Raw genomic sequence first — 55,607 nt, 5'->3', positions numbered from 1 at the left:
TCACGTAGTTATCAGGGATAACCCCAAATCCTGTCGTGTTAATAAAAACGCCATCGACACTTCCTTTTTCGACTACTTTCGTATCTCCGGCAATGATTTTCACCCCTGCCTTCTCAGCCTCATCCGCCATACTGAAAACAATTTCTTTTAATTCCTGAAGTTTAAATCCTTCTTCAATAATAAAGGCCGCCGTTAGAAAAATAGGGATGGCTCCGCTTACCGCTAAATCGTTTACAGTACCCGAAACGGCCAACTTGCCAATGTTTCCTCCTGGGAAGAAGATAGGCTTCACGACAAAACTATCAGTCGTGATAGCTGTTCGCTGTGATGAAAAGTTTATAATCGCTGCATCCAATCTTGTTTGCTTATCATTGCCGAACGCTTTTACAAATACCTCTTGTATCAATTCATGGGTCAGCTCACCTCCCTCTCCATGGGCTAAGCTAATTCGATTCACCATATATTATCCCTCCCTCATGTATTGGAAATGGGCAGCACATGTTCCTTCGGTGGAAACCATACAAGGTCCGATTGGGTAGGTTGGGGTACAGGCTTTATTGAACAAAACACATTCTTCAGGTGTTATCAATCCACGAATGATTTCACCACACCGACATTTTGTTTTTCTTGGCTCATCTATGATAATCTCAAACTTCTTTTTAGCATCAAATGATGCGTATTTTTCTTTCAGTATCAACCCGCTACCCGGAATGGTGCTCATTCCACGCCACTCTTCGTCATTAGGTTCCAGATATTCCTCCATTAATCTCTGGGCAACGACATTCCCTTCGTCCTTCACCATATATGTATAGTCATTAAGAATGTCTACCTTTTTTCCCAGGTGAAGCTGTAGAAGTTTATAGATTCCACTTAATAATTGAATGGGCTCAAAGCCGCTTATGACCCCTGAAATCCCATACTCCTCCGCTAAAAAATCGTAACTCCGTTTGCCTAGTACGACTGATACATGACCAGGCAGGAGAAATCCATCCAGGTTGACTTCACCAGAATCGAGCAATGCCCTCAATACCGGCTCTACTAGTTTAGTCGTCATCCACATGGAATAATTCTGTAGCCCTTTTTTCTCTGCTTCTCGAATGGCTAGAACAAGAATCGGTATGGTAGTTTCAAAACCAATTCCTAAAAAGATGACTTCTTTATCAGGATTTTCTTCAGCGATCCTCACACTTTCTAATGGAGAGTATACGACTCTTATGTCCTTTCCCTCCGTTTTCGCTTTCATCAAAGTAAACTTAGAACCTGGGACCCGCATCATATCACCAAAGGTACATAAGATCCTATTCGACCCTTCTGACAATTGGATCATGCTATCAATCGATTTTTGATCAGTGACACAGACAGGGCAACCTGGACCTGCAATTAACTGGACAAAGTCTTTTAATCTAGTTTTTATCCCCGTTTTGGCAAAAGCCATCGTATGTGAACCACATACTTCCATAAAGACGGGGATCCTCCCCTTTTCCTCTTTAAATCTAGTGGCTAATTCGATCACCGCTTCTACTGAAATACGGGTAAGGGAAGGGTCAGAAAAATGGTCCATGTTTAGCATCCAATACATTCCTCCATTCTTCTATACTCTCTTTTGCATATTGCTCATCCACGATGGTCATTGCCTGTCCGGCATGCAATAAAACATAGTCATCAAGCTCTACTTCTGGAACAAAAATGATGCCTACATACATCCGTGAGCCCATTACATCCACTAAAGCCTGATGTTCTTCCAATTTAATGACCTTCGCAGGTACTCCTAAGCACATTTCCATTCACCGCCTTTTGTTTTGAATAATATGAGAGGCAATGATGATTTGCCCATATGATATTCCACCATCATGACAGGGGACATTCTTATGGGTGTAGACATTAAAACCCTGTTGCTGAAGATGCCTTTGAACCTCAATTGCTAAGAAGAGATTTTGAAAAGAACCGCCTGATAGCACAACAGTTCGATTGATGTCTGGACGTTTTTCCACTAACACTTGAATCATTTGAACACAAGAAGAAACGATGGTTCTATGAAAGGCGTGGATAATTGCAGCGATAGGCTGATTGGCAAATCTGTCCTGTATGATTTGTTGAATCATCGGTGAAAAGTCGAGTTGGAGTCCGTTATCACCTTCTTCTTTTATATGAAAAGGATAGATTTTTTCAGAATATTCTACCTCATCACGATTCAAATAATCTGATAGTTTAATTGCAGCTTCTCCTTCGTAGGTGGATGTTAGACAGATTCCAAGTATGGCACTAATGCTATCGAATAACCGACCACAAGTTCCTGCCCATGGAGTGTTGATTTGATTTTTAACCATCTTTTCTAAAACAGTAATATCTTGTAGCTTCTCAGGAAAAAGTCTAGATGCCCATTCTTTCCCTTCATTAGGAAAATAGTGAAGCAACATCCCAACTGCATTTCTCCAAGGTTCCTTAACAGCTCTTTCCCCGCCTGGTAGTGGCGTGTATTTTAGGTGGCCCAATCGCTCAAAGGATTCTGCATTTCCATATAAAAATTCATATCCCCAAATATGACCATCCTCACCGTAACCGGTACCATCTAAGATGATTCCTAAACAGGTTTCACTAAGGCCGTTGTCTTCCATACAAGATACATGATGGGCATGGTGATGTTGAATTGGTATCACTTGTCCATTGAGTTTCTTTGCAAATGCAGTAGTTGCATATAAAGGGTGCTTATCTATTGCAAAATAGTCTTCTTCGACGGATAGCCATTCCTTAAAATGAAGAAGTTGCTTCTCATAGGAAAATATCATCTCTTCGTTGTCGAGATCTCCGATGTGAGGACTTAACATAATATGATTATGTTTTCCTAACGCAAACGTATTCTTTTGATTGCCTCCTAAAGAAATGATTCGATCAACGTTGGAAGTTGTCTTCATCGGATCAGGAACAAACCCTCTTGCACGACGTAAAATAAACGGACTTTCTTTGTCTAATTGGACGACAGAATCATCGATTGGCATGAAGATTTCTCGGTTATGGACTAATACGTAATCACATAACTCTTGTAAGTGGTGAAAATCCTCTTCTTTGAAAAGCATCGGAAGACCTGAAGGATTCGCGCTAGTCATCACCAAGCATTCCAAGTTACTTATTTCAAACATCAGGTGATGCACTGGTGTGTATGGTAACATCATGCCAATTGTTGATAAGCCCGGTGAGATATTTATAGGTAAAGGACAATCTATTTTTCTTTGTAAAATAACAATCGGACTTTCTGTTCCTGTTAGGAATGTCGATTCATGGTCAGAAATGTGACAATATTTTCTTGCCGTTTCTACCGATTTAACCATAATGGCCAATGGTCTCTGGGGACGTCTCTTTCTATTTCGAAGTTCTTCAATAACCATTTCTTGAAAAGCATCACATGCTAAGTGGTAACCTCCAATTCCTTTTATTCCCACAATATTTCCTTTTTGTATCAATTGGGCTATCACGGATATAGCCTCAATATTTTCAGCCAATACCACCCCATTTTTATCGAGTAATGTGACATCTGGTCCACAATTGGGGCAGCATATAGGTTGGGCGTGATGGCGCCTATCCATTGGATTTTCATACTCCTTTTGACAATCAGGACACATGATGAATTTATTCATCGTTGTTTTCGGTCTATCGTACGGCAGGCCTTTAACAATCGAGTACCGTGGACCACATTGTGTACAATTAATGAAAGGATGGTGGTACCGACGATTATCAGAAGCCATCAATTCTTTTAAACAATCCTTACATAACGCGGCATCTGCAGAAATCCAAGGCAGAGTATCACCACTTTTTTCACTCGGCAAAATGGTAAACTCTTCATATCCTTTGGGAGCAACACCTTTGATACACACCTCATCTATTTTGGCTAATGAAGGCTGTGATGTTTTTAGTTCACTCACCATTCGTTCTACGTTTTCTTCTTCTCCTTCGACAACGATTCTTACGCTTCCCACGATATTCTGGACCGTTCCGTTAAGCTCATGCTTCTTAGCAAGTGAATAAACAAAAGGGCGAAAACCCACACCTTGAATCCTTCCGGTCACCGTTATTCTTAACGCTGTATACATTGTTGGTACGCATCCTTTATCCAAGAGATCCAATCAACCATCCCTGTCCCCGTCTTTGCGGATAGCGTTTTAAATTGTGCTTTAGGATTAATTTCAAACAAATCTTTTTTTGCATCAGCAATATTGAATGAAACGTATGGCAGGAGGTCAATTTTATTGATGATTGTCATATCAGTTCTTCGAAACATGACCGGATATTTTGGAATCTTATCATTGCCTTCTGGGACACTTAAGACTACCACCTTATAATCCTGACCTAAATCGTAACCTGAGGGACATACAAGATTCCCAATGTTCTCGATAAAAAGAATATCAATTTTTTCTAGTTCAAATTCTGGTAATGTTTTTTCAATCATCCTGGCATCAAGATGACAACCTCCAACCGTATTAATTTGGACAGTTTTAATGCCAAGGGAACGCAATCGCTCTGCATCACGCTCTGTCGCCAAATCCCCTTCAATAACAGCAATGGTTAAATCATCCGCTAACAATTTAACTGTTTCTTCAAGCAAGGTTGTTTTTCCAGCACCCGGCGAACTCATTAAGTTAATAACGAGAGTCTTTTTATCTTGAAAAATCCTTCGATTAATTTGAGCAGTCTTATTGAGATCCTTAAGCACATCTTCCCGAAGCTTAACTTTCAATTACATCACTTCCTTCATAAGATTCGACCCTAAAGTTTTCTCCAGAAATGAGTTCACATATCGGTAGTCCGCATTTTGGACAGAGAGCAATCCGATAATCCGGTGTGAATACAAGATGACAGTTTGTACATTTCGCTTTCGACACTTCACGTATAATTTGTAATTCTGTATTTTGGTCGATGAGGTCCTGCTTCTTTATTTTAAAATAAGTAAACGCCAACTCTAATGCGTCGGGCAAAACGTTAGACAGATCTCCGACTATTACTTCAATTTTTTTTACATAAATTATGCCTTTTGATTTAGCGTCTTCACCTATTAATTGAAGAATTTCCGCCATTAGGGACATTTCATGCATGTAGAACACCTACCGATATACTTCTTTTTAAATTTTATGATTGGTTCAACTAAAAAAAGACCTCCATTCGTTGATAGAATGAAGGTCTATAAATATTTATAATATTACTGATTAGCAGACAGTTGTGACTTAAGCTGTTGGACTTGCTCTGGTGTAGCAGTTGCAGCTGGCTTATAATAGCCCTTTTGAAGTGCATAATTGTATAAAATTCTTTGGCGAGCTTCATCTTGGTTACGTAGCTGAATATATGTTTGTCTTAGGTCTGAATTATTACATTCACTAATAATACCAGCGTAGCCAGTTAAGCTAGCATTAATGCCAGCTAAATAATCATTCACCATATCTTTATCCTGTAACATCTTCTTTCCCCCCTTACCCTAAAAATGTCATTAATTGCTGTTGTGCTTGCCTTGCCGATTGGGCATCTCGTTGCAGCATTGCTTTTAATTCAGGATCTGTGCATTGCTCTGCATAAGACTCTAGTTTTGTCACGATGTTTCCATGTCCACCGATAGTTTTCCTTAAGTGCTGTAGTTCTAGCTCTGTTAATGATTGATTCATATCATATTTCTCCTTTCGTACCAATTTACACATTTAATATCCCTAATTAATGTAAAATTATTCTTTTGAGTTACATGGTTTTACAAAATCTAAAAACCTCCACTCATTCCTGAATGAAGGTTAAACGGTTACTTATTTCATTTCCTTGACCTTATATGTTATTCCACTTTTCCTTCCCAATTTAACATTCCGCCAGCCATATTAATTACCTTAAAACCTTGGCTTTCTAAGAATTGTGAAGCACGGCCGCTTCTTCCTCCAGAACGACATACCATTATATACTCTTTAGATTTATCTAACTCATGCATACGAAACTCAACTAAAATTAAAGGAATATTTACTGCACCAGGGATTTTACCAGCAGCCACTTCATCCACTTCTCTTACATCAATGATATCGATCGCTTTACCTTCATTTACTAATGCTTCCACTTCTTTTGCTGTTAATTCCTTCATCATCTTTTCCCCCTTGTGAATTTTTATTATTATTAAATAGTTATTTCTTTAATATCTTGATTACATTTACAATCAGTTAATGTATATCCAATAACCGTAAAGCCTTTTTTACGAAAAAATCGAATACTCATATTTTTCTCAAGATGATCAGATGCTACAACATGAATGTTCACATTCGGTATTTCTTTAAAATGTCTTTTCATGTAGGCAACTGGAATATTGATTGCTCGGATGATTGGATCGTTATAGGACAGATTATAATCTCTAACATCTACAATCTTTGTTGATTCTAAATCAGGTAAAACCGAGCAAGGGACTCCCCTTACAGGAACATATCTTTTATATAGAAACCCAACTGTAAAAACAAGTAATGGAATCATTATATATAACATTTTTGTACCTCATTTACAATTTAACTAATCTCTCTTACACGGATAATAATATACCCTCATGGGTATCTTGTCAACAAGAAAGTTTCTATTATAGATTGAGCTTCAATATTTTTTTACAAGCTTTATTTAATTTAAGTAAAGTATAGTCAATAAGAAGTAGTAACAATAAACTCCACTCATCTACTTGAATGAACGGTATAGGGTATTATATTGTCTTTCCTCCAACCCTTTAAGAAGTCTTCATCTATGCATTAGATATTTTCACTTTATCCGAATCCCTATAGAACTTTTTCCTTGAAATAAATACTGAGCGTTATATCATATACCCATACACGTTTCACAAAAACTTATATAAGTAGGCGTGTGTTTGTTATTAAATCCCCTACTATTTACAACCATTAACAAACATTATTTGTATGATTGAAAAATAAATTTACATATTGTGATAATTATCACATATTTTTCGACGAAAAAATGTAATTATACGTATAGGGGTATTTATTTTACGTTTAGGAGAGATCAATTTGAGTAAAAAAATTATTGTAATAGGTGGAGTCGCTGGAGGAGCAACTGCCGCAGCTAGACTTAGAAGACTAGATGAATCTTCAACCATCATTATGTTCGAACGAGGAGAACATATTTCTTTTGCAAACTGTGGACTTCCTTATTATATTGGGGAAACAATTAAAAGCCGTGACAAATTATTGGTTCAAACTGTAGAAGGCATGAGTAAGAAATTCAACCTAGACATCCGTAATCTAAGTGAGGTCACAAACATCAATCGTGAAAAGAAAACCATAACAGTCAATAACCTACAGACGAATGAAACATATGAAGAAAGTTATGATGTTATTGTCTTATCTCCAGGTGCAAAACCAATTGTACCTCCGATTCCTGGTCTGCTTGAAGCAAAAAATGTATTCATGCTTCGTAACATTCCAGATACAGATCAGATTAAAGGATACGTGGACGACCAAAAACCAGAAAAAGCCGTTGTAATTGGTGGTGGTTTCATTGGTTTAGAAATGGCAGAAAATCTTGTTGAACGTGGTATTCACGTAACACTTGTAGAAATGGCAAATCAAGTTATGGCTCCTTTAGATTTTGAGATGGCAGCTATTATCCATCAACACCTTAAAGAAAAAGGAGTAACCCTTATCTTAGAAGACGGAGTTCATTCTTTTTGTGATTCCGGTAAAAAAATCATTCTTTCTAGTGGTAGAGAGATCGCGACAGATATGATTATCCTGTCAATTGGTGTCAAACCTGAAAACACGTTAGCCCTAAACGCTGGTTTAAATGTAGGTGAACGCGGAGGTATCCAAGTAAATGAATACCTTCAAACGAATGATGAAAATATATATGCACTTGGTGATGCGATTGAAGTAACAGACTACATGAATAGACAGCCTGCTATGATTCCGCTTGCAGGTCCTGCCAACCGCCAAGGTCGCATAGTTGCCAATAACATTTATGGAAAAAAAGAAACCTACAAAGGTACACTCGGCACAGGCATTGCCAAGGTTTTTGACTTAACCGTAGCAACAACCGGAAATAACGAAAAAACTCTGAAAAAGCTTGGGTTGGACTACAAAGTTGTTCATATCCACCCCGCTTCTCATGCAGGTTACTATCCAGGAGCCTACCCGATTGCATTAAAGCTAATTTTTGATGGAAGCAATGGGAAAATTCTTGGTGCACAAGGTGTCGGTGTAGACGGTGTCGATAAACGGATAGATGTGATTGCAACTGCGATTAAAGGAGAATTAAACATTTTTGATTTAACTGAGCTTGAACTTGCATATGCTCCACCTTTCTCATCTGCGAAAGATCCGGTTAATATGGCTGGTTATGTTGCAGCCAATATAATAGAAGAAGGTATCGAAACCGTTCAATGGAATGAAATCGATGATATTATTAATAATGGTGGATATTTAATCGATGTCCGCGAGCCACATGAGAGAGAAAACGGATATATTCAAGGCTCAGTCAACATTCCTCTGGGAGAAATCCGAGATCGTCTAGAAGAATTACCAAAAGACAAACCAATCTACCTATCCTGTCAGGTTGGATTACGAGGATACCTTGCAACTCGTATTCTAAAAGGACATGGATTCAGAGCAATCAATGTCGATGGTGGTTGGAAGACTTATTCTGTTGTGAAAAAAGAACAATTAGCAAAAACCACTTAATAATTTCAATTTTCCATAAAGGTTTTTGCTAAGAAGTTCGGTTTTTTGGGAGTATTATAATTTTTATTCTTCTTAAAATGACTTTCATTAAAATTTAGATTTGATATACAAAAAGGCAAACCCACTAGTTTTAGAGGGTTTGCCTTTTTGTATATCATTTGAAAATCAAACCTATTAGAAATAGGAATTGAAGAAAAAAGCTACGGATAGATTTTAGTATTGACCATTAAGTGACCGATTGCTGTTTTTCTTTTAGCTGTTCAAATAATTTTTCCACAGTACCAATACCAACATTCTCATATTTTGCTAGAATTACAAGTTCTTTAGGCAACTGTCCGACTGTTTCAATCTGATCATCATTCAATTGTCTAATTAGACTCGGAATTCCTGTAAATTCGTCGCAAGTTAGAGGTAACTGTGACAGTTCCTGAGTCACAACAATATAATCAGACTTATAAAATAAGAAAAGTTCACCAGGTCGTTCAATGTAAATTTGCCTTCTTTCTTTCTCTTCCTGAATGAACATCTTTAATTCTTCAAAGAAGGTTTCGTCATTTTTGTTACTGTAACGCTTCACATGATTGTGGAGACCCTCCAAGTTACTCGGCAATTCGCTCATAATCCGAGCCTGCTGCTCAGCACCTAACCTGATCAAAAATGTCTCTGATCTTTCAAATCGTTGTGGCAATAGAAATGCGTCACGAAGGAAGTGTGGAACCTGAAGTTTTTGGTTTTTATATGAAAGTGTCCGAATAGTAGTAAAACCTGGAACTACAACAGGCTCCATCGGTGTTTCAACCGTTGCAGTAGCTGTAGTAGCTGCCACTTCCATTTGTGCAGACTCTCCGACAATCTGTTGAAAAGATTTGGAAAGTAACTCCTCCATCGACTTTAGCCGTACCTCAAGTTCCGATATATCGTAGCTCTGTTCCGAACGTGGAGTTGGGTCTTGATAGTCAGGAACCGAAACAGTGACTGGTCCATATACCTCTACATACCATTTTACAATTTTATAAAGTGATTCCCATGAGAGAAGAGCCTCTGAATAGCGGAATTTCCTTGCATCATGGGCAGCTTGATTGCCGATTTGACGAACATGATGAAGAGCGTCTTTTATTTCAGGGATTAAATATCCATTATCATTAAGCAAATCTAGTCGCTCTTTTAAATTGGTACGAGGTTCTTCCTGTATTTTTTCTGCTTGAATCACCTTCTGCAGAATCGTTTCAACAAAAACTCTGGCATGAGTAAGCATCGTACGCGGGCTAGTAAAAATACTAATTTCAAGTTCACGTGCAACTAAAGCTAATTCCCTTGAAATTGGTTCTAAAAATTGATAAAAGTACGATTGCTTGTCCATAGTCTATAGCTCCATTCTCGTAAGAATTATTAGATAAAAAGATTGAAATTATCTTAATCTATTATTCACAATATTTATCAAAGGAAAACCTGAATCGTAATATTTTTAGTATTATACTAATTCAAGTTCGTAACTTGCTGCTGTTTCAAAAATTTTATACCCAAACAATTCCATTAATTTTTTAACCACAAGTTCTTTTGAATGTGTATTATTTTCTAATGTCAATTCATTCAGGGCTGCTTTACATTGTTGTGAAAACTCTGCGTCAGAGTATTTTTCAGAATGATATAAACATAAAAATTCACTACTATAGCTTGCCATACCTTGATCAAAATTGTATTCCGTTTCAATCAATTTGTAGATAAACATCTTTTATTTCCCCCCATTTTATTTAAATTTGTATTACGTTTGGATTCGTGATTTCCAATTCATCTAAAGAAAAAACATGATTTTTCTTAAAATCTTGGAGTATTCCTGGAGGTAAAAGCTCACTTAACTCACTTTTAGATGCCCATTTATAGTCACAATGTTCAAATGATAGAACTACATCCTTATGCTTGCTTCTACATAGATAAGAAATAATGACGACTTGGCGACAGGGATTAGTAGTAAAAGTGGACACATATAAAAGTTTCTCAACAGTAACATATAAGGACGTTTCTTCTCTAATTTCACGAACTAAAGCTGATTCTAACTGTTCACCGAAGTCCATTTTTCCTCCAGGCAATTCCCATGTTCCGGGGCTAATTTCTTCTTCTTCTGAGCGTTTTAATATTAATACTTTTCCGCTTGTAATAATAACACCTTTGACTGCAACTATCATTTCCATGTTCATCAGGAGAACCTTCCTATCCTATTTATTAGATATGTAAGAAAAAAGCCTATGTCGCATTAAACAAAAAATAGCCTCCCTACCGAATGGTACTGGTGACTATTTCTTAATTTTCTAATCAATCAGTAGTAAAACACCTACAGGATGTCAATTATATGAAAAGTTGTTTTAGTCCAAGAATTGGTCGAATTAGTTTACATAATAATATTATAGGTTTATCTTTATAAGTGGGTTCAAAACTTTTTGAATTTTAGATAGATTGGTATGAATTGTACATTCCACCTTTTTCATTTATGTTTCCATTATAGCTTTTTCAATGACTATCCAAAACCATAATTTTCAAATTACAGTGATCTTTTCTCTGTTACTGCTTCACAGATGACGTTATACATACTATCCACCCCGGTTTCAGTCGCTTCATAGCTATATGCATTTCCCTTCGCTATCCCTATGCTGTCTGCTTCTTCCATTGCATCAATGTTTGCTCCCATAAAAATGAACTCCCAGCTGTATTTCTCTTGCTGATGCTTGATAAGGTCTTTCACTTTTCCATAAGTAAATTCCCGACTTGCATTTTCCATTCCATCGGTGGTAATGACAACAATGACTTTTCCTGGTCTTTTTTCAACCTCAGTTTTAGATAATCGGTGTCCTACATCCAATATTGCCTTCCCTATTGCATCTAATAATGCAGTGCATCCTCTTACATAGTATTCATTTTCAGTAAGTATAGCCTGTTTTGCATCGATGCCATTCCAAAGGAGCTCATAATGATCATCGAATAATACCGTTGTTAATGTAGTATCTCCTTCGAGTTCACACTGCCTTTTAATAAAAGTATTAAATCCACCGATTGTATCGCTTTCCAAACCAGCCATTGAGCCGCTACGATCTATAAGGAAAATAATTTCAGAAGAATTCTTATTCATACATTTCAACCTCTCTCTTGTTAGGATGATATAATCATATCTAAGTAGATTCGTGAATGGGTCGCCTCAAAAGCGACATTTTGAGGAGGCGGACATTCAATGCTCGACCAAAAGATGCTGAAAGAATTACAGGAATACATAGATTTTCATTTGAAAAACCTTGAAATGATGGTTTGTAAGTCTTCTGAGAGATGTTTGAGCAACTCGTAGAGGAATTCCAGGAAAATGAATTAGAGGATTTTATTAATCGACATCGGCAGCCAACATTTCAAGAAGTACTATTTTCTTTTATTGAAAACAAAGGACTTCAAGACCCCGAGGTTTATAAAAGGGCAGGAATTGACCGTAAACTTTTCTCAAAAATTCGAAGTAATAGAAAGTATCATCCAAGGAAAAATACCATTGTCGCGCTAGCTTTAGCACTTGAGTTAAGTTATGAACAAACCGATCATTTACTCGATACAGCTGGTTATACATTATCAGACAGCGACACCTCGGATTTGATTATCAAGTACTGCCTAGAGAAAAAAATGTATGACATTGATAATGTGAATCAAACACTAGAATATTTCAGTTTAAAAACTCTAACATGATCAAAGACTGATTCACTTTTGAAACTGTCAAGCCACACCCCTTTATCCCTACAAAAAAATCATAATTATTTAGAGAAACCTTATACAATATATCCTCAGGAGGGGAAGTCATTTGAATATCAAATTGAGCCAGAAGATCATTCAAGATTTGTGTGGCACTGTCTCCTTCAAAAGAGGTGACGCTTTTTATCGCGCTAATAAAGTTCATTTCCACCACTATAACACTGAAGTTTGTGAAGCAACGGTTTCGGTCTCTGAAGATTTCTACGTTAAAGTTGAGAAGGAAATAAACGGAAACTTTAATACGACATGTAGCTGTCCTAAACTAGCTTCTTTCCAGAAGGATTGTCAGCATATTGCTGCAGTTTTACTGGCAATTTATGAGCATCAACGTCATGGGACATCCCCTATTAGTGTAAGTAGTGATTCCACTGAACCCTTACTATCAAATAGCTTCATTACACTTTTTAGTAAACAACCCAAGCGTTCAAGAGGGCACCAACGACACTTTGAAAATAGGCAAACCCTTGATATAGAATTCCTTATAGAGCCAGTTTCATTGGAAAACGGACTATATCTTTTTGCAGTATCATTAAAATTGCAATCTCACAAAATACAAAATATCCGTTCTTTTTTAAGCCAAGTGAAAAAAGGAAACTCTATTCAATTATCAAACACCTTTACATATGACCCGAACGTGCATTGCTTTTTGAAGGAAACAAACGAGCTACTTCAGCAATTAATTCAGATAAATGAATCTAAAAAGACGTATGGAGATGACCTTGATGAGGTTAACAGACCTGATTTGCTCACCCTTCCTCCTTCATCATGGGACAGTTTAGCACCACTATTTACAAAAGCTTCTTTAGTAAACATCACTCAATCTGGAACAATGGTTAATACATTTCAAGTTTCCAACAAATTGCTTCCATTACAGTTTGATTTAAAAGAAGAGTTCCGAGGATTTCAATTATGCATAAAAGGTTTAGACTCAATAATCGTGTTCCATTCTTATGGGGTGGTTTTACACGCTAGTAAATTATACTCTGTAGAAGATGAAGAAATTGACCGACTGATAGAATTGATGAGGATTTTAAAAACTTCTGGCACTAATCACATACAAGTTCCAGAAGAACAGCTCGAGACTTTCTTCAAACAAGTGGTTCCAGGATTAAAAAAATTGGGTCATGTCAGTGTAGCCGAATCTATAACTCGGATGTACAATAAGACCCCTTTAATTGCAAAGCTGTATTTAGATCGCATTAAAAACCGATTGCTTGCTGGATTAGAGTTTCAATATGAAAATATAGTTTTTAACCCTTTGGAAGAAAAAGAACAACAGAAGCGTTTCCCACTTCTTAGAGATGTAGAAAAAGAAGCGCAGATTCTTCAAATGATGGAAGATAGCTTATTTACAAAAACTGAAGGCGGTTATTTTTTGCATAATGAGGAACTAGAATACTCATTCCTCTACCATACCGTTCCTAAACTGCAAAACCTTGTCCAAATCTATGCTACAACTGCTGTCAGAAATCGAATTTTCAGAGAGAATACACCTCCAAAGATTCGCGTTAAAGTGAATAAAGAACGTACTAACTGGCTGGAATTTAAATTTGAGCTCGACGGATTCCCAGATAAGCAGATTCGTGATATTCTGCAAGCGTTAGAGGAAAAACGAAAATATTATCGGTTACGTAATGGAGCCTTATTATCACTAGAAACTAGAGAGTTTGAAGAAATCCAACGGTTTCTAAATGCCGTTCCAGAACAACAGGAAGATTGGGAAAGCGGTTTGAACGTTCCAATTATAAGAGGACTTCAACTTCTCGATGCTGTTGATGATCAGGAAACCTTTCAATTTGAAGAATCATTCCGTCTATTCTTAGAAAATATTTCAAAACCTGAACAATTAAAATTTGAAGTACCCTGCAGTTTAAAACGTGTTTTACGAGATTATCAAGTCCGAGGCTACTATTGGTTAAAAACATTGGCAAGCTATGGATACGGTGGAGTTTTGGCAGATGATATGGGATTAGGTAAATCACTTCAAAGTATTACTTTTATAGTGTCAGAACTCCAAGCAATAAAAGAAAAGAAACAACCCGTCTTAATTGTTTGCCCGGCATCTCTAACCTACAACTGGTTGAATGAACTGATGAAATTTGCACCAGATATCCAAGCGATTGTAATGGATGGATCCAGAGATCAAAGGATTAAGGCGCAGAAGGAAATGGAGGATTGTGATGTTCTGATTACATCCTATCCCCTGTTACGCAGTGACATACAGTGGTTTGAACAGCAATTTTTTCACACGGTGTTTTTGGATGAAGCACAAGCTTTTAAAAACCCATTGACGCAAACAGCAAAGTCAGTGAAGAAATTGCAATCTAATTATCGCTTTGCCCTAACAGGTACACCCATTGAAAATTCGATTGAAGAACTTTGGTCTATTTTTCATGTCGTGTTCCCTGAGCTTTTCCTTGGGTTAAAGGAATTCAGTCACCTTTCAAGGGAAAAAATTGCACGTAGAATCCGTCCATTCCTGCTTCGGCGTTTAAAAGAAGACGTTCTCACTGAGCTTCCTGAAAAAGTTGAGTTGCTAGAATCCACAGATTTACTTCCTGATCAAAAGAAATTGTATGCTGCATACTTGGCAAAGCTTCGACATGATACACTGAAGCATCTTGACAAAGATACATTTCGGAAAAATCGGATAAAAATCTTGGCAGGTATTACTCGATTACGACAAATTTGTTGTCATCCAGCCCTGTTTGTCGACGGATATAACGGTAGGTCAGCAAAATTTGAACATCTTATGCAGATTATCGAGGAGTCTAGGTTTGCAGGAAAAAGGGTGCTGATTTTCTCTCAATTCACGAAAATGCTGGCACTGATTGGGAAAGAATTAAATCTTCGAGGACTCCCCTACTTTTACCTAGATGGGCAAACACCATCCGAAGAAAGAGTCAACATCTGCCAACAATTTAATGAAGGGGAAAAAGATTTATTGCTCATCTCACTCAAAGCAGGAGGTACCGGATTAAATTTAACAGGTGCCGATACGGTCGTCCTCTATGACATTTGGTGGAATCCTGCTGTCGAAGAACAAGCAACCGATCGTGCCCATCGCTTCGGTCAAACAAAAGAGGTACAAGTCATCAAGCTTGTTTCCAAAGGTACTATTGAAGAAAAAATGAATGAATTGCAAGAGAAAAAGAGAAACCTTGTGGAAGAAGTTATAGATCCTGGGGATAAGGTTCAAAAAACTTTAACGGAAGAAGACATTCGTGAAATTTTGATGATATAAAAAATATTAATGGCAGCTAGTTTCCCTCCTGGTGGAAGTGGCTGCCATTTAAATAGTGTTTTTTTACCGAAATTCCAGATTTTATTACCAAATATAATAATTTTATTACCGAAAACCTCTGCTTTTTTACCGAACTACCTTAACTTATTACTAAACGCAAATATCAGAGACGCAACTCCGTGATAAATGATTGATGGGTTACTTAATATCTGGCGCATACTCTATATTCAAAACTTACCGGAATCCCTTATTAATACAAATGAATTTAATTATACTTTTGTAGGAAATATGTGGTTTCCCATTCATTTCGGCAGCCCAAATTAGGACCTTAGCCATCATCGTTTGCATAATACTGGTCAATTTCAAATATGATATCAAAAAGGAGTCCCTATGAAGGAGCTGATGAAATGGCCATCTTCAACAAAATCGCTTTATTTTTTGTAGTAATATATTCCGTCATTATAATTTTCAATACGTATTTAGGGGAAACAGAACGGGTACAATCCAATGTCTTCTACTTTTTGATGAACGGATTTGCTTATATCGTATCTGCTTTGGAAATGGAAAAAGAAAAGCAGATAATGAATTGAATATAAAACGAACAAAAATTGGGTAACCGAAATGAACAGTTCAATGGACTGTTCATTTTCTTTTTAGGTTAAGTGATTCCTATATTGCTAATACTAATAACAGATAATTAAGGAGGAAGAAAATGCCCCGTAGAATAACACAATCCGAAGAAACAGCGGATTCGAATACAAGTAAATCATTACAAAATGAAATTCAAGACCTTAATCGTATGTTAGGAGCGGTATTGAATTATCTTTCTGATGATGAAATAGATGAAATTGATATTGAATATCTCTTGGATCATACGGAAGGTCTTCGTGAATGGTGGAATGAGTATCGAGAAAGAAATAGAAAACATATTGAAGAAGAAATAAAAAAATCGCTTGGTGAACTCACGTTAGAGGACCTTGAAAAGATTCGTGAACAGATAAAAGAAAAGCAGAAATGACTTAAAAAGGCACTATTTCACCTTACGAGAAAAGTGCCTATTATGTGCAATCTTACAGTGTGCTTTCCCATTCTAAAATCTCTTCGCGTACTCTCGGAACAACCTTTGTACCGAAAAGCTCAATCGCCCCCATGACTTCATCATGCGGCATCGATCCTACAGGAACATGCAGCATAAATCGGGTCACTCCTACATTTTTTCTAAGATAGATAATTTTTTGTGCAACCGTTTCTGGATCTCCAACGTAAAGCGCTCCTTCAAAGCTTCGTGCTGCATCAAAGCTAGCGCGGTCATAATGACCCCAGCCTCGTTCTCTACCTAAAACGTTCATTACGTACTGCGTAGATGGGAAGAAGGTATCCGCAGCTGTCTCTGTATCTGCGGCAATATATCCATGTGAATGCGAAGCTACTGGTAGTCTTGATATATCATGTCCTGATTGAGCTGCAACCTTATAATAAAGCTGAACAAGTGGCGCAAATTGAATGGGTCTTCCTCCAATAATAGCGAGGACAAGTGGTAGTCCAAGCACCCCTGCCCGAATGACCGATTGAGTATTCCCTCCACTACCAATCCATACAGGTAAAGGGTCCTGAACCGGACGCGGATAAACTCCTCGATTATTGATAGCTGGTCTATGCTTCCCTGTCCAAGTCACCTTCTCGGACTCTCTTATTTTTAACAAAAGATCAAGCTTTTCCTCAAAAAGTTCATCGTAATCCTTCAAATCATTACCAAATAGCGGAAATGATTCGATAAAGGAACCTCGTCCAGCCATAATTTCTGCACGTCCATTTGAAATGGCATCCACTGTGGCGAAATCTTGAAAAACACGTACTGGATCTGCCGAAGATAGAACTGTGACGGCACTAGTTAATCGTATCCGCTTCGTTTGTGAAGCCGCTGCAGCCAAGATAATTGCAGGAGAAGATGCGGCAAAATCGTGGCGATGGTGCTCACCAACACCGAATACATCTAACCCTACTCGATCTGCAAGGACGATTTCTTCCACTACTTCTCTTATCCGTTGTGCATGACTGATTACCTCCCCAGTATGCAAGTCTGGCGTTGTTTCAACAAATGTGCTAATTCCTAATTCCACTTTTCTCTCCTCCTACTTCACTACACGGCTATGTATAAACTTTACAATTATTGTGGGATTTAAGTCTCCTAATATCAAGTTTCTTGCCTTGTAAAATACATCCTTAGCTTATACAACCCTACTTTTCTTATTGAAAACAAATTTACCGACGAAAGCAGTAGCACTTTTATTCTTAACAAAATTGACCCATACGTAGACGTACTTATTCGATGCCCATAAATGTTTACTTAAAGTACAAAAAAACCGCACCCTTAATACAGGAAACGGCTCTTTTGCTTGTTGTCACAATTGGTATTAACAACTATAACCAATTTAGTGGCATAAAAGCAAATTTTATACTCAATTGGTCACTTTTTTCTGCCTTTAGTAAAAAGCGGTCTAACTGCCGGTATTAGAATAATTTCAAATAGCATATGTATTAATAATTCCAATCCTTTAAAAAATGCCGGGTTAATTATCTACGAAGACTAATTTTCTGAAATGAGTGATGTAAAATGAAGGAGATCACCTTTAAAGCTTTTGCCATCACAAATGAAATTGATTTAAATAAAATCGCAATACATGCCGGCATACCTAAGAAATTCACGTGGGAACAGCCATTAGTATTAAAAGGCAGTATACTAAAATCGATTTTTAACCAAAATGTAGTTGAATCGCAGATGGTACTCGTTTTTTCCTTTGGAAGCATTGTATTTATTAATTTTACCCATTCCTATGAAATTAGGCGTTTTTTAAAATTCATCCATGATTTTGAACCGGATATTGATTGGAAAAATCTATATAAATATACCGATGATTATAGCCTTCATATTAAAGAAAATGAAAACATCTTGTTAACGGACGAATTTGTGATAGTTCCAAATTATGAAATTTTCTACCCAGAATTAATTTCTACAGTGCTTGCAAAATCGGTGGCTTTGGAGAAAACCGAGGAGCAGCTTGGAAAAATTCACGATAAGCTTGAAACCATGATTGATCGCCTTGAAAAAGGAAATTTAAGAATTGGAAATAAGGAATTGGCACGTACAACTGCCAAAATCGTCCGACATGAATATAATACTCTTGCCTACATCATGATTCTGGACAAACCAGATATCACATGGACCAGCAGCACAGCTGGAGAATTCTATGATAAAATGGTAGAGTTTTTTGAATTGAACGATCGCTATAAAATTTTGAAAAGTAAAACTGAGATTTTATATAACATCATGGATGGCTTTTCCACCATCAGCCATTCGATTCGAGGATTATTTGTGGAATGGATTATCGTAATATTAATCCTGTTTGAAATCATCCTTACTTTATTGGGTATTGCGGGGCTACTACCTTGAAGAATAGATTAATATACAGTAGTAAAAGCATCTATAGTACAGAAATTTTTAAAATACTGATACAGATATAAGTTACCATAATTTATATTAACCACTTTTCTAAAAAAGTCAGTGAGCAATTTGTCTTGTTCATTGACTTTTTTCCTACTTTATAACCACGCATACATTATTAATAATAGATTATTAATGAGATTCCATGGATATCAATCTTTAACATAGCTTAAAGTCTACTATCCTGCCAACGATAAGGTATTTTTAGCTATTTTATATCATATTGAATCTATGTATATTTTATTAGAATGTGTTGAACTGAGAGTAAAATAGACTGATATTTGAGTCGAATTTTTTGATAAAAAGAGAAGCATAATGACCGATATGTAATTACCAAAATTTTCTGTAAAATCTCCTATAAGACTTTTGAGTCCCAAAACACTTTAGGAGGAAGATTGATGAAAAAGAAACTTTTGGTACATACGGTATTGGCTGGTGCACTCACTTTCTCGGCTATCCCCTCTTTGACTTCGGCACATGATGAATTAGGTGGCGGTGCTGAAAAAGGCGAAAATTTATCAGGAGTTGAATTATCAGTTCCTTTGCTAGAAAGCAGTAAAAATGTTGGGAATTTAAAGGAAGTCGCTGCTGTTCCGCTTAGAGAATTAAAAGCTGGCATCAAAAACTCTACAGGTGATGTTTATGCTCATAAAGGTTTTGCTTATTTGGGAACACATAGTGCTAATGGGGGTGCTGGTGGTGTTCGTGTATTCGATTTGAAAGACCCAGCAAACCCGGTTGAGGTATCCGCTTTTGCCCAAATTCCAGGAACCTGGCAGGAAAAAGTTATCGTCAAATCAGTCAGTACGAAAACTTTCAAAGGTGACCTTGCTGTTGTCAGTGTCCAAAAGTTAAATCGTCTTGATCCAAATTCTAAAGGTGGTTTCGTCTTATATAATGTAAGCAATCCATATGAACCGAAGCAGTTAGGCTTCTGGGAATCTACTTCAGGAGCACGTGGCACACATGAATTGTATTTAACTGTTCAAGGGAACAATGTGTATGTATTGACGGCTGATTGCTATGCAGATTACTATTCTCATGGAAAGAAAATGGATGTTTCTTTTATTGATGTAACGGATCCAACTAAACCTGAAACCATCTATGAATTCAATCCACGTGATTATATTAAAGAAGTAAATGATAACAACTATGATGGTTACAATTGGACAGATGAAGAAGGTATCAAGCGTACGGCGTTCGCTCATAGTGTTATGACGGATGGAAATGGAACGACTGCATATCTTTCATACTGGGATCTAGGGACTATTATCCTTGATATCAGTGATGCTAAAAAACCAGTTTACTTAGGTAGAACAGATTTCGCTACAAAAGTACAAGGAGCTGCACACTCCTCAACACTTGCAAAAGGTGGAAATGTCCTAATTGAAACTAGAGAAGTATTCGGTCCTGTACGTGAAGGCTTCGAATCAGCTTATGGCTATACAATGATTTACGATATTAAAGATAAAACAAATCCTAAGCTTCTAAGCACATTTAAAACTGATTTTACTGAAAAGATTCCTGGTGGGGCAACAGTCCATGATCCTAAAGTTCATGGAAACACACTTTACCTTTCACATTATGCTGGAGGAGTTCGAACTGTTGATATTACAAATCCTTCCAATCCAATTGAAACAGGAGTGTATATCCCTAGTAAATCAAATATCTGGGGTGTGTTCGTCGATCGTAACTATGTTCTCGCTTCTGATATGGGCCAAGGCTTGAAGGTATTACAAAAGACTGGTGGAAGCTTGGAAAGATATTCATTAGAGGACTAAAGGTATAGAAAAGCTCCGAACCTGTTGTGGTTTGGAGCTTTTTATTGGTAATAATTCAAGCTGAGATACCCCCTTCTTTTTTATATCTTGCAGCTACTTGCACTATTAGTACTGGTATGGATTTACCTTTAGAAAGGTGGAAATCCTTTGAAATATGTTCTTTTTATAATAAAAGTGAAGAGTAAGAGATTGTTAGTGAAGGATAAAATTGTCTAAGTGATAGATATGGTAGGATAGCAAAAGGTAAATGGAATGGAACGTGGATAACGGCGGTCATGTGAAGAGTATTTTTGAAGATTTCTTTATAAGTGAAGAGTAAATTTAAAAATGTGAATGGTAAAAACATCGAATGTGAAGAGTATCCAGAGGTTAGTGAAGGATAAACGAGTTGAAAAGTGGATTAATTGCTTCTAATCTTTCTGATACAAAATCCTTATATATTTTCCTTTGACTAAAACCATTCAAATGTATCTCTTCCTTTCCTAACGGTACGTTCCTTTCACGAATAATTTCCTCAACCGAAAAAAAGACTCGCATGGTAGAAGCATCCATTCCAACATGCGAGTCTCTATATATTTCATAATGTAAAAATCACGAGGCAAACACCTCTCATACTTTTACAAATTCAGGATGGCGCCTGGCACCCTATTAATTCAATTCCTGTAAAATGTCCTCGAGTGTTTTCCCTTTGTATACTTCTTTTCCTTTTGGTGCATTTTGCACATCCGGGTTTTGTTTTAGGTAGTGTTTTTGGACAAATTTCATGTCTTTCGCGTCTACTACACCATCAAAGTTGATGTCCGCTGCACGGTTGTTTGTTCCCCAATGTGTTTTGATAAATTCTGCATCCAAAACATCAATGACGTTATCGTTATTAACATCGCCACCCATTACTGGTGCGTAGAAGATGTACGTCATGCGCCCAACGGATTCCCCGTTAAACAAGTCGTGTAAATCACTTATCGATACATGACGGTCAAAATGCCCTGGTATTTTGACCGTGATATCATATGGTTGATCGCTTGTTGGTAGGTTTTTCAAGAAGTAACGGGCACTGCTGTTGAATTCACCCGTATAGGTTTTCCCATCCTGCCCTACTGCCTGGATCGTCATGCCAGCTTTGGAATAATCCTTATTGTAGTCTAACCAAATGCCCGTATCCCCTATGAATCCATCTGCCAAAATACCACCCTCAAGCTGAGAAACCGTAGGAACGATATTTACTCCCTGGCCAAAGCCTTGGATTGATACTGGAGCTTGGTTCAATGAAAAAGCTTTTGAATTAGTGACATTTATGTTTTGAATCCATTTGATATAGCTCGCTGGATTCTCTTTTACTTTTAGTGTGACATCGATTAATGGCATAGATGTTTGGATTGGCTGTACCCCTTCGCCAGTCAACGCGGCACTCAAAGTGATTCTGCTTTGACTACCTACTGTCGTAACCTCTCCTTTTGTAAGGTTTGCTTGTATGTTATGCGCCTCTGCATATGCGGTAAAGTCTTTGTTTAATGAGACATGTGTAATGTCATAGATACTTGATGGTAAAGCTAACGTGAACTCCCCGCCTGTTAAATCTTTAATATTGTGGGCACTCAGGGTGACCGTCACTGTGTCGCCATATTTTGCATTATTTTTATCCGTAACAAGCTTCGCGTACGGCATACCTTTTTTAACAAGAGTGTAGGTAAAATCCGGGTGGTCCTGAATCCCATTCATAGCGTAGTCTATGGCTTGAAGGGTGACCTTCGTAAAATCTTTGCCAGCAGCCAAACCCGTTTGCACTTCAAAATTACCATCTTTATTAATTGAGATTGGCGTGCTTCTAGGATTCAACAGGTTAAGTAAATTAGAGGATTGATCCAAATCAAACCCGTTCTCTTTCATAATATCTACATGCTTGTCATAGATATTTCCTTTAATGACCATCCCGTCTACAGTTACTTCGTACACACCACCAGGCTGCTGCACTTTTACTTCTGGTAGCGTATTTTCAATGAAAAACGGATCTGATTTTTTAAACGTTTTGCCTTCTTTGTTCGTTGCGACAATTTCCACCTCGTATTTACCTGGACCAGCAAGCTTTTTCGCATAAGCAACTGGGGTATTTGGATTACCTGTAAACGGGAAATACAAGCCTACAAATCCAAATTCAATTCCATACAGAATATCCTCCGGAAGAAATCCATGGAACGATTCAATTAATCCCAATGCTTCTCCTGTTGTCGCATCCTTTAAAACGATATCAACCGTTTCCATAGAACTACTAAGTGAAAATAAGATTGGTGAATAACCCATGTAACCGTGGTTATAATCTCGTCTAGTTGTAAAGCTATTATAATAGGCATCTACTTCATTTATGCCTTCCTTCACATGCTTAAAGCCAAATGGAATTTGATAGACTTCATCCGGATTATTTTTATTGGTAAAATGAATAAACCCTTCATAATTTCCATACTCTGCACCCGCTGGAACTTGGATACTTGGCTTTAACTTCAAAGTTTTGTTTGCTTTAACCATAAGCCTTTCCGGTACATCCAGAGTCACCTTATTCTTCGCGGCATCCATTGCACCAGGAACGTTTTGATTAAACTTCACTTGGACTTCAAAGGTTTTGTCTTCGCTACTTGTATTCGAAAGAGTCACATTTCGATCATCTTTTTTAAATTGTTTGGTCACTACCTGGGATCCAAAGCTTAACGCTCCTGTTACTTCAGGTAGAGTCAATTCCACTTCACCCTTTATGCTAGGTGTGTAATCCTGTACTTTTATACTCATATCAGCATGTACAGCCTCATACACATCCACTCTTCCTGCTCCTACTTCAAAAACGCTGTAATCTTGCGCTAGCTCATCCGCTGTATTCATTAAAGCCGCTTTTACATCTTCTGGCTTGTAATCTGGGTGCGACTGTAATAAAAGGGCAGCCGCCCCTGCGACATGTGGTGCTGCCATAGAAGTACCAGAGGCTCTTTTATAGGCATATTCATAATTACCCTGATGCTCGATTCCGTTTACATAAGAAGGGACACTTGAATATACACCAACTCCTGGTGCCGTTACTTCTGGTTTTATATCATATATTCGGTATGAAGGTCCACGTGAGCTAAAAGCAGCCATTGTATCTCCGCTTGTTTTTAACTCACCTAGAGTATTCAGAGTGAACGTAGCGTTACCTTGTTTCACCATTTCTTTTACTTGAAGACCCTGTTCATTTGTAAGAGTGAAAGCAGGAATGAATTCAAACCCATCTCCTAGATAATGAGGGATTTGACCTTCTGCAGGATCATTATTATAAAGGAGGACCGCTTTTGCTCCATTCTTTTTAGCGTACGTAACTTTTTCGTTTAAACTAAAGTTACCTCGGGCAACAAGAGCAATTTTTCCATTTACATCTTTGCCGGTGTAATCCTGTTGGTTACCTAGTCCTACGTCTACAATGCTAAGGGCTTCAGTTTTAAAAATTGAAAGATCATCGCTGTAGCTTTTGGCTAGTAGTCTTAAATTGGTTAATGAAAGATTGTCGCTCGAAGAAACAGTGCCTGTTGCAGTTGGAACAGTTATTGAGTAATCACTTGCCCCAACTGTCAAAGCTAACGCAGAAGTTGCAGGTGAGCCGAGAGAATATAGATTACTACCCGCGTTTCCAGCAGCTACCACGGCAACTGTGCCGGCTAGGGAAGCGTTGTTAATCGCAATGGAGGTTGGATCAAGCGGATCATTATTACTACTACCTAATGAAAGGTTAATAACATCCATCCCGTCTGATACCGCTCTGTCAATTCCAGCAATAATATTACTATATGATCCTGATCCGTATGGTCCAAGAACCTTATAACCGTATAATTCAACGCCAGGAGCAACACCTGTAACAGCATAGTCGGTGTTATTTATTCCTTGACCGGCAATGGTACCAGATACATGAGTTCCGTGAGAAGTATAGTAGGTGGATCCACCAAGAGGATGCAGTTCAGGTTGGCCTGATTTTTGCCATTCTTCATATGTTGTTTCCATTGGATCAGCATCATTATTGACAAAATCGTATCCACCTTTATAGGCATCTTTTAAATCAGGGTGTGAATAATCAATGCCCGTATCAATTACGCCTACCTTTATGCCTTTTCCCGTAATGCCTTCATCATGAAGCTTGGTTGCTCCGATATGAGAAATGCTGTCAAGAGCAGGAGATGCGCTTTTGGTTTGTGTTTCTTCCACATCTGTAACCGGTGGTGGTTCAACTGTTACTTGTTTATCCTCGTAGATTGCTTTAACGCCATCGATTGAGAGGAGTGTTTGCACTTCATGAGCTGGTACAGTCATGGCAACACCGTTAAAGGCATGACGATATTCTTTTTTGATGTTTTGGCTAGTGTTGGTTTTTTGGGTATGTCCGATGTTTTTCTTGAACTGTTGGTGAGATTGCTCGACTTTATCGTTAGCCTCACTTAGTGATAGGCTGATTCCTTTTTCGGCATTCTTTTTGATGTCTGTTTTGGCAGGATCTTGGGAGAATTGAACAATGATGTTAACCGCCTGGTTACTGATGGTGTCGAGAGTAGGAGAAAGGTATTTGTCTGGGACTCCAGTCTCCTGACTGTTGTGTACACGGTCTCTGTCTTGCTTCGTTACATATTGAAGATATTGCTCTACATTGGTGATTTTGCTCGTTGGGGGCGTATCTCCAAAAGCAGGTGATGTACTAGAAAATAGCAAACTAGCTGCTATCAAACTAGTGGAAATCACATTAAATGGAAATGAAGATTTCTTTTTCATTTTGTCTAAAACCCTCTCTTTATGTAATTAGAAGCAAAGAAACGGTTCATTTGCTTTCCTACTTCTAAAATAAGATAGCCAGCCCGTCCCCCCACTTTCTTCTATCATAATCTGATTAACCCCTAATCACTATTGGGTTAATTTCGTAGGACTATTGGAGAGGATTCATATAACAATTTAAATAGAAACCAGTAATTAATAGGATACAATGAGGAAAAACACGGAAAAAATGTGTGGGAATTTGGGTTAATTTTATAAAATTGTGTAAATATTTATCCGTTATATCACTTGGCTAAATCAAGCAAATAGTCCATTACCTAATTATTAGGAACATTCAAATGTGAATAGTATGTAGGTATGAGTGAATGATAAACGAGTTGAAGCTCAAATTATTGAATCAGAAATATAATACAGAATAATCCTGGCGTGAATTGCAGACTTAATATATGAGTTGTTTTGTTTGTTCCATATAAAAACCTTGCATGAAGATTTTATATTCGTTAAGACTAAAAACTGAAGAAATCCATTACCACTTTCACCTAATCAGAAAAAATGGAGGTATTTATTATGGACCCAAAAAAGAAACCCCTCATTGACGAGGAGAAAATGACTATCCAGGCTAACCTAAACAACCTAGAACCAGGTGATTCTGTTAATGAGCATCGTGCAATGGAATCTGGAAATATTATTTTAGCTGGAGAAGAAATTAGACAACAAAATGAAAATTTATAAGACACACTCCCCCAACATGGTTTGGGGGATTTTTTCACTTAAAAGCAAAATGTTATTAGTTGATTTTTATCCTTTACAGGACTAAAATCCATATATGCAGTAGATAGAGAAAGTGGTGAATATACCACAGTGGAGAGTGAACTTTGGAAAAACAAAACAGCAGGTATCGATGGATAGTTTTTACGTCAGTAGTTCTTGCATATTTATTAATCGTTAGTCAAAGAACGGCTCCAGGATTGGTTTCGGATCATTTGATGGATGAATTTAAAATCACTGCTACAACGATTGGATTACTGACAAGTATTCAATTTTTGGCCTATGTATGTTTGCAAATTCCTATTGGCATTTTGTCAGATCGATTTGGCCCTAATTTTTTCCTCATTATAGGTACAATGCTTAATGGAATCGGTACGTTGATTTACAGTTTCGCACCAAATGAGATCGTCATGCTTCTTGCTAGATTATTAGTTGGTATAGGAGATGCGACCATATGGGTGAATTTGATATTAATATTAAGTCAATGGTTCAAGCCAAAGGAATTTGTTGGCTTACTTGGAATTGCAGCAATGGGAGGAAGCGTTGGATTTTTATTAGCCACAGTCCCTTTTTCCGTATGGATTGACTTTTCAGGTTGGCGATTGCCTTTTTTTACGACAGGATTAATTTTAACTACTTATGGAATCCTTCTTTACTTTATACTAGTCAAAATACCAAACAAAAGGTTTAAAATCCTTTCTGATAAGCATTTGCCTTCGATTGAGAAAGAACAAAAACGTGAGTCAACACTAAGTATTTTGATACGACTTTTCACTAGTCGTCAGGCTTGGGCTACTTTTCTTTGTCATTTTGGTGTAGTTGGAACCTATGTTGGTTTTATTGGATCATGGGCTGTACCATATGGAATGCAAATGTATGATTTAACACGTTCGGATGCGAGCCAACTGATTATGATTGGCCTTATTGGTGCAATGATAGGTGCACCTCTTACCAGTTCAATTGCTAGTAAGTTAGATACATTAAAACGACCTTATTTGCTAGTACAATTGATTGTTTTAATCAGCTGGACAGTATTTATCTTATTTAGCGGAAAACCACCATTCTATATGCTGATTATTCTTTTCTTTATCATAGGTTATGGAAATGGAGCCAGTGCCTTAACGTTTGCAGTTGTTCGTCAATCGTTTGATATGAAAGATGTTGGTGTAGTTTCTGGATTTGCAAATACTGGAGGTTTTCTGAGCGCTGTCCTACTACCTAGTATTTTTGGGAAAGTGTTAGATTATTTTCAGACGGATGTTAACAGTAGTGCGGGGTATCATTACGGTTTTGTTATTCCGGTGATATTTTCAATAGTCGGTTTAATTGGAGTAGTGTTAATTAAAGAAAAACGTAAGGAAGTTAAGCAGCAAGGTGCATTAACAAGCTAAAATAAATCCCCCAGACAATAAGTTTGGGGGATTTTTCTAATGATTATTTTTTTACGAAAATAGTAGAAATAATTTGGTCGTAAGACATGCTACTATTCACTTCATATTTGCCTGGACGTAATTCTTTTTGAAGTCCTTTTATTTCAATATGTCTAGAAAATTTAAATGCATCAGGAATTAATTCAGCATCTTTAAGAATTCTACCAACATCAATACTCGTCATACCTTGAGTTACATTCACGACTACTTTTGTTTCTGGTTTTTCTTTTTCCTTGGATGTATCGGTACTATCCTCTTTAGACGTGGATTTTTTACTTTCTTCTTTAGTAGCTGTTTTATCTTCTTCGTTTTGTGATTTTGGTTTTTCTGCTTTACCATCACCTAGCTTGTCATATTCCTCTTTTGTAAGAACCACATACCCTGTGGATTCAAGCTCTTTTTTCATCTCTTTATTAGTGGGCTGTACCTTTACAGTCTCTTGCTTTACGAATGATTCAGAGGATGCATTTGCATCATTCTTATCAGAAAAATACCCTATGGCACTGATTGATGTAGCAATAAGAAGTCCAGTTGCAAAGCTCGTCAATAAGTTAATTCGCATTTGCTACCATTCTCCTTTCATCCATCATCTTCTGATAAGGAGCTAGCAAACGTGCGATTTCACTCTCGGATACCTGTTTTTTCGCTGCGATACTCTCGATTGAATAATTACGTTTATATAAATCTAGTATTTCACGCATATAAAGTATTTCTTCATTTGAAAGCTGAATTCCAGCTTCTTTCATCATCACTTCTTGATCAAGCTCAATATTACGAATAGATTCCTGTAAAGTGTTGATTTCTTTCATAAGTGAAATATGTACAAGATCGACTTCCTTTTGATTTTCTTTCGACGCCTGAAAAGACTTCGAAAGAGAAATGACTAGCAATACTGCTGATATTAAAAACAATCCTGTTAAAGTCCATCCCATCTAACTAATTCCTCCTACATATGAATAGAAAATTGCAAACTCATTATACATGCAAGATAGCAATTTATCGATTCAATTCGAAAAAACACAAAATAAGTCGGATGGATTTACAAATATAAGGCAACTTAGTATGGACTTTTTTCTTATATGGTTCCTTGAATTCGGGACATTAGTGTAATTAATATAGGTTTAGACTATCTAATTCATTTATTTATCTTCCAAAGATTTTCTTTCCTATACTAAACACTGCACCTGCAGCAACCCCTACTGCTACGATTGGTGCTGCTGCAACGGCTGCAGCAGCTACGGCTGTTCCTGCTGCGACTGCAGCTCCAGTTGCGGCTGCACCTGCTGCTACAACTGCCCCTCCAACTGCTGTACTTGCAACTGCGGTTCCAGCAGCTGCTACTGCGCTACCAACAGCCGTACTCGCTACCGCTGAGGTTACGACTGTTCCTGCTGCTGTCACAGCTCCACCAACAGCAGTCCCTGCCGCAATTGTAGTGGTTGCGGCTGCAGTTCCTATACCTCCGATTGCCCCAACAACAGTGGTCCCTGCCGCAATTGCTGCACCACCGACAGTTGTACTTGCAATTGCAGTAGTTGCGGTACCAACTGCACTAGCAACAGCGGCTCCAGCAGCAGTGTTCCCTAAAGCTGTTACTGCTGCTCCGGTTGCATAGCCTACACCAGTAGAAACAGCAGTGTCTACTGCTACAGATTTGGCTGCATCTCCAATTTCTTTATCACCACTAATAACATCTACCATATTTGAACCAAGGCTGAAGCCTCCCCCAAACTGTCCACCTGTTTTTGCAGATTGAACACCTGCTCTATGAGACTCTTTTGCAATATTAATAGCTGCTTGAGTTTTAGGTACGATTACTGAATTAGTACGTTTTGTTATTTTGGATTCTAACTGCATTCTTTTTGCAATTTTTGTTGCCTCTCTAGCAGAAACCTCGGACTCAATTACTTCGAATCCCGCAGCCTTAGCTTTGTTTATTAAAGCTGTATTTCCTTTATCAACAACTATGGTTTGCCCTTTATATAACGGAAAATCTATATTGCTTGTTCCATAACCAAGCTTTGCTTGAGCATACTGTATGGTTCCATCGCTATTAATGATTGCGAAATCAGCTATCCCATTATTATTGATTACATTTGTGACTTGGCCATTGATGGTTGCTTTCGTTGCATGCATTTCTTCAAACACAAAGCCTTTGAATCCCCTTGGTCCGCCTCTCATAGTGTTTAGTTTGCTTAAATTATTCGATAGTTTTTCATAAAGCCCAGCATTCTTAATACCAATGGATATAGCTTCCTTTGAAAAAAGCGCTCCAGCAATACCTGAAATTTGATTTTTTAGATTTAGCATGGCTAAATCAATATCCCCACCTGCATTTATAAGTACCTGCTCACATTCCTCGTCATTGAATTTTGTAAGTTCCATTAACAGCAGATTCTTTTCCTTGCTAAAGCTAACTTGATTTAATACATTTGCTAATTCCTGATACAACTCTCATCATCCTTTAATAATAGTTTTCTAAAGTCAAAGTTCTAATCCCTTATTTATAAAATAAAAACTAGAGTATTATGCATAAAGAATAGCCCCATTACATATGTAAAGGGACTTTTACTAGAATGTAATGCAACTGGCTGACATTTCCCTTCAAGAATAAGCCCCTATAGCTTTGCGTCCCATATTTTCACATGGTTTGCCTCTATGAATTTTTCCATAAAACACCTTTGTTATAGAACTATAATACTATTATTACATTCTTAGGTATATGAAATCTTTTAGAAAATGTCTAATTATTTCATAAGGTATTTAGTTATATATTAAAAATAGTAAAATCTTCCTAAAATTCTGACAACAGGATATAATTATTTTGTATCAAATATTCCTTAAGGAGGTTATTCGTTGGAAATAACAACACCATCTACGGCATCACAACCACAGCACGTTTATCCCACAAAGAAATCTGCACTTATTTTTTTTACAGTTCTAGCTATTGTTGTTGGGACGATTATCATCAGTTTTTTGCAACTTCAATCACCTAGAGTCATTCCAAAGACGGGAGCTTCAAATGTGTTTTCTGCAGAACGTGCATTTTCTTATTTAGAGGAGTTTGCAGTTGCTCCCCATCCCCTTGGATCAACAGAACATGATAGAGTACGAGACTATCTTGTTCAGGAATTAAAGGATTTAGGATTAAGTCCTGAAATCCAAAATGTAAATTCTTTACGTAATACTCGCACATGGGTCACAGGAGGAAACATTGAGAACATTATTGCGAAAATCGATGGTACGTCTTCCTCCAAAGCAGTCATGCTTGTTGCACACTATGATTCTGTACCAGGAGGACCTGGTGTAGCGGATGATGGGGCCGGTATTGCTGGCATTTTAGAAACGATACGAGCATTGAAAGAACATAAGGCTTTAAAGAACGATGTCATCATCCTATTAACAGATGGTGAAGAAAATGGACTGCTTGGAGCAAAAGCATTTGTCGAAGAACATCCATGGGTCCAAAATGTAGGTTTAGTCTTAAATTTCGAAGCTCGTGGTAATGAAGGACCTGCATTCATGTTTGAAACGAGTGAAGATAATAGCTGGATTATTCAAGAATTTGTAAAGGCTGCACCTACTCCGGTTGCCCATTCCTTTATTTATAACCTTTATAAACTCATGCCAAATGACACAGATTTAACGGTATTTAAGGAAGCGGGATTGAATGGTCTTAATTTTGCATTCGGAGAAGGTTTAGGCCATTATCATACAACTAGTGATAATCTCGAGAAGCTAAGCAAAGAAAGTTTACAGCATCATGGAGAATACATGTTAAGTCTGCTTCTTCATTTTGGTCAATTAGATTTAGCTCAAGAAAAGGAAGGAAATAGAATCTTCTTTAATATATTCGGAGCAACCATGACTACTTATTCCGACAATTTGGTGCTCCCAATCATGGGTCTTGCCGTACTATTGTTTGCCTTTACAATGGTTCACGGTTTGAAAAGAAAACAAGTAACTGTTCTTGGTACACTAGCTGGTTTTCTTACATTCCTTGTAAGCATGGTTGGTTCAGCAATCATTGGATTCAGTTTATGGAAAGTCCTAACGATTGTATTCTCAAATACCAAATGGATGCTAGGAACTGACATTACTTTCGGCACTCTCTTTTTGATTAGTTTTTCCATTATCATTATTTCTTTCTTAAACCTGCTATATCATTTTGTAAGTAAGAAAATAAAAGTCGGAAATTTAACCATGGGTGCATTACTGATATGGTTAATCCTGACTGTCGTAACAAGCTTCCTGCTAATTGCTGGTAGTTATGTATTTTCATGGCCGTTACTTTTTGCATTGATTGGGGTAAACCTTTACTTCCGTTCGGAAGACAATTCATGGAAAGGTCATCTTTTATCTGCTGGGTTTGCGATTCCTGGATTGTTGATTGTCGTACCAGTAATCTATTTAGTACAAATGCTTGTTTCAATGAGTTTAGCACCACTATTAATGGTCCTAGTTTGCCTTTTAGGAGGCTTATTCGTCCCGTTCTTGACTACGTTAACCATTAAATACAAATGGGTTATGCCTACCACCCTTCTTGGTGTCGGCCTTGTCGTGTTACTCGCCAATTGTATTTTCATAGCGAACGCCCCTTCTGAGGATCACCATAAGGCAAGTGACATTACTTACTTCATGGATGCAGATAAAGGCAAAGCATATTGGGCAGCAAGACATGCATTAGATGGCTATACATCACAATATGTTAACGGTGATGTAAAAATAGGAAATACGTCTGAATTCTTCCCTATGCTTCAATGGGATGTAAATTATGCCGAGGCTGATTTATACAATATTGAAGGACCTATCATGAATGTTTTATCAGATGAAACAGTAGGAAATAAGCGTACAATTGAATACCATTTGAAAACAAATCGCAAGGCCGAAGAAATGTTCTTACAGTCAGTAACAGTCTTAAACATGTCACAACTGAGCATTAATGGAAAAGATATTGAACTAAGTCGAAACACTTTCACAAAAGAAAACCCATTCCTATTCACCTACATCGTTGGCCAAACTGGAGAAATGAATGTGAAAATTACAGTTAACGCTAACGATAAAATAGAGTGGATTGTTGCGGATCGTGCTTATAGCCTTCCTGATACTAAAGGAAAACGTCCTTCAGAGTATAGTACTTATGGGGATAATTCATTTGTAATGAGAACAATCAAACACTAATTGAAAAAAGTCATAATCTACAAAGTTTACATGAACTTTATAGATTATGACTTTTTTTAATCGAATATCTTCCATAATAGCCCTACAACCACTACTACCAAAATGGCACCAATTAATGAAGGAACTAACGCATAGCCGACTAGTATTGGACCCCATGTCCCAAAAAGGTACGGACCTACCCAAGTACCAGTGTACCCAGCTACTAGAATTCCCACCCAACTACCTGGCATATGAAGATGTGATACTTTATTTGCAACAGCCCCAATCACCAGTACAACAATAACAGATAGAATAAATGTAGTAATACTCATGCAGTAAACTCCTTTTTCCTAGTTTATGCATGTCCATTACTTAGTGTTCGATCATTAATTGATTCATCAGTAGTGCTTATCCGTTATTATCTTGATTTCAATCATTTTAACGAGCCATGGTATGGTGACCTAGATAAAACATGCATGATTTGATTCCTTTTCAGTCATCAAAAAAGCCAGGCACCATTCAAAGATACCTGACTAAAAAAATTAGTAAATTGATAAAATTCTGCCTAAATATATCCCACTTGCTGCTGCCTGAGATAAGGAATGGGTAACTCCTGAACAATCTCCTATCACATAGATTCCGGGAATGCTAGTTTCGAAGTGGTCGTCAGTTTCTATTATAGGAGAATAAAACTTCCCATCCATCCCATACAAAAGTGTATCTTCATCTATTTCTTCACCAATGAAATCCTCTAGACGATGTAAAAAATCTAGTAAGATTTGAATATACAAACTAGGAACCTCATCAATTAAATCTCCGTAATCTCCCAATAATATAGCCTGGACACTATTAGTAACCATTTTTTCGTTTGTTGTTGCTACTCCTTTACGTAAGTCCCCTAATCGTTGTACGACAATTCGATCTCTGCCTCTGTTTATTTTTCCTATCACTTGCTCAGCATAAAAATTTGCTTCCTTAAGAGTAGAAAAATACTTTGGGGTGAATAAGGTAAAATTCAAGTTTGTCGTTCCAGTTCCTTGCTCGCGAAAATTTTGGCCATCAGGCATAACGAGTCCTTCTTGGTATTTTCGTATAATTCTTCCTTGTGGATTCATGCAATATGTAGTGGAGATAATCTCTTCGTGCGAAAAAGATAGTTTTGTTTCGAAGGTATCTTCTAAAATCGACCGCAACTGCCTTTCCTTCATTTCGACTCGAATACCCAAATCTAACCTCGTTTTTCCTTGCTTGACACCTAGACTTGTGCACTGTTGCTTTAACCATTCATTACCGGATCGTCCTGTGGCAAAAACCACTTTTTTAGAATGGAAAACCCCTTGATTAGTCGATAAGGAAAAAGTATCTTCTTCAATTTTGGTTTGATGAACTTCAACCTCAAAATGAATATCTATCCTTTTAGATAAAATCTCAAACATCTGTTGAAAAATCGTCGTCGAAAGTACAGTGCCTAGATGCCTCACTTCAGTCGTTAACATCTGAAGACCACAAGCTTCCGCTTTCTTTGCTAATTCGGCATGATCTGTTGAATATTTCGATACAGCATTTCCACCAAAACCACACAAAATATCGTCCACTTCATTCATTAATTGTGATAGATTCTCTTTACCTACTTTTTGTGCTAATTCTCCACCAAAGTCACTGGAGTAATTGAATTTTCCTTCTGATTTTCCCAACCCAGCAAAACCAAAGTACTTCCCGCATACATCACAATTGCATTCTTCTCCTCGATCTAAAGTACAGGTTCTCTCCTCAAGGGATTTTCCTTTTTCAAGAATTAATATATTTTGATTAGTATGAGCCAATGTATAAGCTAAAAAAATGCTACTAACTCCAGAGCCTATTATAGTAATGTCATACATTCATTATCACCTTCTTAGATGAACTATCATTTAAATTAACAATAAGTCTATGAAGTTGAAAAAGCAAGAAACTTCCTGCTTCCCCAGGTTAAGTATAATGAGAACAATTGTACAATTAATGTAGTCTGATAAAAACGTATTAGAAAATAATTTGAGGAATACAATGTAAAGAACTGCAAATTTCATAAGGGTGGTGGAAGACATATGTTTTCAGTTACAGAAATGCGCGGCTTCGAAATGTTTTCAATGACCCATCTCCTTACTATTACTTTGTTTTTACTGGTTTTTTTCTTGTTCATATTTTACAGAAATGAACTGAAACCGTTTCAATCGAAAATCAAATGGACATTATTCAGTACCCTACTAATCTGTGAAATATCCTATCATATGTGGGCCATTCAAACTGGTATTTGGACAGTCAAAGATTTACCATTACAGCTTTGTTCACTTAGTACATTTTTGGCATTATTCTTATTCCTAAAACCCAATCCAAAAATATTCAATTTATTATTCTTTATCGGACTGCTTCCTGCCATACTAAGCATGGTCACTCCTGAAATGGTCTACTAATTCCCTCATTTTCGCTACATTAAATATTTCCTTCACCATTCAGCCATTCCACTTGCCGTATTGTACTTTATTCTATTTGAAGGTTATCGAGTACCGAGAATAGCCGTATTATCAAGCTTCCTACTATTGAATATCATTGCTGTACCTATATTTATCCTTAATCAGCTGCTTGAAACTAACTTTTTCTACTTAGCACAACCAACTGATGCCAAAACGATATTAACTCTTTTTGGAAGTGGAATTATGTATTATATAAATCTTGAAATTGCGGGAGCCCTTGTGTTTATCGTTACGTATATTCCTATGGGAGTTTTACAATATAGAGAAAGTAAAAAAAGGGGGGGCTTAAGTAAAAATAATGGTTAGAAAAAGTGTCAGTCCAAACTTAAGAACAAATTTCTTAAGTAGGACTGACACATATTTTAAAGAATCCTTTATTTATCAATATATTATTCTATCTATTCTCTTTCTAGTAACGAAGCACCAGAGATACCTGGTTTTGTCATTTCGTACGGGTCCAGAATCAGATTCAGTTCTTCTTCTGTGAGCACATCGTATTTCAAGCAAAGTTCTCGGACTGGTACACCCTGTAAAATCGCTTCTCTTGCAATTCGTGATGCTACTTCATAGCCTATATGTGGATTTACTGCTGTAATGACTCCAACGCTCTTTTCCACATATTCTTTTAGCCTCTCTTCATTCGCAGTTATTCCTTTTAAGCAATTTTCTGTAAAAGTACGGAACGCATTATTCATAATGCTAATGGATTGGAGAAGGTTAAACACTAATACGGGCTCCATGACATTCAATTCCAATTGACCTGCTTCTGATGCTAGACAAATAGTTTGGTCATTTCCAACGACTTGGAACGCTACTTGATTGATTAGCTCTGGTAACACAGGATTAACTTTTCCAGGCATGATAGATGAACCAGGCTGCCTTGCAGGTAATGTAATTTCACCCAACCCTGCTCTTGGCCCCGATGCCATTAATCGTAAATCATTGGCGATTTTTGACATGTTCAACATACAAACTTTTAAAGCCCCTGATACTTCTGTGTAAGCATCAGTATTTTGCGTAGCATCTACAAGATGATCTGCTCCCGTTAACGGAAGTCCACTGATATCTTGAAGGTGTTTTACGACTAATTCTATATAACGAGGGTCAGCATTTAATCCAGTTCCAACGGCTGTTGCACCCATGTTCACTTCATATAGATGTTGCTTAGATTGCTTAATTCGTTTAATATCACGTTCAATTACTCGGCTATAAGCTTCAAATTCCTGACCAAGTCGAATTGGAACAGCATCCTGTAAGTGTGTGCGCCCCATTTTGATAACATGGTTGAATTGCTTTGCCTTTTGTTGAAACACTGCGTGCATTTCTACCATAGATTCCAATAATTTTTCTAATAGGTTTAACACTGCAATATGAATTGCCGTTGGGAATGCGTCATTTGTAGATTGTGACATATTGACATGTGTATTGGGACTACAATGAGAATAGTCTCCTTTTTCTTTCCCAAGCAGTTCTAACGCACGATTGGCAATGACTTCATTAATATTCATGTTAATCGACGTTCCTGCTCCACCTTGGATAGGATCGACAATAATTTGATCATGCCATTTCCCTGCCATTAACTCTTCTGCCGCCTTGACAATGCATTCGCCAATTCCGGAATAAAGACGTTTAATATCCATATTCGAAAGGGCAGCTGCTTTTTTCACAACAGCCATTGCCTTTATTAGCTCTTCATGGATTCTATACCCAGTAATAGGAAAGTTTTCAACTGCACGTAATGTTTGAATTCCATAATACGCTTGTGCAGACACTTCCTTCGATCCCAAGAAATCTTTTTCAGTTCGCATTTGGCTCTTTGTTATTGGCATTTTATCCAGTCTCCTCTATTGCTACAACAAATCTAGTTCTATTAATCTAAAATGTATCCATTGCCTATTAAAACAAATCGTATCAGAAAGCTCAAGGTGTTTGTTTACCGTATTAAAGAATGAGACATTGGTATCTAACTATCCATACTTCTACTCCCCATAAACTTCTTCCCTTGTATGAAAGCCGTCTCTAATAATTGTTTGATCCATATTAGATAGGTTTACTGCTGTGGGATATAGTAAGAGAGATGGTACTTCGATTTTTCCGTTATTTACCCGCTTGCCCGCTTTTACTTCTTCATCTTTTGCCATTTTGACGGCGATTTTAGCCGCCGTATTGGCTAGGACATTAATTGGCTTGTACACCGTCATTGTCTGTGTGCCTTTGACAATACGTTGGGCAGCAGCTAGCTCTGCGTCTTGGCCCGCAACTGGAATCTTGCCAGCCAGTCCTTGTTCTCTTAAAGCTTTGATGGCTGCCCCAGCAGTAGCATCGTTTGCTGCAATCACTGCATCGATGTCATTGTAGTTGGCTTTAAGTGCTGCTTTCATGTTCACATAGGCATTAGTGGGTAACCAGTTTTGTGTCCACTGGTCGTATACGATCGTAATGTCCCCTCGATCAATATACGGCTGAAGAACATTAAACACACCTTTTTTAAAGAGAATTGCATTATTGTCCGTAATTGCACCACCTATATATACGTATTTTCCTTTTGGAACTAGGGAAGTAATTGCCTCTGCCTGTAGTTCTCCTACTTTTTCATTATCAAAAGAAATGTACAAGTCAATATCGGCATTTTTTACGAGACGATCATAGGAGATAACCTTGATACCTGCCAAATGGGCTTTGTTGACGATCGCTGCGGTGGCTTCGGCATTATGGGGAACGACGACAAGTAGGTCTACCCCTTGACTAATCAAGGTTTCCGCTTGTGAGATTTGTAATGCATCGTCTCCATTGGCAGCAAGGATTTCCACTTCTGCTCCAAGCCTTTCCACAGACTCCTTGAATAGATCCCTGTCCTTTAGCCAACGTTCTTCTTCTAACGTATCCATTGAGAACCCGATTTTAATCTTCTTTTTGCGCGGAACTTTAAGCCCTTTTGACTCTTCATTTTTTGAGATTCCAGCGGGGACGGCAGAGCCTCGGACCTTATTAGTCTTTTCACAGGCGGTGGCCAAACAGAGAAAAATCATAATGATTACAACCATCATCAGCCTACGTTGAACAAATCCTCGGTCCATCAGTCTCTCCCCTTTCAGTTTATTTACTAACTAGTGTTTTCCTGTAATCCTTTGGTGACATTTTACACATTTTCTTAAACACCTTGCTAAAGTAATTCGGGTCGTGATAACCCACTTCAAAGGTAATTTCTTTAATGCTCTTTTCAGAATCAGCAAGGAGCTTCTTCGCCTTTTCTATCCTGCATTCGGTCAATAAATCTATATAATTGATTCCTAGTTTCTCTTTGAACATCTTGCTAATATAGATGGGACTTAGCTCCACTTTTTGTGCTAGCGATTCTAATGAAATATCCTCATGGGAGTGATCCAGAATATATTGTTTAATTTGATGAATCGTATCCGCTTCCAGCAGGTCATAGTGATCATGATAGGATTGCATCATACGATCAAGTAACCCGTTCGTCTCGGAACGCAACTGACGATAGTCATTAGTTCGATAGGAATAAAGAGGCGTCGTAGCATCAATCCCCATTTCCCGCATCACTTGAGCTACAATCCAAAGAACCTCAAGCATCCTTTGCTGGGTTTGAAGAAGATCCAACCCTTCATTTTCGTATATTTGAATGATATTCATTATATTGGTACGGACTTGTTGCCATTCTCCAAGTCGAACTTGATCGGAAAACTCTTTTTTGTGGTGCTGGACTAGTATATTATCGTATCTTTCCCCCATTGATGGGACATCCGAATAGAAGCGATACTTCATCGGTATCTTCGTGTCCATCGTGGCGATCAAAGACTCCTGATACGATTGTCTAATTTCATCCAATGTCTTACATACATTCCCAATCCCCACAAACCAGTTTTGAACTGACCTCGCAAGGGACAAGATTTCACGAGCCAATGCCGTTGCCTGAGAACGGAAGGATTGGTCGGGATTCCTGAAGACAATGATGGGTAGTTGATTCCCATAGAGGGCTCCTATCCAACAACTTTTTGTCTGTCTGACCTTTTCTTTTACAGAACCATACATATTCTCTGAGCCGGGAGGAAGCAAAACAATCATCACAAACATCTCTTCCTTGGATGGAATGTCCAGTATCTCCAAAAGCATGTCCACATGCACTTCATGTACATGGTCAAATAAAAGCTGAGTGACAACATCAGTTTCAACGAGTGACAATGTTTTTTGCAGTGCCTCTTTTTCTTGCAAGTTTTTTTGGAGAGACACTTTTTCTTCCTCAATCTGTTGCAGGACTTTTCCAATCGTCACGACAATGTCACTGGCCTTGCTTGGTTTCAGCATATAGTCTTTGACACCGAATTTGATTGCCTGTCGCATATAGTCAAACGTATCATAGGCTGTAACCATAATGAATTTGATGTTAGGGTGTTCCCCACTAATCAATTCCAATGCTTCCATGCCATTCATGCCTGGCATTTTAATATCCATTAAAATGAGGTCAGGCTTAAACTCTCCTGCCATTTGAACTGCCATATTTCCGTTTTTGGCTTGTTCTATGAGAAGACCTGGAAAATTTTTTTCTAATATGGCTTGCATCCCATCGCGCTCTATTTGTTCATCATCCACTATTAGGAGCTTAATCAAGCAAGTTCAACTCCTTTTTTTGGTATTTTAATCATGATTTTTGTTCCGTAACCCATTTGGCTGACAATATCTATTACATCATCATGTCCATAGAAAAGACGCAAACGTTTTACCACGTTACTGAATCCAATTCCGGTAGAATGGCCCTCTGATGGGAGGACTTTTTCCTCCAGGATTTGTTGGACTTTCTCTTCTGACATTCCATTTCCATCGTCTTCGATTTCAATTGTGACCCTGTCTTCTCCAGCAATAATCCTTACCCATATGGAACCACCATCTTCTTTTGGCTCTATCGCATGAATTACTGCATTTTCAATGATCGGCTGCAGTGTCAAAGCAGGAATTTTTAAACCAAGGCAGGTTTCATCAATTTCGATATGTAGCGTCAATCGGTCTTTAAATCTAGACATTTGAATGTCCATATACTGTTGTAAAACTAAAACTTCCTCATGTAACGTGACAGATCGGTCTAAACGCTTTAAGTTGTACCTCAGTAACCCTGCAACACTTACAAGCAGGTCACTTGTTTCCTCTGAGCCTTCTAAATAAGCCTTCTTAGAAAGTGTGTTGAGCGTGTTAAACAAAAAATGCGGATTGATTTGACTTTGCAAGCTACGAAACTGGCTTTCTTGCAACAGAATCTTGCTTTGCTGAAGCTCATGCTCAAGCTGTGCCTTGCTCTTAATTTCAACAATCAGGTTATTAATATTGATCCGCATTCGATCAAAGGTCTTTGCGAGAAAGGAGATTTCATCATTCGTCTCCACCTTGACTTGTAAATCAAATCTTCCTTTTGATAGCTCATTGGCGGCTTGAGTCAGCTTTTGTACAGGTCTAGTAATACTTAAAGAAAACCAATACGTGGCTAATAATAGAAGAAAGGTGATTAAAAGTAATTGCCAGATTCCTAGTTTAATAACTTCTCCAGAACGCTCGATGATACCACGATAGAAGCCTTCATTGTTTTTCAGCTCATTATCGATCAGGCTAAGAGTCATCTCTGAAATATAATTAGAAATACGCGTCGCTTCAGCGAATTCCTTCGTGTAAGCCTCTGTATCATTCGCAGAGTGAAACATCAGAATTCGATCAGTCGTTTCACTGAGGCTATCGATTAAATTGATATAGTTCGTGAGGATAAAAGAGTTCTCGGAGTTCCGTAATTTAAGAACTTCCCTTTTCGCCTTTTGCATGTTTTGTTTACTCTGATACACACCATCCAATTTCTCTGGAGTCGGATACAGCATATAGTTATTCAGATTGGTTATGACAAGCTGGCTCGTCCTTGTCGCTTCATTCATGCTTAAGTATCGCTGAAGAATCTCATTGTATTGATTCTGGGTCTTATGGTTGTAGAATGTAAGCGCTAACCAAATGACTGACATAATGACGAGGACGACGGTCGTGAGCATCAAAATTTTCTTTTGAATACTAATCATTTTATGCCCATCTCTTTCAAAATAAAAATATCGGTATAATAGCCGTTTACATCTAACGGTACGGTCTTACCAATCAACCATTCAATCATTAACTGGACGCTCTTTTCCCCCATTTTTTCTGGGGACTGCTCAATGATTCCATCTAACTTCTTATGATTGAGCAAGGTCAACGACTCTGGACCATCGTCAAAGGAATAAATATGAAAAGGTTCAACTTGATAGCGCTTACTTATTTCAGTAATCATCGTCCCGGCTACATCAGCATCAACAGCAATGAACGCGTCAACTTCTGGCATCCTATTCAGTGAATCTTGTGTCGCAGAGATGATGCTCTCCCTTGATTCAGATGTTTCTGCGTGTAAAACCTTAACACCGCGAAACTCTTTTAAAACATCTTCCATACCGCTCAAACGTTGCGTTTGGTAGTACTCTTTTTGACGGTCATACATTAGGACAACTTCCCCGGTTGGGCCCATATCTGATAGTAATTGCTTGGCAATCATTTCTCCCGCCTTATATTGATCTGATCCCACATAGGTTTTTCTTAGACTTTCCGCCATCGGTACATCATTTGCCACCGTGATGATGGGAATCCCGTAAAAGGATGCCTTCACTTTTGTAAGCTGTTTAAACTCTTCCGTATCCAACCCTTGTATGATAATCCCATCCACTTTGGAATGAATCGCAATTTCCATCTTTTTTAAAAAATCTTCCTTATTGTTGCCGTAGCTCCCCCATACTTCAAGGCTAGCCCCATTCTTTTTCGCTTCAGTTAATGCACCTCTGGCGACTTCATTCCAAAAAGGAGTTTTCATATCTTGCGTAATCAAGACTAGTCGATGCTGTGGCTTTTCTTCGTTGACGACGGGCAATTCCCAATCGGAACGAAAAACTTTTTTAGCTGATTCAATCGTAAAAAAGCAAAGTGTAATAAAAATTGAGATTAATAGAATAATTGCCGTTTTTCGCAAGAGAATGTCTCCTTTCTCCCCTAATAATAAACTACTTCTCGACCCACCATCTACAAAAATTTGACCTTATCATTAGGGAGAGGAGAATACAATAGAAAAAGAGGGACTGATTTAGCCCCTCGGGAAATTTCTATCTTTTCTTTCTAGTCATGACGTCAAAAATGACCGCGCCAGCAAGGACCCCACCACGGATCATATATTGATAAGAGATTCCAACTCCTAACAGGTTCATCCCACTCGTTAGTGAAGCCATAACAATCGCACCGATGATTGCTCCTGTAACTTTTCCGACTCCACCTGCAGAGGATACCCCTCCAACATATGCTGCAGCAATAGCATCCAGTTCAAACAGAGTACCAGCTGTGGTTGTAGCCGATTGCAAACGAGAGGTAAATAGAATACCAGATAGTGCAGCAAGCATCCCCATTGAACCAAACACGATATACGTAATTTTCTTAACGTTCATCCCACTTAGATGTGCCGCTTCCGAATTACTACCAACTGCGTAAATATGTCTCCCTAGTACCGTTTTTGTAGTAAGGAAGTGATAGATAATAACTACTAATAACATAATAATAACGGTCCAAGAGAAGCCGTTATAGCCTGCTAGAATCCAAGTAATGTAGGCGATAATTGCAGACACAAACACTAATTTCAATGTGAAAATCCCTTTAGAAACCACATCAAAGCCATATTTGATTTTATTTTTACGATTTGAAAATTCACTGGAAATGTACAATAAGATTCCTACTAAACCGACAAGTAGAGATAGTAAATGTAGGCCACTTACTTCCAATAGTGAAGGAATATATCCGTTTCCGATTGCATTGAATTTATCGTCTTGAATGATAATCGTACCTGTTTTTTCCGTTACTTGTAGAATCGCTCCTCTAAAAATTAACATCCCAGCAAGTGTTGCAACAAAGGAAGGTATTCCGATTTGCGCTACTAACCAGCCATTAAAAAGACCAATGATGATACCAAATACTAAAATAATAGGGATGGCAACGAACATAGACATTCCCGCTTGAGTAAGTAAGATTGCTACGATCGCTCCAAGGAAACCAGCCACAAACCCAACTGATAAATCGATATGGCGAATCACAATTACAAGTGTCATTCCAACAGCCAATACCGCGATATATCCTGCTGAATCTAATAGATTACTAATATTTCGAGAACTCATGAAAAGTCCGTCAGTCATGATGGAAAAGGTAAGAATAATAACGAATAAGGCAATATACATGCCATAGTCACGGATATTTTCACTAATCAGTGACTTCGCTTCACTGAATAAATTCATAGATTTAACCTCCTATTGCGTAGCAAGCTGCATAATATTTTCTTGATTGGCTTCCTCAATCCTCAACTCGCCCTTCATTTCACCTTGAGCCATGACATACACACGGTCACTCATTCCGAGGACTTCCCCAAGCTCTGAGGAAATCATGATGATGCTCATGCCTTCTTTTATCAGTTCGTTCATGACTGTATAAATCTCGAATTTAGCTCCTACATCGATGCCTCGAGTCGGTTCATCCAAGATCAGCAGCTTTGGTCCTACAAATAACCATTTTCCTAATGATACTTTTTGCTGGTTTCCTCCACTTAAGTTACCGACGACCTGTTCCAAGGAAGATGCTTTAATGTAAAGCGAATTTTTATAATGATCCGCAATCTTGATTTCTTCATTATCGTTTAAAATTCCATTAGAAGAGATTCCGTTTAAATTCGCAGCAGAAATATTGTTCTTAATATCCTGGATTAAGAATAACCCATCGCCTTTTCGGTCTTCCGTTACATAGGCGATTCCTGCTTTAATGGCATCGCTAGGATGTTTGAGTGCTACCGAAGTGCCGTTCATCACTAAATCGCCCTCTAGCTTGTAGGATTTCGCATTTCCGAAAATGCTAAGCGCAAGCTCTGTACGTCCTGATCCCATTAATCCAGCAATGCCTACTATTTCTCCCTTCTTCACGTGAAGATTGATATCTTTAACGACTTGTCTACCAACTTTTGGGTCAAAGGCTGACCAATTACGTAATTCTAATATTTTTTCACCGAAGGTTTTGGTTGATCGTTTCGGATAAATATCATCAATTTCCCGTCCGACCATGTTTTTAATAATAATATTTTCAGAGATTTCTCCCTTTGCAGCATCTAGTGTACATACTGTTTGACCATCACGAAGCACTGTTGCTTTATCCGCTATCGAAATGACTTCTTTCAGCTTGTGTGAAATCATGATGCATGTGATGCCCTGTTTTTTCAATTCACATAACAGCTCGAGTAGATTTTCACTGTCATCCTCGTTTAATGCTGCTGTCGGCTCATCAAGAATAAGTAGCTTCACGTCTTTGCTTAACGCCTTGGCGATTTCCACAAGCTGCCGTTTTCCTACTCCCAAATCCTTAATGAGGGTATCCGGATTCACATCGAGCTTTACTTTTCCTAGCATTTTTTTCGCTTCAACAATTGTTTGATTCCAATCGATGATTCCTCCACGTTTCACTTCGTTTCCTGCGAAAATATTTTCATAGACGGTTAGATCTGGAAATAAGGCTAGCTCTTGATAGATGATGGCAATACCGGTTTTGACGCTGTCACTTATTTTGTTGAACTGCTGGACATCACCTTCAAATACAATATCCCCTTCATACGTTCCGTAAGGGTACACCCCACTAAGTACCTTCATCAGTGTGGACTTCCCCGCTCCGTTTTCCCCAATCAAGCAGTGAATCTCGCCTTTTTTCACCTTGAAATTGACATTGCTCAGTGCCTTAACACCCGTAAAGGACTTGGATATATCGTTCATTTCCAAAATATATTCACTCATGTTGTTCCCCCCTAACAAAAACGAACTATAATGGAGAAATAGTGATAGACGAATCTATCACTATTCCTCATGCTGTATAGTTTTTATTCAATACCAGTAAATTCGCTAGCTTCGTAGTAACCAGAATCAATCAATTCTGCCTTCACATTGTCTTTGTTTACCACGATTACGTCTGTTTGCTTTGCTTGGATATCAGCTTTTCCATTGTTGTAAGAACCAGTTGTTTCAGGAGTTTTTCCGTCTAAGACTTCAATAGCCATACCCATTGCATCCTTAACAAGCGTACGAACATCTTTGAATACTGTCATCGATTGCTTTTCGTCAATTACGTATTGAATTGAAGCTTTTTCAGCATCTTGACCTGTTACCACATAGTTTGAGATATCTCCGTCAGAAGCGAATACATCTGCGATCGAACGAGCAGTTCCATCGTTTGGAGCAAGAACAGCCACTTCACCTTTCAAATCTGCACCTGCAGCTGTTAAGTGAGTTTGCGCTTTGTTTTTCGCTTCATTTGGATCCCAGTTCGTTGTTACTTGGCCTAGGATTTTACTTAATTGGTCACGAGAAAGCTCAGCCGTATCTTTTAAAGCTTCCGCTTCGCTTGAGTTAGCGATTTTGAAAGTACCGTCAGCGATTTTTGGTTGAAGTACGCTCCATGCACCTTGGAAGAACAAGAATGCGTTGTTGTCAGAAGCAGCACCCGCATATAAGTACAATGGAACATCCTTGCCTGTTGCATTATCAATCAAATATTGACCTTGAGCAGCACCTACTGCAACGCTATCGAACGTAACGTAGTAATCTACTGCATCCGTGTTTGTAATCAAACGATCGTATGAAATAACGGTAATATCTTCTTTCTTCGCAGCTTCCACCGCAGCTGCAGCCGCATCTCCATCTTGAGGACAGATGATTAAAACTTTAATCCCTTTGTTAATCAATGTTTCAACATTCTCTTTTTCCTTAGCAGAAGAACCTTGGCTAAATAGGATTTCAGTTGTGTAGTCTGAATCTTTTAAAGCATCTTTGAATCGTTGCTCATCCTGCACCCATCTAGGCTCGTCCTTTGTAGGTAGTACGATTCCAACATCCACTGATCCCCCACTGTTGTTACATCCTGCTAGCATCGCCGCAAATAAAGCAATAACCAGCATTAAAGATAACGCTTTCAAAACCTTCTTCATAAAGAACCCCCTTGAACTGTTTTTGAATGATTACAGCTCAATTATATGGCAGTAAGAAGTGTTTGAAAGCGCTAACAACTAGTATTCTTTTAACATCGTCTGGACTTTTTTAGCTTTTGCGGAGATTTTATTATACTTAAGGTTTTTTCACCTAGGATGAAGTTTTGACAATAAGTTTTTCATTTGATTGGAGCAAGATACAGACTGCTTACCTGCGAGGAGGTTACAGCTTTCTTTAAACAGCGTTTGGCACCAATGGTAGCAAAGTAGTTAATTTTGTAAACGTTGGTGCCTAAGTATTTCAGTTTATTGTCTTTGATTTAATTCCCTTTTATTTTTTTCAAACCAGCCAAACGCAACTTCCGCCTGGATGATTTCATTATTTGGAGAAACTAAAAATAAAATAAATGATCCCCCCGGTGGAAAGATAAATTTCCCATCCTCATCACTGGCTAATGTACTTTGCGGAGGTACGATCCGCCTAAATGCCATTACCCCTTTTTTTGGTATTCCTTCAACCATTTCAGCATATGCGATATTTACTTCAGGCTTTGGAAGCGGTTTTAGGGCTGTATTTGCTGGTGTGACATTATTTGAAATCATTGACTTACCGGGAGGTATGGCATTAAACCAGATCTCGGCTTCAAAAGGATGATTGGAATGATTTGTTATGGTAAAAGCATTAACAAATAAATTAACGTCCGATTGAAACGGGTTAACTAAGCCTCCCCACCCATTTTTTCCTTTTCCAAAACGAATGTGTTCTGTTTGGCCAACAAAATATCTCCCATGTATGGATTGAAACAAGGGGTTGGGTATGTTTACGGTTTTACTATATCGGTCATTATTAAACAAATACATAAGAAAACTTCACTCCTTTCTAGAGTTTATGTAAATAGTTAGAGAATGTCTGGACAAAAATCACAAAAGCGGTAAGCAGATTTAATACCGCCAACAATCCAAATATTTATGTGATTTCAGAAAAAAAGTCGATTCCCCGAAAAATTAAGAAACCAACTATATTAATGTGGATGGTAAAATTGCATTGTAAGGATTTTTAATTTGAGATTGGAATGAAATGAATGAAGTATAAGAAAAATTTAATGATTTCAATTGGTTTTCTTGCAATGTTATTGGTTTTCTATTTTGGGATTTTACATTGTAAAATCATGGAACATGCTGTTGTTGAGGCAGATGAGAATACAGAGTTTCTCATTGTTCTAGGTGCTAGGGTCAATGGTACCGTCCCATCATTAGCCCTTCAATATCGAATTGATACAGCAGCAGAGTACATATTAGAACATCCAAGTGTAATGGTAATTGCATCAGGAGGGCAAGGATCAGGTGAAGATATCTCTGAAGCAGAAGCCATAAAAAGAGGTTTAATTGAACAAGGGGTAGAAAATCATAGAATTATTAAAGAAGATAAATCTACTAACACTGTTGAAAATATTAAATTTTCGAAGAAACTCATTCCTGATGGTTTAGAAAAAGGAATGATTGTTACCAATGATTTTCATCTATTTAGATCTAAAATGATAGCACAAGATTTAGATGTTAAATTAAATGGACTACCAGCAAAAACTCCTTTAGTAGCAATCCCAAAATCGTACAGTCGTGAATACTTGGCTATTACAAAATACTTTATAGATAAATATGTTCTTAATTAGGTCTGGTAATTCTTGACGGTTAATTCAAATAGATTGGCAGATTTATTGGTTTTTAACACAGCGTCAGGCACCTCCCATGGACAAAGCTAGAAAAATTGTCCACGGCTGGTACCTGACGCTTGTTTTATTTATTACCTATTCTACTGTCACTGCCAAATCCTTAATTAAAAGTGAAGGTGAGCTAATATTCGACATTGAAAAATCTATGTCTGAGCCAATTTCCTCGATATTTTTCAGTAAATCAAAGAAGTTCCCAGCAACCGTCATTTGCTTTACTGCAGATTTTATTTTACCATTCTTCACTAGATATCCGTTAGCCGCCAGTGAGAAGTCTCCTGAAACGATATTCGCCCCGGAGTGTAAACCTGACAAACCTATAATAATAATGCCTTCTTCCATTGAAGCAGTTAGCTCTTCAAGACTATTAGAAGAAGGGACAATATACAAATTCGAGGGTGACACTGTTAAAGCTCCATTATAAGAGGACCTATAGGCATTTCCTGTAGATTCAACCCCAGCTTTCCTAGCGGTTTTCCGATTATGGAGCAAGGTAACAAGCTTTCCATCCTTGACAATTGGTTTCTTTAATGTGGCAACTCCCTCACTATCAAACGACAGACCTAAAATGCCCTCATCTAATAAAGGGTCATCGATGATTTGTAATTTAGAATGAGCGATGACTTCTCCAACCTTATCTTTTAAAAGCGATTGTCCCTTTTGGGCATTTTCAGCTGAGAAAATGGGGGAGAATGTCTGAAGTAGACTTCCTGCTGCATCGTTTCTTATTAGAACTGAATAATGTTTACTGTCAGCCGTTTGAGCATCCAACTGAGATAATGCTTCCTCAACAGCATGCTTTGCGAACTCTTCAGGATTAAAAGCAGAAAAATCTCTGGTTGCCTTAACATACGATCCAGTTTTTATTTCTTCTCCTTGCTTAACGACTACAGAAACATAAATATACATATAATTACGCAATTCCTGAAGGGAAAGGCCCTTATTATTGATGATATGGCGCTCTAATTCTTCGCTTTGCAGTTTAAAATAATTGGTTCCCGTTACTCTCTCATCGTAAGCTAAAATCTGCTTTTCGATTTCTTTCATTAATTCGATTTTCTCAGGAATGGTGACATTTTTCAGTTCCGTCGAATAGAAGCTGCCTTCTTGATAGGCTTCACTTCCTGCAAAAATCTCCTCTTGTACCTCCTCCTCCGTCATTTGAGCATTTTCTTTAGCGTTCTCAACTAGATACAAAATAGAATCTGCATCTAATTTTTCGGTGAAAGCATTACCCATTCTCCCATTGAACAGTCCTCGAAATGAAACGCCCGCAGTTTCGGCCGATTCATAGGAATCAATTTCTCCTTTGAAAATACCACACCCGAATTTTTCTTCACGCTCGAAATAAAGCTCCATGTCGCTAAATCCATGCTTTTCTCCAAGCTCGAATAAATCTTGCTGAAATTGATTGATATTCATTTTATTCAGCCTCCTTACTGCCGCCGACAGTCATTTCACTCACGCGGATCATCGGCTGTCCAACATTCACTGGAATGCTTCCACTTAATGATCCACACATACCTGCTCCATGTGCCAACTGATTTCCTACCATATCAACAAGCTTTATCGTCTCCGGTCCATTCCCAACCAGCGTCGCTCCTTTTATCGGTTTGCCAATTTTGCCATCCTTCACAAGATAAGCCTCCATGACGGCAAAATTATAATCACCAGTTGCTGGATTCACGGAACCACCACCCATATATTTGGCATAGATACCATGCTCAGTATTAGCAATGATCTCTTGCGGTGTAGACTTCCCTTCTGCGATATATGTGTTCGTCATTCTGGAGGTTGGGGCAAAACGGTAAGACTGTCTTCTACCAGAACCTGTTGATTCCATCCCCATTCTTCGACTATTAAATTTATCAATCAAGTACCCTTTTAAAATTCCATTTTCAATTAAAACATTTCTTCGAGCCTTTTCACCTTCATCATCAAGTGTGATGGAGCCCCACTCGTTTGAAAGGGTTGCATCATCAATATAAGTTACAACATCTGAGGCAACTTTTTCCCCAATTCGATTGGCAAAAACAGAGTTATTTTTTGCGACAGAAGTTGCTTCTAATCCATGCCCACATGCCTCATGGAAAATAACGCCTCCGAATTCATTATCAATGATTACAGGAAACTTACCGCTTGGACAGTCTTCAGCTCCTAACATCGTCACCGCAATCCTTGACGCTTCTCCTGCATAATGTTCAAGATTTAAATTCTCAAAGAATTCAAATCCCTTGTGTGCACCTGGTCCATAAAAACCTCGCTGCATTTGGTTACCCTCAGAAGCGATGGATTGAATGGCCATTCTACTTCTAACCCTTTTGTCTTCTACAAATTTACCTTCACTATTTGCAATCAGAACATTCTGCTCTTCATCCAAGTAACGGATTAAGACTTGCTGAATACTAGAATGATAGTTTTTGGCAATGTCATAAGCCTTCCTCATGACATCTACCTTACGGATTTTTTCTACTTCTCTAGGGTGAATCAAAATTGGGTGTGCGCAAGAAATCGTTTCTTTTTCTAATGGCTGAGGTTTGATGATCGTATCACCAGTAATGGCATGAGCGGCATTTCTCGCTGCCTTTAACAAACTCTCTTTTGTACCATCTGTTGTATATGTATAAACATTTTGCAAACCTTTAAAAACTCGGATCCCAATACCATAATCCCGACCGGATAAGCTATTTTCAATATTACCGCTTTGCAGAGTTAGAGTATTGGTATATCGATCCTCCACAAACACTTCTGCAAAATCTCCTCCAGTTGAGAGTGCAGCCGTAAGGATATCCTCAATTACGGATTTCAAAAGCATAAAACCCCTCCTTGTACACCATTTTTCAAAATAATCAGAACAATATAAGTATACAATTCTCTACCTATATTTACCACAAAGGAAATCTACATCTATTGTGATATAAGAGATGCTTTCTGATTGTATGTAATAGAGTTCCCTTATATTAATAACTATTGGAATACTCCAACATGTAATGGACTGAACCTGCTGCATCATAAGGGACAATAAAATCTACCAAAGTATGACGCTGATTTTAGGGAAAAGTTTTAAAGGAAATTAAATTTTTTTAGAGAATATCTAAACACGAGTGTTAAGAAAGGAAATGATTATGAAAGTTATTACATTATGCGGGTCTACAAAATTCAAAGAGCAATTCGAACAGGTAAATGCATTCCTAACACTTCAAGGGAATATTGTAATTAGCCTCGCCTTCTTTGAGCAGAGTGAAGGGTTTGAAATTACTGAGGAACAGGCTGAACTTCTAGGAAACCTACATTTTAGAAAGATTGATCTTTCTGCTGAAATATTTGTAATCGATGTTGATGGCTACATTGGAGCTAGTACAAATAGAGAGATTGAATATGCTACAGAAAAGGGAAAGGAAATTCGTTATTACTCAAATTGTGAAATTCCTTTAAACGTTTTTATTACAAATTAACAAAAAACACCTTCAGGCAACATCCATGGGCACTAGGAGTGCTATTGTCCACGAGTGGTGCCTGATGCTAATCTATTTCTAATTCATTCTTTAAATCTTATCAATTAATTTATTGGTTAAATCATAATTTCTAACAAGCGTTTGAATTTGTTCATGATTTACTTTTGTTAACTCTAACAAGCTAGTGACACTATCATTCAACCCTTTTATTTGTTTTTGTAAAGAGTGAATTTGTTCTTCAAGGGTATGAAAATAATCAAAACGAGAATTAATTGTTTCTATGATATGATCCGTATTAGTTTCATCCCGAACTTCATGTTCTTGCGAATTGCCAATTAACCCACGCACTTTTTTAAACTTCCAAATGCTTGCATTAACATTAACCTCTTTGTTGACTTCAACTTTACCTTCATTTTCACCTGTCAACCATTGATACTTTATCATGATAATGTTGTTCTCAAGATAACGATCTAGGACTTTAAACCTCCCTGATCCATTTTCATGTATAGTACCATTAGCGAATTTCTTAGAAGGTTTCATTCCTATTTGTGGTTCATTAGAATTGCCTTCTTCAAAATAATTCAATGTGAAACACTCCTATCCTCTAATTATCCCCTATTTTGCGTCATTCAAAATAAACTATTCACTTCTATAAGGTCTACCAGTTAGAAGTGGGTTTACATCACTTAGAGGCAAAATGTTTCTCTATTCTTTGTACTTAGTTTTGGCTGGTACCCTACTTCTTAACTTTGCACATACTTGGTGGTTGGTAGGTATTTCTCAATTCATAAGGACGTTTGCTGTAATCATAATCAATGTGAATTACTTTAGTTTTCGTCAGGAATTTACACCAAACCACTTGTTAGGTAGAGTTGCCGGTACTTCCTCAATGTTAATGAAGCTAGCTTTACCGTTGGGACTTTTCCTTTCTGGTATATGGGCAGAAGTGTGGAGTGTATCAAGCCTATTTATATGTTGTAGTATTTTGATGTTCATGCTCTGTTTTGCCCTACGTGGAAATCCAATCAAAAACGTGAGGTAGCATTACATAATTGTTATAACAGGTTCAGGTACCGCCCAGGTTTTCGGATGTTGCTTGTCATTATCCCAGTTAATACACAAAAACCACAATAGGATACCTTAAAATAATTATAGATACAATCGGAAATTAATGGTAAATTATAGTGAAGAAGACACAGTAAGGAGCTGACATTATTTGAATGTATCGCTAGAACATTTGCGAACAGACTTAATATCGAATGCTAAAAAAGGATATCCTATTCTATTATCAGGATCTATCATCTTCTTCCTCTTTACCTTTTTACCTCTCTTTTTTCCAATGGAAACAGTCCATTTAATATGGATTTTCGGATTGAGTGTCATTTTTCCTTTTGGACTACTATTAGGAAAAATCTTCAATGTAAATTTACTTACAAGTGATAACCCTATCGGAACTTTGGGAGGAATTGTTGCTGCTCCACAAGCTTTTTATATTCCCGTGTTTATCCTTGTTTATATGCATATTCCTGAATTTATTCCATTCACCATAGGACTTCTAGGTGGTTCTCATTTTCTCCCATACATGTGGATTTACAAAAGTAAAGCCTATTTATTTGTTACTCTAGGAACTTGCCTTTCTTCACTTTTATTTGGTGGATTCCTAGTTCAACATGCCTTTACTCTAGTCCCATTAGCAATCTCTATTGTTTACTTTATTGGGGTTTTATTTATTTTTAAGGAACTTAAGACCAATCCTGCCTAAACACCTATTAATAGGTGTTTTTTTTAATTACCATTACTCATAAATATTTGTCCAAAAACAAAATAAATTTTCTTGTAAAGCCATACCATAAATAATGAGACAACCTGGAAGCTAAACAAATATATATTAATAGATTTTTTTGTTAGGGGGTTTGTTACCTGTATTAGTGTGAATATTACGATGTTGTAGTAATTAGTGTTGATGTTTCTAGATTGCTACTCAGTAGCTAATCATAAATTAAATAAGTGAATGATTTCAATGTTAATAATCTTGAGATTTCAGTCCTCCATTCTTTCTAGTTGGACACTGGTTTTTACATACATAAATACAGATTGGGAGAACTGAGCACCTTCTTTATTTAAATCAATTTCTCATCCTTGCAAGAAGTTAATTTCAAATGAGTTATCCAACGTGTTTATCCCGTATGTTCATTCTAAAATAAAAAAATCACATGATTCTTGCAATCTAAATTAATTTTATATATTATTTGTTTATAATAATTATAAATAAGTAATTATTATACTTTTGTAGTAATTACTTCATAAAAACATACATTTTAGGGGGAAATAAATATGGAAACGAAAGACTTTGCTAACGCAGGAAAGTGCCCATTTCATCACGGTAGTGCCACTAGCCCTTCAACTACAGGTACTTCAAATCGAGATTGGTGGCCAAATCAATTAAACTTAAATATTCTACATCAGCATGATAGAAAATCGAATCCTATGGGAGAAGACTTTAATTACGCAGAAGAATTTAAAAAGTTAGACTACCAAGCTCTAAAACAAGATCTTAGTGACTTAATGACAAACAGCCAAGATTGGTGGCCTGCTGACTATGGACATTATGGTCCCTTCTTTATTCGTATGGCGTGGCACTCTGCTGGTACATACCGTACCGGTGATGGCCGAGGTGGTGGCAACACTGGGACACAGCGTTTTGCCCCACTGAACAGCTGGCCAGACAACGGTAATCTCGATAAAGCTCGAAGATTACTATGGCCGATTAAACAAAAGTATGGCAACAAGATTTCTTGGGCTGACTTAATGATTCTAACAGGGAATGTGGCGATCGAATCCATGGGCGGAAAGACTTTCGGATTTGGAGGAGGACGCGCAGACGTTTGGCATCCAGAAGAAGACATCTACTGGGGTGCAGAAACAGAATGGCTAGGTGATAAACGTTACAAAGGCGATCGTGAGCTTGATAACCCACTTGCTGCCGTACAGATGGGGCTCATCTATGTTAACCCTGAAGGTCCAAACGGGACTCCGGATCCGCTAGCAAGTGGTCGCGATATCCGCGAGACCTTCGCGCGTATGGGAATGAACGAGGAAGAAACGGTTGCACTCATCGCTGGCGGTCATACTTTCGGTAAAGCACATGGTGCAGGTGATGCTGCTCATGTTGGTGTAGAACCAGAAGCTGCTCCTATTGAAGCACAAGGCTTAGGTTGGCTGAGCACATATGGTAGCGGCAAAGGCCGTGATACCATTACTAGTGGTATTGAAGGTGCATGGACGGCTAATCCAACACAGTGGGATAATGGATTCTTTGAATTACTGTTTGGTTATGAATGGGAGCTAACCAAGAGCCCTGCAGGCGCACATCAGTGGGTGGCAGTCAATCCTGCTGAGAAGCATCTTGCTCCTGATGCAGAAGATTCCTCTGTTCGAGTTCCGACGATTATGACGACTGCGGATATGGCATTACGTATTGATCCAACCTACGAAAAGATTTCTCGTCGTTTTTATGAGAATCCAGAGGAGTTTGCAGATGCCTTTGCTCGTGCATGGTTCAAGCTAACGCACCGCGACATGGGTCCTCGTGCAAGATATCTTGGCCCAGAGGTTCCACATGAAGAACTTATCTGGCAAGATCCAGTACCTTCAGTTGATTATGAATTAACCGATGCAGAAATAGAAAAAATAAAAATCATGATTCTTGACTCAGGTCTTACCATCAGCGAGCTAGT

The 55,607-nt window shown here is 37.9% G+C and carries 47 protein-coding genes, 1 pseudogene and 1 riboswitch; of the genes and pseudogenes, 15 read left to right on the top strand and 33 right to left on the bottom strand.

Translation table 11 applies throughout. The features are described 5' to 3' along the window. The 10 genes from DBX25_RS21075 to DBX25_RS02020 form a co-directional block, all read right to left on the bottom strand. Window positions 1–460, bottom strand: a 460-nt coding sequence (locus DBX25_RS21075; protein ID WP_240620116.1) for an AIR synthase related protein, incomplete at its 3' end; no start/stop codon positions are given. Between the two features lie 3 nt (window positions 461–463). Next, window positions 464–1,570, bottom strand: a complete 1,107-nt coding sequence (hypD, locus tag DBX25_RS02060; RefSeq protein ID WP_108669119.1) for a hydrogenase formation protein HypD — start codon at window positions 1,568–1,570, stop codon at window positions 464–466. After that, window positions 1,545–1,778 carry a HypC/HybG/HupF family hydrogenase formation chaperone gene (locus DBX25_RS02055; RefSeq protein WP_108669338.1) on the bottom strand — a complete coding sequence of 78 codons (234 nt, stop codon included), beginning with the start codon at window positions 1,776–1,778 and terminating at the stop codon, window positions 1,545–1,547. Before DBX25_RS02055 ends, hypD begins: the two co-directional genes overlap by 26 nt. Before the next feature lie 6 nt (window positions 1,779–1,784). Further along, window positions 1,785–4,085, bottom strand: a complete 2,301-nt coding sequence (gene hypF / locus DBX25_RS02050; RefSeq protein ID WP_108669118.1) for a carbamoyltransferase HypF — start codon at window positions 4,083–4,085, stop codon at window positions 1,785–1,787. Then, window positions 4,070–4,729: a hydrogenase nickel incorporation protein HypB gene (hypB, locus tag DBX25_RS02045; protein ID WP_108669117.1), complete on the bottom strand. Its 660-nt coding sequence runs from the start codon at window positions 4,727–4,729 to the stop codon at window positions 4,070–4,072. Before hypB ends, hypF begins: the two co-directional genes overlap by 16 nt. Then, window positions 4,719–5,084 (bottom strand): hydrogenase maturation nickel metallochaperone HypA/HybF, encoded by a 366-nt coding sequence (locus tag DBX25_RS02040; protein ID WP_108669116.1) that lies wholly within the window; start codon window positions 5,082–5,084, stop codon window positions 4,719–4,721. Before DBX25_RS02040 ends, hypB begins: the two co-directional genes overlap by 11 nt. 104 nt (window positions 5,085–5,188) lie before the next feature. Further along, window positions 5,189–5,443: a spore coat protein gene (locus DBX25_RS02035; protein WP_108669115.1), complete on the bottom strand. Its 255-nt coding sequence runs from the start codon at window positions 5,441–5,443 to the stop codon at window positions 5,189–5,191. A 13-nt stretch (window positions 5,444–5,456) separates the two neighbouring features. Continuing rightward, window positions 5,457–5,645 carry a hypothetical protein gene (locus DBX25_RS02030; protein WP_108669114.1) on the bottom strand — a complete coding sequence of 63 codons (189 nt, stop codon included), beginning with the start codon at window positions 5,643–5,645 and terminating at the stop codon, window positions 5,457–5,459. Window positions 5,646–5,803: 158 nt separating this feature from the next. Continuing rightward, on the bottom strand, window positions 5,804–6,100 hold the full coding sequence (locus DBX25_RS02025) for a rhodanese-like domain-containing protein (RefSeq protein ID WP_108669113.1): 297 nt from the start codon (window positions 6,098–6,100) through the stop codon (window positions 5,804–5,806). 32 nt (window positions 6,101–6,132) lie between these two features. Continuing rightward, on the bottom strand, window positions 6,133–6,492 hold the full coding sequence (locus DBX25_RS02020; RefSeq protein WP_108669112.1) for a rhodanese-like domain-containing protein: 360 nt from the start codon (window positions 6,490–6,492) through the stop codon (window positions 6,133–6,135). Window positions 6,493–7,016: 524 nt separating this feature from the next. Here DBX25_RS02020 and DBX25_RS02015 point away from each other — a divergent pair. Continuing rightward, window positions 7,017–8,684, top strand: coding sequence for a CoA-disulfide reductase (locus DBX25_RS02015; protein ID WP_108669111.1), 1,668 nt, complete (start codon window positions 7,017–7,019; stop codon window positions 8,682–8,684). 226 nt (window positions 8,685–8,910) lie between these two features. Here the strand turns inward: DBX25_RS02015 and DBX25_RS02010 are convergent, their stop codons facing one another. From DBX25_RS02010 to DBX25_RS01995, 4 genes are all read right to left on the bottom strand, one after another. Further along, a complete protein-coding gene (locus DBX25_RS02010; RefSeq protein ID WP_108669110.1) occupies window positions 8,911–10,044 on the bottom strand; it encodes a DUF4145 domain-containing protein in 1,134 nt (377 codons plus the stop codon). Between the two features lie 111 nt (window positions 10,045–10,155). After that, complete coding sequence (locus DBX25_RS02005; RefSeq protein WP_108669109.1) at window positions 10,156–10,413, bottom strand: hypothetical protein; 258 nt, start codon at window positions 10,411–10,413, stop codon at window positions 10,156–10,158. A gap of 22 nt (window positions 10,414–10,435) precedes the next feature. Beyond that, window positions 10,436–10,879 (bottom strand): NUDIX hydrolase, encoded by a 444-nt coding sequence (locus DBX25_RS02000; RefSeq protein WP_108669108.1) that lies wholly within the window; start codon window positions 10,877–10,879, stop codon window positions 10,436–10,438. 341 nt (window positions 10,880–11,220) lie between these two features. Further along, entirely contained in the window at window positions 11,221–11,805 is a 585-nt protein-coding gene (locus DBX25_RS01995) for a vWA domain-containing protein (RefSeq protein WP_108669107.1), read from the bottom strand. Window positions 11,806–11,996: 191 nt separating this feature from the next. On the opposite strand from DBX25_RS01995, the gene DBX25_RS01990 reads away from it, so the two are divergent. From DBX25_RS01990 to DBX25_RS01975, 4 genes are all read left to right on the top strand, one after another. Then, complete coding sequence (locus DBX25_RS01990) at window positions 11,997–12,398, top strand: hypothetical protein (protein ID WP_108669106.1); 402 nt, start codon at window positions 11,997–11,999, stop codon at window positions 12,396–12,398. Window positions 12,399–12,510: 112 nt separating this feature from the next. Beyond that, window positions 12,511–15,705, top strand: a complete 3,195-nt coding sequence (locus DBX25_RS01985) for a DEAD/DEAH box helicase (RefSeq protein WP_108669105.1) — start codon at window positions 12,511–12,513, stop codon at window positions 15,703–15,705. 407 nt (window positions 15,706–16,112) lie between these two features. Continuing rightward, window positions 16,113–16,295, top strand: coding sequence for a hypothetical protein (locus DBX25_RS01980; RefSeq protein WP_108669104.1), 183 nt, complete (start codon window positions 16,113–16,115; stop codon window positions 16,293–16,295). Between the two features lie 122 nt (window positions 16,296–16,417). Further along, the gene (locus tag DBX25_RS01975; protein WP_108669103.1) at window positions 16,418–16,723 is read left to right on the top strand and encodes a hypothetical protein; all 306 of its coding nucleotides are present in this window, start codon (window positions 16,418–16,420) and stop codon (window positions 16,721–16,723) included. 52 nt (window positions 16,724–16,775) lie between these two features. On the opposite strand, the gene DBX25_RS01970 is transcribed toward DBX25_RS01975, so the two are convergent. Beyond that, entirely contained in the window at window positions 16,776–17,825 is a 1,050-nt protein-coding gene (locus DBX25_RS01970; RefSeq protein ID WP_108669102.1) for an LLM class flavin-dependent oxidoreductase, read from the bottom strand. 494 nt (window positions 17,826–18,319) lie between these two features. On the opposite strand from DBX25_RS01970, the gene DBX25_RS01965 reads away from it, so the two are divergent. Further along, complete coding sequence (locus tag DBX25_RS01965; protein WP_108669101.1) at window positions 18,320–19,156, top strand: RMD1 family protein; 837 nt, start codon at window positions 18,320–18,322, stop codon at window positions 19,154–19,156. 449 nt (window positions 19,157–19,605) lie between these two features. Next, complete coding sequence (locus DBX25_RS01960; protein WP_108669100.1) at window positions 19,606–20,988, top strand: LVIVD repeat-containing protein; 1,383 nt, start codon at window positions 19,606–19,608, stop codon at window positions 20,986–20,988. A gap of 648 nt (window positions 20,989–21,636) precedes the next feature. Here DBX25_RS01960 and DBX25_RS21605 read toward each other — a convergent pair. Further along, window positions 21,637–25,761 carry a S8 family serine peptidase gene (locus DBX25_RS21605; protein ID WP_108669099.1) on the bottom strand — a complete coding sequence of 1,375 codons (4,125 nt, stop codon included), beginning with the start codon at window positions 25,759–25,761 and terminating at the stop codon, window positions 21,637–21,639. 567 nt (window positions 25,762–26,328) lie between these two features. On the opposite strand from DBX25_RS21605, the gene DBX25_RS20770 reads away from it, so the two are divergent. Next, on the top strand, window positions 26,329–26,493 hold the full coding sequence (locus tag DBX25_RS20770; protein WP_170110109.1) for a hypothetical protein: 165 nt from the start codon (window positions 26,329–26,331) through the stop codon (window positions 26,491–26,493). 143 nt (window positions 26,494–26,636) lie between these two features. Beyond that, window positions 26,637–27,920, top strand: coding sequence for an MFS transporter (locus DBX25_RS01950; RefSeq protein WP_108669098.1), 1,284 nt, complete (start codon window positions 26,637–26,639; stop codon window positions 27,918–27,920). Window positions 27,921–27,963: 43 nt separating this feature from the next. On the opposite strand, the gene DBX25_RS01945 is transcribed toward DBX25_RS01950, so the two are convergent. From DBX25_RS01945 to DBX25_RS01935, 3 genes are all read right to left on the bottom strand, one after another. Further along, on the bottom strand, window positions 27,964–28,521 hold the full coding sequence (locus tag DBX25_RS01945; RefSeq protein WP_205685165.1) for an MltG/YceG/YrrL family protein: 558 nt from the start codon (window positions 28,519–28,521) through the stop codon (window positions 27,964–27,966). Beyond that, window positions 28,511–28,891, bottom strand: coding sequence for a hypothetical protein (locus DBX25_RS01940; RefSeq protein ID WP_108669097.1), 381 nt, complete (start codon window positions 28,889–28,891; stop codon window positions 28,511–28,513). Before DBX25_RS01940 ends, DBX25_RS01945 begins: the two co-directional genes overlap by 11 nt. A gap of 211 nt (window positions 28,892–29,102) precedes the next feature. Continuing rightward, window positions 29,103–30,410, bottom strand: a complete 1,308-nt coding sequence (locus DBX25_RS01935) for a hypothetical protein (RefSeq protein WP_108669096.1) — start codon at window positions 30,408–30,410, stop codon at window positions 29,103–29,105. A 128-nt stretch (window positions 30,411–30,538) separates the two neighbouring features. Continuing rightward, window positions 30,539–30,624, bottom strand: a riboswitch (cyclic di-GMP riboswitch). Between the two features lie 191 nt (window positions 30,625–30,815). Between DBX25_RS01935 and DBX25_RS01930 the strand changes: the two genes are divergently transcribed. After that, window positions 30,816–33,140, top strand: coding sequence for a M20/M25/M40 family metallo-hydrolase (locus DBX25_RS01930; protein WP_108669095.1), 2,325 nt, complete (start codon window positions 30,816–30,818; stop codon window positions 33,138–33,140). Between the two features lie 56 nt (window positions 33,141–33,196). Here DBX25_RS01930 and DBX25_RS01925 read toward each other — a convergent pair whose 3' ends face one another. Together DBX25_RS01925 and DBX25_RS01920 are read right to left on the bottom strand one after the other, a co-directional pair. Continuing rightward, complete coding sequence (locus tag DBX25_RS01925; RefSeq protein WP_108669094.1) at window positions 33,197–33,451, bottom strand: GlsB/YeaQ/YmgE family stress response membrane protein; 255 nt, start codon at window positions 33,449–33,451, stop codon at window positions 33,197–33,199. Between the two features lie 210 nt (window positions 33,452–33,661). After that, a complete protein-coding gene (locus DBX25_RS01920) occupies window positions 33,662–34,999 on the bottom strand; it encodes an NAD(P)/FAD-dependent oxidoreductase (protein ID WP_108669093.1) in 1,338 nt (445 codons plus the stop codon). Between the two features lie 204 nt (window positions 35,000–35,203). On the opposite strand from DBX25_RS01920, the pseudogene DBX25_RS21810 reads away from it, so the two are divergent. Continuing rightward, window positions 35,204–35,935 (top strand): annotated as a pseudogene (locus DBX25_RS21810) (YwaF family protein). Between the two features lie 92 nt (window positions 35,936–36,027). Here the strand turns inward: DBX25_RS21810 and aspA are convergent. The 9 genes from aspA to DBX25_RS01870 form a co-directional block, all read right to left on the bottom strand. Beyond that, window positions 36,028–37,458 (bottom strand): aspartate ammonia-lyase, encoded by a 1,431-nt coding sequence (aspA, locus tag DBX25_RS01910; RefSeq protein ID WP_108669092.1) that lies wholly within the window; start codon window positions 37,456–37,458, stop codon window positions 36,028–36,030. 150 nt (window positions 37,459–37,608) lie between these two features. Continuing rightward, the gene (xylF, locus tag DBX25_RS01905; RefSeq protein WP_108669091.1) at window positions 37,609–38,706 is read right to left on the bottom strand and encodes a D-xylose ABC transporter substrate-binding protein; all 1,098 of its coding nucleotides are present in this window, start codon (window positions 38,704–38,706) and stop codon (window positions 37,609–37,611) included. A gap of 19 nt (window positions 38,707–38,725) precedes the next feature. Then, the gene (locus DBX25_RS01900; RefSeq protein WP_108669090.1) at window positions 38,726–40,255 is read right to left on the bottom strand and encodes a response regulator; all 1,530 of its coding nucleotides are present in this window, start codon (window positions 40,253–40,255) and stop codon (window positions 38,726–38,728) included. Further along, window positions 40,252–41,694: a sensor histidine kinase gene (locus DBX25_RS01895; protein ID WP_108669089.1), complete on the bottom strand. Its 1,443-nt coding sequence runs from the start codon at window positions 41,692–41,694 to the stop codon at window positions 40,252–40,254. Before DBX25_RS01895 ends, DBX25_RS01900 begins: the two co-directional genes overlap by 4 nt. Beyond that, the gene (locus DBX25_RS01890; RefSeq protein ID WP_108669088.1) at window positions 41,691–42,665 is read right to left on the bottom strand and encodes a sugar ABC transporter substrate-binding protein; all 975 of its coding nucleotides are present in this window, start codon (window positions 42,663–42,665) and stop codon (window positions 41,691–41,693) included. Before DBX25_RS01890 ends, DBX25_RS01895 begins: the two co-directional genes overlap by 4 nt. 130 nt (window positions 42,666–42,795) lie before the next feature. After that, window positions 42,796–43,968 carry a sugar ABC transporter permease gene (locus DBX25_RS01885; protein ID WP_108669087.1) on the bottom strand — a complete coding sequence of 391 codons (1,173 nt, stop codon included), beginning with the start codon at window positions 43,966–43,968 and terminating at the stop codon, window positions 42,796–42,798. A 12-nt stretch (window positions 43,969–43,980) separates the two neighbouring features. Then, the gene (locus DBX25_RS01880) at window positions 43,981–45,501 is read right to left on the bottom strand and encodes a sugar ABC transporter ATP-binding protein (protein WP_108669086.1); all 1,521 of its coding nucleotides are present in this window, start codon (window positions 45,499–45,501) and stop codon (window positions 43,981–43,983) included. Between the two features lie 83 nt (window positions 45,502–45,584). After that, window positions 45,585–46,688, bottom strand: coding sequence for a sugar ABC transporter substrate-binding protein (locus DBX25_RS01875; RefSeq protein WP_108669085.1), 1,104 nt, complete (start codon window positions 46,686–46,688; stop codon window positions 45,585–45,587). A 306-nt stretch (window positions 46,689–46,994) separates the two neighbouring features. Continuing rightward, a complete protein-coding gene (locus DBX25_RS01870; RefSeq protein ID WP_170110108.1) occupies window positions 46,995–47,549 on the bottom strand; it encodes a DUF6143 family protein in 555 nt (184 codons plus the stop codon). A gap of 221 nt (window positions 47,550–47,770) precedes the next feature. Between DBX25_RS01870 and DBX25_RS01865 the strand changes: the two genes are divergently transcribed. Further along, window positions 47,771–48,358 (top strand): YdcF family protein, encoded by a 588-nt coding sequence (locus DBX25_RS01865; protein WP_108669084.1) that lies wholly within the window; start codon window positions 47,771–47,773, stop codon window positions 48,356–48,358. Window positions 48,359–48,493: 135 nt separating this feature from the next. Here DBX25_RS01865 and DBX25_RS01860 read toward each other — a convergent pair whose 3' ends face one another. Together DBX25_RS01860 and DBX25_RS01855 are read right to left on the bottom strand one after the other, a co-directional pair. After that, the gene (locus DBX25_RS01860) at window positions 48,494–49,837 is read right to left on the bottom strand and encodes a TldD/PmbA family protein (protein WP_108669083.1); all 1,344 of its coding nucleotides are present in this window, start codon (window positions 49,835–49,837) and stop codon (window positions 48,494–48,496) included. Between the two features lies 1 nt (window position 49,838). Next, complete coding sequence (locus tag DBX25_RS01855; protein ID WP_108669082.1) at window positions 49,839–51,230, bottom strand: TldD/PmbA family protein; 1,392 nt, start codon at window positions 51,228–51,230, stop codon at window positions 49,839–49,841. 310 nt (window positions 51,231–51,540) lie between these two features. Here DBX25_RS01855 and DBX25_RS01850 point away from each other — a divergent pair, with 310 nt between their 5' ends. Continuing rightward, complete coding sequence (locus tag DBX25_RS01850; protein ID WP_108669081.1) at window positions 51,541–51,870, top strand: hypothetical protein; 330 nt, start codon at window positions 51,541–51,543, stop codon at window positions 51,868–51,870. Window positions 51,871–51,960: 90 nt separating this feature from the next. On the opposite strand, the gene DBX25_RS01845 is transcribed toward DBX25_RS01850, so the two are convergent. Next, a complete protein-coding gene (locus DBX25_RS01845) occupies window positions 51,961–52,455 on the bottom strand; it encodes a hypothetical protein (protein ID WP_108669080.1) in 495 nt (164 codons plus the stop codon). A 631-nt stretch (window positions 52,456–53,086) separates the two neighbouring features. Here DBX25_RS01845 and DBX25_RS01835 point away from each other — a divergent pair. Both DBX25_RS01835 and katG read left to right on the top strand, forming a co-directional pair. Beyond that, a complete protein-coding gene (locus DBX25_RS01835) occupies window positions 53,087–53,632 on the top strand; it encodes a DUF7010 family protein (protein WP_108669078.1) in 546 nt (181 codons plus the stop codon). Window positions 53,633–54,204: 572 nt separating this feature from the next. Beyond that, the coding region (gene katG, locus DBX25_RS21055) for a catalase/peroxidase HPI (protein WP_240620115.1) at window positions 54,205–55,607 on the top strand (1,403 nt) is incomplete at its 3' end.

Source organism: Peribacillus acanthi, from assembly GCF_003073175.1.
GTDB lineage: Bacteria > Bacillota > Bacilli > Bacillales > DSM-1321 > Bacillus_BN > Bacillus_BN acanthi.
This window is presented reverse-complemented; position numbering and strand designations above follow the sequence as displayed.

Bases quoted from the DNA above. Each gene is read 5' to 3' on its own strand.
- DBX25_RS01885 (WP_108669087.1), bottom strand. From the start codon at position 43,968: ATGAATTTATTCAGTGAAGCGAAGTCACTGATTAGTGAAAATATCCGT.
- DBX25_RS02055 (WP_108669338.1), bottom strand. From the start codon at position 1,778: ATGTGCTTAGGAGTACCTGCGAAGGTCATTAAATTGGAAGAACATCAG.
- DBX25_RS01960 (WP_108669100.1), top strand. From the start codon at position 19,606: ATGAAAAAGAAACTTTTGGTACATACGGTATTGGCTGGTGCACTCACT.
- hypD (WP_108669119.1), bottom strand. From the start codon at position 1,570: ATGCTAAACATGGACCATTTTTCTGACCCTTCCCTTACCCGTATTTCA.
- DBX25_RS20770 (WP_170110109.1), top strand. From the start codon at position 26,329: ATGGACCCAAAAAAGAAACCCCTCATTGACGAGGAGAAAATGACTATC.
- DBX25_RS01975 (WP_108669103.1), top strand. From the start codon at position 16,418: ATGCCCCGTAGAATAACACAATCCGAAGAAACAGCGGATTCGAATACA.
- DBX25_RS01865 (WP_108669084.1), top strand. From the start codon at position 47,771: ATGAAGTATAAGAAAAATTTAATGATTTCAATTGGTTTTCTTGCAATG.
- DBX25_RS01940 (WP_108669097.1), bottom strand. From the start codon at position 28,891: ATGGGATGGACTTTAACAGGATTGTTTTTAATATCAGCAGTATTGCTA.
- xylF (WP_108669091.1), bottom strand. From the start codon at position 38,706: ATGGACCGAGGATTTGTTCAACGTAGGCTGATGATGGTTGTAATCATT.
- DBX25_RS01850 (WP_108669081.1), top strand. From the start codon at position 51,541: ATGAAAGTTATTACATTATGCGGGTCTACAAAATTCAAAGAGCAATTC.
- DBX25_RS01945 (WP_205685165.1), bottom strand. From the start codon at position 28,521: ATGCGAATTAACTTATTGACGAGCTTTGCAACTGGACTTCTTATTGCT.
- DBX25_RS02025 (WP_108669113.1), bottom strand. From the start codon at position 6,100: ATGAAGGAATTAACAGCAAAAGAAGTGGAAGCATTAGTAAATGAAGGT.
- DBX25_RS01880 (WP_108669086.1), bottom strand. From the start codon at position 45,501: ATGAGTGAATATATTTTGGAAATGAACGATATATCCAAGTCCTTTACG.
- DBX25_RS01995 (WP_108669107.1), bottom strand. From the start codon at position 11,805: ATGAATAAGAATTCTTCTGAAATTATTTTCCTTATAGATCGTAGCGGC.
- DBX25_RS01895 (WP_108669089.1), bottom strand. From the start codon at position 41,694: ATGATTAGTATTCAAAAGAAAATTTTGATGCTCACGACCGTCGTCCTC.
- DBX25_RS02030 (WP_108669114.1), bottom strand. From the start codon at position 5,645: ATGAATCAATCATTAACAGAGCTAGAACTACAGCACTTAAGGAAAACT.
- hypF (WP_108669118.1), bottom strand. From the start codon at position 4,085: ATGTATACAGCGTTAAGAATAACGGTGACCGGAAGGATTCAAGGTGTG.
- DBX25_RS21605 (WP_108669099.1), bottom strand. From the start codon at position 25,761: ATGAAAAAGAAATCTTCATTTCCATTTAATGTGATTTCCACTAGTTTG.
- DBX25_RS02005 (WP_108669109.1), bottom strand. From the start codon at position 10,413: ATGTTTATCTACAAATTGATTGAAACGGAATACAATTTTGATCAAGGT.
- DBX25_RS01980 (WP_108669104.1), top strand. From the start codon at position 16,113: ATGGCCATCTTCAACAAAATCGCTTTATTTTTTGTAGTAATATATTCC.
- DBX25_RS01875 (WP_108669085.1), bottom strand. From the start codon at position 46,688: ATGAAGAAGGTTTTGAAAGCGTTATCTTTAATGCTGGTTATTGCTTTA.
- DBX25_RS01920 (WP_108669093.1), bottom strand. From the start codon at position 34,999: ATGTATGACATTACTATAATAGGCTCTGGAGTTAGTAGCATTTTTTTA.
- DBX25_RS02010 (WP_108669110.1), bottom strand. From the start codon at position 10,044: ATGGACAAGCAATCGTACTTTTATCAATTTTTAGAACCAATTTCAAGG.
- DBX25_RS01860 (WP_108669083.1), bottom strand. From the start codon at position 49,837: ATGAATATCAATCAATTTCAGCAAGATTTATTCGAGCTTGGAGAAAAG.
- DBX25_RS02040 (WP_108669116.1), bottom strand. From the start codon at position 5,084: ATGCATGAAATGTCCCTAATGGCGGAAATTCTTCAATTAATAGGTGAA.
- DBX25_RS02035 (WP_108669115.1), bottom strand. From the start codon at position 5,443: ATGTTACAGGATAAAGATATGGTGAATGATTATTTAGCTGGCATTAAT.
- DBX25_RS01990 (WP_108669106.1), top strand. From the start codon at position 11,997: ATGTTTGAGCAACTCGTAGAGGAATTCCAGGAAAATGAATTAGAGGAT.
- DBX25_RS02020 (WP_108669112.1), bottom strand. From the start codon at position 6,492: ATGTTATATATAATGATTCCATTACTTGTTTTTACAGTTGGGTTTCTA.
- DBX25_RS01965 (WP_108669101.1), top strand. From the start codon at position 18,320: ATGAAGGAGATCACCTTTAAAGCTTTTGCCATCACAAATGAAATTGAT.
- DBX25_RS01925 (WP_108669094.1), bottom strand. From the start codon at position 33,451: ATGAGTATTACTACATTTATTCTATCTGTTATTGTTGTACTGGTGATT.
- DBX25_RS01855 (WP_108669082.1), bottom strand. From the start codon at position 51,230: ATGCTTTTGAAATCCGTAATTGAGGATATCCTTACGGCTGCACTCTCA.
- DBX25_RS01870 (WP_170110108.1), bottom strand. From the start codon at position 47,549: ATGTATTTGTTTAATAATGACCGATATAGTAAAACCGTAAACATACCC.
- DBX25_RS02000 (WP_108669108.1), bottom strand. From the start codon at position 10,879: ATGAACATGGAAATGATAGTTGCAGTCAAAGGTGTTATTATTACAAGC.
- aspA (WP_108669092.1), bottom strand. From the start codon at position 37,458: ATGCCAATAACAAAGAGCCAAATGCGAACTGAAAAAGATTTCTTGGGA.